Source organism: Halomonas sp. IOP_31 (assembly GCF_021151495.1).
Lineage (GTDB): Bacteria > Pseudomonadota > Gammaproteobacteria > Pseudomonadales > Halomonadaceae > Modicisalibacter > Modicisalibacter zincidurans.
On sequence record NZ_JAIRBP010000002.1, the window covers coordinates 1 to 54,367 of the forward strand.

Genomic DNA, 54,367 nt, shown 5'->3' on the forward strand with positions numbered 1-54,367 from the left:
CCGAACTCAGCCGTGAAACCGCTCAGCGCCGATGGTAGTGTGGGGCTTCCCCATGCGAGAGTAGGTCATCGTCAGGCATCTTCATGAAAAGCCCCCGGGACACCCCGGGGGCTTTTTTTTGTGGGTGCGCGAGAAAGCTGGGGCGCGCGTGAGTCCCGGACAGCCTGTGTTCGGGGTTTTTTCGTGGCCGGGAGATACGTCGCCACGGACGGCACTCTTGGAGCCAAGGTCCACTTTGATCGCTGTCGTTCCCGGCGGTGAGGCCTTCCGTTAAAATGGCGGTTTTCCCGACGGATGAAACCCATGACCATCGGTGATCTGATCCGGCTGCTGGGCGATGGCGGCTACCATTCCGGCGAACAGCTCGGCATACGGTTCGGCGTATCGCGGACCGCCATCTGGAAGCAGCTCAAGAAGCTGGAGGCGCTGGATATTCCGCTGGAGGCGGTCAAGGGGCGCGGCTATCGACTCTCGCGGCCACTCGAGCTGCTTGATGGTCAAGCGATCATCGCCGAGCTGCCGCGCGACTCACGGCGCCATCTGGTGCGGCTGTTCGTCGAGGAGACGCTGCCCTCGACCAACCAGTTCCTGCGCGAGCGTTTTGCCCAGGGCGCGGGTCATGCCGAGGTGTGTCTGGCGGAAAATCAGAATGCCGGGCGTGGCCGGCGCGGGCGAAGCTGGGCCAGCCCATGGGGGCGTAGTTTGCTGTTGTCGATCGGCTGGCGATTCGAAGGCGGCGCGGCGGCCCTAGAAGGTCTTAGCCTGGCGGTCGGCGTGGTGCTTGCGCAGGTGCTCGAGCGTCATGGTCTGGAGGTGGCGCTCAAGTGGCCCAACGATGTCCTGCTCAAGCAGGATGGGGCGCTCTGCAAGCTGGCGGGGATTCTGCTTGAGGTCAGCGGCGACGCCCAGGGCCCCTGCGAGGTGGTGATCGGCATCGGACTCAACGTATTTCTGCCGGATGCGCTTCGCGCGCGTGTCGACCAGCCAATTGCCGCGGTCGCCGACCAGGCGCCGGGAATTTCCCGCAATGCGCTGGCCGCCGAGCTGCTGGAGGGTCTGCTGGGGCTGCTGGTCGACTTCGAGCAGGAGGGCTTCACGGTGTGGCGGGAGGATTGGAATCAGCGCCACGCGCATGCCGGGCAGACGGTCGATGTGGTCCAGGGGCAGGCCCGATACGCCGCCATTGCCGAGGAGGTCGATGCCGCCGGCAATCTCTGTGTGCGACGCGAGGGCCGCCAGGAGCGTCTCGTGGGCGGTGAAATCAGCGTGCGGGGCCGCTCATGATCCTGGACCTGGATATCGGCAACACGCTTTCCAAGTGGCGCTTGAAGGACGTGGCCAGCAGCGAGATCCGCTCGCGCGGGGCGGTATGGACCCGTGAAGCGTGGCGACCTGGCGCCGATATCCCCGACCTTGACGTGGTTAGCACGGTGCGGATTTCCAGCGTCGCCCGGCGCGCTGTCCTGGAGGAGACCGTGGCTCTGCTGCGACGCCAGGTCGGGGTGGTGCATGTGGCCCACTCAACCCGCGAGGCGCTGGGCGTCAGTTGCGGCTACGAAGAACCGGAGCGGCTCGGCGTCGACCGCTGGATGGGCGCGTTGGCGGGCTACCACCTGACGGGGGGGTGTTGTACGGTCGACTGCGGTAGCGCGATCACCATCGATTTCGTGCTTCCCGGTGGCCGTCATCTGGGAGGCTATATCGTGCCCGGACTGCGGCTGATGAAGGATAGCCTCAAGCTCGGCACGCGCAACGTGGCGATCGACCCGGACAGCGAGGCCGACAGCCTGCTGCTGCCGGGAAGAAACACCGCGGCGGCGGTCAATCACGGCATCTTTATGGCCGCCGTCAGTGCCGTGAATCGCATCTACGGCGAAGTCTGCGATCGTGAGGGCGTCGCCCTGCCGCTGCTGATGACCGGTGGCGACGCGCGGGTCGTTTCGCGGGGGCTGCGGGTGCCCCATGCGCTCTGGCCCGACATGGTCTATGCGGGGCTCGAGGCAAGCTTTCCGCTGACTGCCGCCGAGCGTGCCGGGCGATTGTCCGGCGCGCCGCAGGTACCAAGTCCCGCGGGGCTGGAAAAGCTGCGCGCAAGTCTTGCATTGTCGATGCTGCTTTGAAACAATACGCGGCGTTCTGGGGCCGGGCCTTTTGACTCGTCAGTAGTTCAAGTCGCTGTAAAAGCTGAGTTTTGTACAGCAAGGGCTTGACAGTGTTGCCTCAGGCGGTAGAATTAGCCGCCACGTTGGAGGGGTTCCCGAGTGGCCAAAGGGAGCAGACTGTAAATCTGCCGCGAAAGCTTCGAAGGTTCGAATCCTTCCCCCTCCACCAGATTCATGTCGACGCGCTCGTGTCGTGCCGGTAGTGCAGAGTGGGTAGGCGGGCATAGTTCAATGGTAGAACCTCAGCCTTCCAAGCTGATGATGCGGGTTCGATCCCCGCTGCCCGCTCCAGTTATGTGCTGGTGTAGAAGTTGGTTGTAAAGGCGGTTCAGCTCATGTAGCTCAGGGGTAGAGCACACCCTTGGTAAGGGTGAGGTCGACGGTTCAAATCCGTCCATGAGCTCCACATTGCAAAAGGCGAGCGCGAGCTCGCTTTTTGTCTTTCTGCTCAGAGGGGTGGAAAGGGTTGTCAAGGCAAGATGTGTTAGGTATCATTCTGCCCGCTGTAGCGTCACTGCCTGCAATAGGCATTTGCGTTTTCAGAATGCAGGCCAGTAGCTCAATTGGCAGAGCAGCGGTCTCCAAAACCGCAGGTTGGGGGTTCGATTCCCTCCTGGCCTGCCAGTCTTCCCCAGGCTGGCGTCATTCCATATACTTCCGTCTTTTTCGCGTGCTGCGCCTTGAGGAGTTCCATCGTCATGAAGCAAAACGCCGAGGTGCAGAAGTCGCGCCACGATGCTCTCAAGTGGACGGTAGCCGTCATCCTCGCCGCGCTGGCCGTGGTTGGCAACAGTTACTTTGCCGATCAGGCCATGCTCTACCGCGTTCTGGGCGTGGTGGCCCTGGGGCTCGCCGCCGCTGGCGTGGCGCTGACCACCGCCAAGGGGCGGGATCTTATCGAGCTGGCTCGCAGTTCGCGCAAGGAGATCCAGCGCGTCGTCTGGCCCACGCGCCAGGAGACCGTGCAGACGACCATCATCGTGCTGGTCGCCGTGCTGCTGGTGGGGTTGATGCTGTGGCTGATTGACACCCTGTTGGGCTGGGCCATGTCCGGCATCATCGGTTAGGAGATTCCATGTCCAAGCGTTGGTACGTCGTACACGCCTACTCCGGTTTCGAGAAGCATGTCATGCGCTCGCTCATCGAGCGCGTGAAGCTTTATGGCATGGAGGATCAGTTCGGCGAGATCCTGGTGCCGACCGAAGAAGTCGTCGAGATGCGTGACGGCAAGCGGCGCAAGAGCGAGCGCAAGTTCTATCCCGGCTACGTGCTGGTCGAGATGGAAATGAACGACCAGACCTGGCACCTGGTCAATGAAACCCCGCGGGTGATGGGGTTCATTGGCGGCACGCCGGAGAAACCGGCGCCGATCACCCAGAAGGAAGCCGACGGCATCCTGCGCCGCGTGCAGGATGGCACCGACAAGCCGCGACCCAAGACGCTGTTCGAGCCGGGCGAGGCGGTGCGCGTCGTCGACGGCCCGTTCGCCGACTTCAATGGGGTGGTCGAAGAGGTCAACTACGAGAAGAGCCGCCTGCATGTCAGCGTGCTGATCTTCGGTCGCTCGACACCGGTGGAGCTCGAGTTCGCCCAGGTCGAGAAGGACTGACGTCCTTCGCCACCAATTTTTCGTCGGGCCGTCGAGGCGGTCCGCCAATCCGGGGAGCCGCGAGGCGCTACTACCCAACTGGAGTTCATCATGGCTAAGAAAGTCCAGGCCTACATCAAGCTGCAGGTCGCAGCGGGCAAGGCCAATCCGAGTCCCCCCGTGGGCCCCGCGCTGGGTCAGCACGGTGTCAATATCATGGAGTTCTGCAAGGCCTTCAACGCAGAAACCCAGGACATCGAGCCGGGTCTGCCGACGCCGGTGGTGATTACCGTCTACTCCGATCGCAGCTTCACGTTCGTCACCAAGACGCCGCCTGCTGCCGTGCTGCTCAAGAAAGCGGCCGGCATCAAGTCCGGTTCGGGTGAGCCGAACAAGAACAAGGTCGGCACCGTGACCCGCGAGCAGCTCGAAGAGATCGCCAAGACCAAGGAGCCGGACATGACGGCCGGCGATCTCGACGCCGCCGTGCGCACCATCGCCGGCAGCGCCCGCAGCATGGGCCTCAACGTGGAGGGTCTCTGATCATGGCTAAACTGTCCAAGCGCGCGCAGCTGTTCCGCGAGAAAGTCGACGCCTCCAAGGTCTATTCGGTAGACGAGGCCGTGGCATTGCTCTCCGAGCTGTCCAAGGTCAACTTCAAGGAGTCGCTCGACGTCGCCATCAATCTGGGCGTCGATCCGCGTAAATCCGACCAGGTCGTGCGTGGCGCCACCGTCATGCCCAACGGTACCGGCAAGGACGTGCGCGTTGCCGTCTTTACCCAGGGTGCCAACGAGGAAGCGGCCAAGGAAGCCGGTGCCGATATCGTCGGCATGGACGATCTTGCCGAGCAGGTCAAGAAGGGCAATCTGGACTTCGATGTGGTCATCGCCTCTCCCGACGCGATGCGCGTGGTCGGCCAGCTGGGCCAGATCCTCGGTCCGCGCGGCCTGATGCCCAACCCCAAGGTGGGTACCGTGACGCCCGACGTGGCGACCGCGGTCAAGAATGCCAAGGCCGGTCAGGTGCGCTTCCGTACCGACAAGAACGGCATCATCCACTCCACGCTGGGCAAGGTGGATTTCTCGGCCGATGCCATCCGTGGCAACCTCGACGCGCTGGTCAACGACCTCAAGCGCCTCAAGCCGAGCACCTCGAAGGGCATCTACTTCAAGAAAATGACCCTGTCCACGACCATGGGGCCGGGTCTGACCGTCGATCACTCTGCGTATATCTGACGTGTCGTACCAGGCAGTAACTTTGCGGTCCCCGTGCGCTGTTGCGCAGCGCTGGCGGGGCGCCGTCAAAGACCGCAGGCGTCATCCCCGGGTGACTTAATGGCTTAACGGTCGCCTGCGCAGATGGTGCCCCCGCCAGTTAGCTGGTGAGCACCATCATTCCGCGACCCGCCTGTAACGGCGGGTCGAGAAGGTAACCACCGGGGCAGTCTTGTTCGCAAGCGCCTCGGCACGAAGGAGTGAACACTGTGCCACTAGGTCTCGAAGGCAAGAAAGCGATAGTTGCTGAGGTCAGTGAGGCAGCGAAGGACGCTCTCTCCGTTGTAGTCGCCGACTCTCGCGGCGTCGATGTGGGCGCAATGACCGTATTGCGCAAGCAGGCTCGCGAGAACGGCGTGCAGATCCGTGTTGTCCGCAACACGCTGGCACGCCGTGCGCTGTCGGGCACTCCCTGGGAGTGCCTGAACGAGACGTTCGTCGGTCCGACCATGCTGGCCTTCTCCTATGAACATCCGGGCGCTGCCGCTCGTCTGTTCAAGGAGTTCGCCAAGAATCAGTCGGACTTCGAAGTCAAGGCGCTGGCCTACGAGGGTGAGTTCATCCCGGCCGTCGATCTCGACCGTCTGGCAACGCTGCCGACACGCGATGAGGCAATCGCCAAGCTGATGTCCGTCATGAAGGAAGCTTCTGCCGGCAAGCTCGTGCGCACCCTCGCTGCGCTGCGCGATCAGAAGCAGGAACAAGCCGCTTAAGGCGCCTGCTTGCCACAGCCTGAATCGTAGTTCCCGTTATCGAGCGCCGAACCCGCTACGGGGCGCTCCGCAAAGTTTAGGAAAGCAAACATGGCACTGACCAAAGAAGACATCATCAACGCCGTCGCCGACATGTCCGTGATGGAAGTCGCCGAGCTGATCGAAGCGATGGAAGAGAAGTTCGGCGTATCCGCCGCGGCCGCCGTCGTGGCTGGCCCGGGTGGCGGTGAAGCGGCTGTTGAAGAGGAGCAGACCGAGTTCGACCTGGTCCTGACCGCGGCCGGCGACAAGAAAGTCAACGTCATCAAGGTGGTTCGCGAGATCACCGGTCTTGGCCTGAAGGAAGCCAAGGGGGCCGTCGACGGCGCTCCGGCGACCATCAAGGAAGCGATGTCCAAGGACGACGCCGAAGAAGCCAAGAAGAAGCTGGAAGAAGCGGGCGCGTCTGTGGAGCTCAAGTAACCCTTGCGCTCCGAGGCTTCACGCGCTGCGTAAGCTTCCCTGGCTGGTGGCGGGACACCCGCTGCCGGCCTTTTTCTGTTGTTACTAGCGTCCTATCGTGTAGCTAAAACGGCCGATAAGTCGCTAAGCGAATTCCGACGGCGAGCCTCTTGCGGGGGCTTGCCGTCAGCGCCTGACGGGGTAGCCCCGGCAGGCGGCGCCGACCACGCATCGGTCACCCATGGTGAACAAGCTGGGGAATACAGATGGCTTACTCATACACTGAGAAAAAACGCATCCGCAAGGATTTCGGCAAACTGCCCCAAGTGATGGATGTGCCTTACCTGCTGGCCATCCAGCTTGATTCCTATTACGACTTCCTCCAGCAGGACCGGGCGCCCCAGGAGCGCCTCGAGGTCGGCTTGCATGCCGCCTTCAAGTCCGTGTTCCCGATCGAGAGCTTTTCAGGTAGCGCCGGGCTCGAATATGTCAGCTATCGTTTCGGCACTCCGGCGTTCGACGTCAAGGAGTGCCAGCTGCGCGGCGTAACCTACTCGGCACCGCTGCGGGTCAAGGTTCGACTGATCATCTACGACAAGGAATCGTCGAACAAGGCGATCAAGGATATCAAGGAGCAGGAAGTCTACATGGGGGAAATCCCCCTGATGACGGAGAACGGCACCTTCGTGGTCAACGGCACCGAGCGGGTCATCGTCTCCCAGCTCCACCGCTCGCCGGGCGTGTTCTTCGATCACGACAAGGGCAAGAGCCATTCGTCCGGCAAGCTTTTGTACTCCGCACGGGTCATTCCCTACCGCGGCTCCTGGCTGGACTTCGAGTTCGACCCCAAGGACAACGTCTTCGTGCGCATCGACCGTCGCCGCAAGCTGCCGGCGACCGTGCTGCTGCGCGCGCTGGGCATGAGCGCCGAAGAGATCCTCGACATCTTCTTCGACACCAGCACCTTCCACATCGAGAAGTCCGGCTTCTCGGTGGAGCTGGTGCCGTCGCGCCTGCGCGGCGAGACAGCGACCTTCGACATCAAGGACGCCGATGGCAGCCTGATCGTCGAGGAAGGCCGGCGCATCACCCAGAAGCACATCCGTCAGCTGGAAAAGTCGGGCCTCGAGCGTCTCGAGGTGCCGATGGAGTACCTGTACGGCAAGACGCTGGCCAAGGATCAGGTCGATCCCAACACCGGCGAGCTGATCTGCGAGTGCAACAGCGAATTGACCGTCGAGCTGCTCGAGAAGCTGGCCCAGGCGGGTATCACCCAGCTCGAGACGCTCTACACCAACGACCTGGACTGCGGTTCGTTCATCTCCGACACGCTCAAGCTGGATACCACGCGTTCCGCGCTCGAGGCACTGGTCGAGATCTACCGCATGATGCGCCCCGGCGAGCCGCCGACCAAGGAAGCCGCCGAGACGCTGTTCCACAATCTGTTCTTCACCGAAGACCGCTACGACCTGTCCGGCGTCGGTCGCATGAAGTTCAACCGGCGTCTGCGTCGTGAATCCGACACCGGTCCGGGCGTGCTCGACAACGGCGACATCGTTGCGGTGCTCAAGGAACTGATCAACATCCGCAACGGCTTCGGCGACGTCGACGACATCGACCACCTCGGCAACCGGCGCATCCGCTGCGTCGGCGAGATGGCCGAGAACCAGTTCCGTGTCGGCCTGGTGCGCGTCGAGCGTGCGGTCAAGGAACGCCTGTCGATGGCCGAGAGCGAAGGCCTGATGCCGCAGGATTTGATCAACGCCAAGCCAGTGGCGGCGGCGGTCAAGGAGTTCTTCGGCTCGAGCCAGTTGTCGCAGTTCATGGACCAGAACAACCCGCTGTCCGAGGTCACCCACAAGCGGCGTGTCTCGGCGCTCGGGCCGGGCGGTCTGACCCGCGAGCGGGCCGGTTTCGAGGTGCGTGACGTTCACGCCACGCACTACGGCCGGCTGTGCCCGATCGAGACCCCGGAAGGGCCGAACATCGGCCTGATCAACTCGCTGGCCACCTACAGTCGCGCCAACAGCTACGGTTTCCTCGAGACGCCGTACCGCAGGGTCGTCGATCGTCAGGTCACCGACGAGATGGTTCACCTGTCGGCGATCGAGGAGGGTGACTTCATCATTGCCCAGGCCTCGGCCACTGTCGACGAGGGCAACAAGCTGGTCGACGATCTGGTGCAGGTCCGCCACCGCGGCGAAACCACCTTCATGGCGCCCGACAAGGTGACCCTGATGGACGTCTCGCCGCGCCAGGTGGTGTCGGTCGCCGCGGCGTTGATTCCGTTCCTCGAGCACGATGACGCCAACCGCGCCCTGATGGGCTCTAACATGCAGCGTCAGGCGGTGCCCACGCTGCGCGCCGACAAGCCGCTGGTGGGTACCGGCATGGAGCGCTTCGTCGCCCGCGATTCCGGCGTGTGTGCCGTGGCCCGGCGCGGCGGGGTGATCGACTCGGTCGACGCCCAGCGAATCGTGGTGCGGATCAACGAGGACGAGATCATCGGCGGCGAAGCCGGCGTCGACATCTACAACCTGACCAAGTACATCCGTTCCAACCAGAACACCTGCATGAACCAGCGCCCGATCGTGCGCCCGGGCGATGCGGTGGCGCGTGGCGACATCCTCGCCGACGGCCCGTCCGTCGACATGGGCGACCTGGCGCTGGGCCAGAACATGCGCATGGCCTTCATGCCCTGGAACGGCTACAACTTCGAGGATTCGATCCTGGTCTCCGAGCGGGTGGTGCAGGAGGATCGCTTCACCAGCATCCACATCCAGGAACTGACCAGCGTTTCGCGCGACACCAAGCTGGGCGCCGAGGAGATCACCTCGGACATTCCCAACGTCGGCGAGTCGGCGCTGTCCAAGCTCGACGAGGCGGGGATCGTCTACATCGGTGCCGAAGTCGGCGCCGGCGATATCCTGGTCGGCAAGGTCACGCCCAAGGGCGAGACCCAGCTGACCCCGGAAGAGAAGCTGCTGCGGGCGATCTTCGGCGAGAAGGCCTCCGACGTGAAAGACACTTCGCTGCGTGCGCCGACCGGCATGAAGGGTACGGTCATCGACGTTCAGGTATTCACCCGCGACGGCGTCGAAAAGGACTCGCGGGCGCTGGCGATCGAGCAGATGCAGCTCGACGAGGTGCGCAAGGACCTGCAGGAGACCTACCGCATCGCCGAGGAGGCGACCTTCGAGCGCTTGAAGCGCGCGCTGTCCGGCCAGGCCGTCAACGGCGGGCCCAAGCTCAAGAAGGGCGACGAGCTGTCCGAGGAGTACCTCGACGAGTTGCCGCGTCAGCAGTGGTTCAAGCTGCGCCTGCAGGATGAAAGCCTGAATGAACTGCTCGCCCAGGCCGACGAACAGCTGGAGAATCGCCGCAAGGAGATGGACGAGCGTTTCGAGGACAAGAAGCGCAAGCTGACCCAAGGTGACGACCTGGCGCCGGGCGTGCTGAAGATCGTCAAGGTCTACCTGGCGGTCAAGCGGCGCATCCAGCCGGGCGACAAGATGGCCGGCCGTCACGGCAACAAGGGCGTCATCTCGGCGATCATGCCGATCGAGGACATGCCGTTCGACGACCAGGGCGAACCGGTCGACGTGGTGCTCAACCCGTTGGGCGTGCCGTCGCGGATGAATGTCGGGCAGATCCTCGAGACCCACCTGGGCATGGCCGCGCGCGGGCTCGGGGTGAAGATCGACGCCATGCTGCGCGACGCCCGCGAACAGCAGGTCGGCGAGATCCGCGAGTTCCTGGGCAAGGTCTACAACACCCAGGGCACCCGTCACGAGGACATCGAGTCGCTGTCCGACGACGAGGTGATCGCCCTGGCCAGGAACCTGCGCGGCGGCGTGCCGATGGCCTCGCCGGTGTTCGACGGCGCCCAGGAGCAGGAGATCAAGGGCCTGCTCAAGCTCGCCGATCTGCCCGACTCGGGCCAGATGACGCTCTACGACGGGCGTACCGGCGAGCAGTTCGACCGTCCGGTGACCGTGGGCTACATGTACATGCTCAAGCTCAACCACCTGGTGGATGACAAGATGCATGCGCGTTCCACCGGTTCCTACTCGCTGGTCACCCAGCAGCCGCTGGGCGGCAAGGCGCAGTTCGGCGGTCAGCGTTTCGGCGAGATGGAGGTGTGGGCGCTCGAGGCGTACGGCGCCGCCTACACCCTGCAGGAGATGCTCACGGTCAAGTCCGACGATGTCGAAGGGCGCACCAAGATGTACAAGAACATCGTCGACGGCGACCACGCCATGCAGGCGGGCATGCCGGAGTCCTTCAACGTGCTGGTGAAGGAAATCCGCTCGCTGGGTATCGATATCGAGCTGGAAGGCTGAACGCCCGACGCTGAACAATGACGGTCCGCGGGACCCCGCTGGATTCGGGTCCCGCTCATGACAACTCCGCAACGGAGCGACCCCATGAAAGATTTGGTGAAAGTCCTCAAATCGCAGTCACAGTCCGACGAGTTCGACGCGATCAAGATATCGCTGGCGTCGCCGGACATGATTCGCTCCTGGTCGTATGGCGAAGTCAAGAAGCCGGAGACCATCAACTACCGTACGTTCAAGCCCGAGCGTGACGGCCTGTTCTGTGCCAAGATCTTCGGCCCGGTGAAGGATTACGAATGCTTGTGCGGCAAGTACAAGCGCATGAAGCATCGCGGCATCATCTGCGAGAAGTGCGGCGTCGAGGTGACCAAGGCGGTGGTGCGCCGCGAGCGCATGGCACACATCGAGCTGGCCAGCCCGGTCGCGCACATCTGGTTCTTGAAGTCGCTGCCGTCGCGCATCGGCATGTTCCTCGACATGACCCTGCGCGACATCGAGCGGGTGCTGTACTTCGAATCGTTCGTGGTCATCGATCCGGGCATGACCACCCTCGAGCGCGGTCAGCTGCTCAACGACGAGCAGTACTTCGAGGCGCTCGAGGAGTTCGGCGACGACTTCGACGCGCGGATGGGCGCCGAAGCGGTCCAGGCGCTGCTCAAGGACATCGATCTCGGCGAGGAGATCGAGCGTCTGCGCGAGGAGATTCCGCAGACCAACTCCGAAACCAAGATCAAGAAGCTCTCCAAGCGCCTCAAGCTGCTGGAGGCCTTCCACAAGTCCGGCAACGCCCCGGCGTGGATGGTCATGGAAGTGCTGCCGGTGCTGCCGCCGGACCTGCGTCCGCTGGTGCCGCTGGACGGCGGACGCTTCGCGACCTCGGATCTCAACGACCTGTACCGCCGAGTGATCAACCGCAACAACCGCTTGAAGCGCCTGCTCGATCTCAATGCGCCGGACATCATTGTGCGCAACGAGAAGCGTATGCTGCAGGAATCGGTGGATGCGCTGCTCGACAACGGCCGTCGCGGCCGGGCGATCACCGGCTCCAACAAGCGTCCGCTCAAGTCGCTGGCCGACATGATCAAGGGCAAGCAGGGGCGCTTTCGTCAGAACCTGCTGGGCAAGCGCGTCGACTATTCCGGGCGTTCGGTGATCACCGTCGGCCCGACCCTGCGCCTGCATCAGTGCGGTCTGCCCAAGAAGATGGCGCTCGAGCTGTTCAAGCCGTTCATCTATTCCAAGCTGCAATCCAGCGGCCAGGCGTCCACCATCAAGGCCGCCAAGAAGATGGTCGAGCGCGAGCTGCCCGAGGTGTGGGATATCCTCGCCGACGTCATCCGCGAGCATCCGGTGCTGCTCAACCGCGCGCCGACCCTGCACCGCCTGGGCATCCAGGCGTTCGAACCGCTGCTGATCGAAGGCAAGGCGATCCAGCTGCACCCGCTGGTCTGCGCCGCCTACAACGCCGACTTCGACGGCGACCAGATGGCCGTGCACGTGCCGCTGACGCTGGAAGCCCAGCTCGAAGCGCGCGCGCTGATGATGTCGACCAACAACGTGCTGTCGCCGGCCAACGGCGAGCCGATCATCGTGCCGTCGCAGGACGTGGTGCTGGGTCTGTACTACATGACCCGCGAGAAGATCAACGCCAAGGGCGAGGGGATGGTGTTCGCCAATCTCAAGGAAGTCGAGCGCGCCTTCGGCACCCAGAGCGTGTCGCTGCATGCCCGGGTCAAGGTTCGTCTGACCGAGTATCTGCCCGAGGTGGAAGACGGCGAGCTCATCGAGAAGACCTCGCTGTACGACACCACCGTCGGCCGTGCGCTGCTGTTCCGCATCCTGCCCAAGGGCGCGCCGTTCTCGCTGGTCGACCAGCCGATGAAGAAGAAGTCGATCTCTAGATTGATCAACGAGGTCTATCGCAGCGCCGGCCTCAAGGAAACGGTGATCTTCGCCGACCAGCTGATGTACACCGGCTTTCGGCTGGCGACCTGGTCCGGGGCGTCGATCGGCGTCAACGACTTCGTCATCCCCGGTGCGAAGGCCGAGATCGTCGACGCCGCCGAGGACGAGGTCAAGGAGATCGAGGATCAGTTCTCCTCGGGCCTGGTCACCGCCGGCGAGAAGTACAACAAGGTCATCGACATCTGGTCGAAGGCCAACGACAAGGTCGCCAAGGCGATGATGACGGGGATTTCCAAGGAAACCGTCACCGACCGCGAAGGCAACCAGGTCGAGCAGGACTCGTTCAACAGCGTGTTCATCATGGCCGATTCCGGGGCGCGGGGTAGCGCCGCGCAGATTCGCCAGTTGGCGGGCATGCGCGGGCTGATGGCCAAGCCGGACGGCTCGATCATCGAGACCCCGATCGTCGCCAACTTCCGTGAAGGCCTGAACGTTCTGCAGTACTTCATCTCGACTCACGGCGCGCGCAAGGGCCTGGCGGATACGGCACTCAAGACCGCCAACTCCGGCTACCTGACGCGGCGTCTGGTCGATGTCGCCCAGGACCTGGTGGTCACCGACACCGACTGCGGCACCGAGGAAGGTCTGACGCTGCATCCGGTCATCGAGGGCGGCGACATCATCGTCTCGCTGGCCCAACGCGTGCTGGGTCGCGTGGTGGCCCGCGACGTCGTCGATCCGTCCAGCGACGAGGTGCTGATTCCCAAGGGCACGTTGCTCGACGAGGCCTGGTGCGAGGATCTCGACACCATGGGCGTCGACGAGATCGTGGTGCGCAGCGCAATCAGCTGCGAGACCCCGCATGGCGTCTGCTCGGCGTGCTACGGACGCGATCTGGCGCGCGGCCATCAGGTCAACCAGGGCGAGTCGGTGGGCGTCATCGCCGCCCAGTCGATCGGTGAGCCGGGTACCCAGCTGACCATGCGTACCTTCCACATCGGCGGCGCCGCGTCGCGCGCCTCGGCGGTGGACAGCGTGCAGGTCAAGCACGGCGGCCGGGTGCGGCTGCACAACATCAAGCACGTCGAGCGCGCCGACGGCAAGCTGGTGGTGGTGTCCCGTTCCAGCGCCCTGGCCGTCGCCGACGACCACGGTCGCGAGCGCGAGTACTACAAGCTGCCCTACGGCGCCGAGCTGTCGGTCAAGGATGGCGATGCGGTCGACGGCGGTCAGACGGTCGCCAAGTGGGACCCGCATACCCACCCGGTGGTCGCCGAGGTCGAGGGCAAGGCGCAGTACATCGACATGGACGAGGGCATCACCATCCACCGCAGCGTGGACGAGATGACCGGTCTGTCGTCGATCGAGGTGATCGAGGCGGCGTCGCGGCCGGCGGCGGGTCGCGACAAGCGGCCGCTGCTGATGCTGCTCGACGAGGCCGGCGAGCACGTCACGCTGCCGGGCTCGAACACCCCGGTGCAGTACCTGCTGCCCGGCCGGGCGATTGTCTCGGCGGAAAACGGCGCCACGATCGGCGTCGGTGAGGTGATTGCGCGCATCCCGGTGGAGGCATCCGGCAACAAAGACATCACCGGGGGGCTGCCGCGGGTCGCCGACCTGTTCGAGGCGCGCAAGCCGAAGGAGCCGTCGATCCTCGCCGAAATCACCGGTGTGATCAGCTTCGGCAAGGAGACCAAGGGCAAGCGTCGTCTGACGATCACTCCGGAATCCGGCGATCCGTTCGAGATGCTGATTCCGAAATGGCGCCAGATCGCGGTGTTCGAGGGCGAGACCGTCGAGAAGGGCGAGGTGATCTCCGACGGGCCGAGCAACCCGCACGACATCCTGCGGCTGCTGGGTGTCGCCGAGCTGGCCAAGTACATCACCGCCGAGATCCAGGAGGTCTATCGCCTCCAGGGCGTGGGCATCAACGACAAGCACATCGAAGTGATCGTGCGTCAGATGTTGCGCAAGGTGGAGATTACCGACGCCGGCGACGCCGACTTCATTCCCGGCGATCAGGTCGAGCTGGTCCGGGTGCTCGAGGAGAACGCCCGCCTGGCCGGCGAGGACAAGTTCCCGGCCAAGTACGAACGCGTGCTGCTGGGCATCACCAAGGCCTCGCTGGCCACCGAGTCGTTCATCTCCGCGGCTTCCTTCCAGGAGACCACGCGGGTGCTGACCGAGGCGGCGGTGACCGGCAAGCGCGACTACCTGCGCGGGCTCAAGGAGAACGTCGTGGTGGGTCGTCTGATCCCGGCGGGCACCGGCTTGACGCATCACGCCGAGCGCCGTCGCCGGCGCGAGGAGGCGGCCAATCCGTATCAGCCGTCGGCCTACGACGTCGAGCAGGAGCTGGGTGCCCAGCTGACCGCGCTCGATGCCGACGACGACGACCTGTAAGGCAGTGCGCGGGAGGGGCCGGCACCTTGGGCGCCGGCCTTGACGCCGCTCGTGGCAAGACTTTAGAATGCCCAGCCTTTAATAGTGGGGTGGGTACGCCCGCGCTTGCTATTAAGGCAAGGCAACCATTGGAGACAGCTACAGACATGGCAACGATCAACCAGCTCGTGCGCAAGCCGCGCAAGCGCCAGGCCGCCAAGAGCGACGTGCCGGCGCTTGAGGCCTGCCCGCAGCGCCGCGGGGTCTGCACCCGCGTGTACACCACCACGCCGAAGAAGCCGAACTCAGCACTGCGCAAGGTGTGCCGCGTTCGTCTGACCAACGGCTACGAAGTCACCTCCTATATCGGCGGTGAAGGCCACAATCTTCAGGAGCACTCCGTGGTCCTGATCCGTGGCGGCCGTGTCAAGGACTTGCCGGGTGTGCGCTATCACACCGTGCGTGGCGCACTCGATACCTCGGGCGTGCAGAATCGTAAGCAGGGCCGTTCCAAGTACGGCACCAAGCGTCCCAAGACCTAACCGTCCGGACGTCGCAATATCAGCGTAACTATTTCGAGCGTAACAACGGTCAGATAAGAGTAAGGTCGAGCGGCGCCCGCGGTTGTAGGTCTCGGCGCGCGAGTCTCGGGTTTACCTGAAGGACCCTTCAATTGAGGGCTTATCATGCCTAGAAGAAGAGTTGCCGCTAAGCGCGAGATTCTTCCGGATCCTAAATTCGGAAGCGAGCGCCTGGCTAAGTTCATGAACCACTTGATGTACGGCGGCAAGAAATCTGTAGCTGAGCGTATCGTATACGGTGCGCTGGACCGGGTTGCCGAGCGCGGGAAAGATGCGCCGCTGGAAATCTTCGACAAGGCCCTGGAGGCGATCCAGCCGATGGTCGAGGTCAAGTCACGCCGGGTTGGTGGTGCGACTTATCAAGTGCCCGTGGAAGTGCGTCCCTCGCGGCGTCAGGCGCTGGCCATGCGCTGGCTGGTCGACGCCGCCCGCAACCGTGGTGAGAAGACCATGGTGCTGCGTCTGGCCGGCGAAATGCTGGACGCCGCCGAAGGCAAGGGCGCTGCCGTGAAGAAGCGTGAAGACGTGCATCGCATGGCAGAAGCCAACAAGGCCTTCTCTCACTACCGCTTCTAAAGCGTCGCTTCTAACCAACGGGGAGTCCCATCGTGGCACGTAAGACACCACTCAAGCGTTACCGCAATATCGGTATCGTTGCCCACGTCGACGCCGGGAAGACCACCACTACCGAGCGTGTCCTGTTCTATACCGGTCTGTCCCACAAGGTCGGCGAGGTCCATGAGGGCGCTGCCACCATGGACTGGATGGAGCAGGAGCAGGAGCGTGGCATCACCATCACCTCCGCGGCGACCACCTGCTTCTGGCAGGGCATGAGCAAGCAGTTCGATGAGCATCGCATCAACATCATCGACACCCCGGGGCACGTCGACTTCACTATCGAAGTCGAGCGCTCCCTGCGCGTGCTCGATGGTGCAGTCGTCGTGCTGTGCGGCAGCTCCGGCGTTCAGCCGCAGACCGAGACCGTGTGGCGTCAGGCCAACAAGTACGAAGTCCCGCGCATGGTGTTCGTCAACAAGATGGACCGTGCCGGTGCCGACTTCTTCATGGTCATCGATCAGTTGAAGAGCCGGCTGGGCGCCAATGCCGTGCCGATCCAGATCAACTGGGGCGCGGAAGAGGAGTTCAAGGGCGTCGTCGACCTGATCGAGATGAAGGCGATCCTGTGGGACGAAGCCAACCACGGCATGAACTACGAGTTGGTCGACATTCCGGCTGACCTGCAGGAAACCGCCGAGAAGTACCGCGAGGAAATGGTCGAGGCCGCCGCCGAGGCGTCCGAGGAATTGACCGAGAAGTACCTCGAAGGTGGTGAGCTGACGATTGCCGAGATCAAGGCCGGCCTGCGTCGTCGCACGCTGGACAACGAGATCGTGCTGGTCACGTGTGGCTCCGCGTTCAAGAACAAGGGCGTCCAGGCGGTGCTCGATGGCGTCATCGAGTACATGCCGTCACCCACCGAGGTCAAGGCCATCGAGGGTGAGCTGGACGACAAGGACGGCACCATCGCCACGCGCGAAGCGGACGACAGTGCGCCGTTCTCGGCCCTGGCCTTCAAGATCGCTACCGATCCGTTCGTCGGCACCCTGACCTTCATTCGCGTCTATTCCGGCGTGCTAAAGTCCGGTGACAGCGTTTACAACTCTGTTAAACAGAAAAAAGAGCGCGTGGGCCGTATCGTCCAGATGCACGCCAACTCCCGTGAAGAAATCAAGGAAGTTCTGGCGGGTGACATTGCGGCCTGTATCGGTCTCAAGGACGTCACCACTGGTGACACCCTGTGCGACATCAACGAGAAGATCGTTCTGGAGCGCATGGAGTTCCCGGATCCGGTCATCTCGGTGGCGGTCGAGCCGAAGTCCAAGGCCGATCAGGAGAAGATGGGCGTCGCACTGGGCAAGCTGGCTCAGGAAGACCCGTCGTTCCGCGTCCAGACCGACGAGGAGACCGGCCAGACGATCATCTCCGGCATGGGCGAGTTGCATCTCGACATCCTCGTCGACCGCATGCGTCGCGAGTTCAAGGTCGAGGCCAACATCGGCAAGCCGCAGGTGGCCTATCGCGAGACCATTCGTCGCAGTGTCGAGCAGGAAGGCAAGTTCGTCCGTCAGTCGGGCGGTCGCGGTCAGTACGGTCACGTGCACCTGCGCATCGAGCCGTTGACGGCCGAAGACAAGGGCGAGGACGAGGACATGCACTTCAAGTTCGCGTCCGAGATCGTCGGCGGTGTGGTTCCCAAGGAATACGTGCCGGCCGTCGAGAAAGGGGCCTATGAGCAGCTGCAGAACGGTGTCATCGCGGGTTACCCGATGATCGACGTCAAGGTTACGCTGTTCGACGGCTCCTACCATGACGTGGACTCCAACGAGACCGCGTTCAAGATCGCCTCTTCGATGGCGGTCAAGGAAGGGGCTCGCAAGGCCAAGGCCGTCCTGCTGGAGCCGGTGATGAAGGTCGAGGTCGTGACCCCGGAGGATTTCATGGGTGATGTCATGGGCGACCTGAACCGCCGTCGTGGCCTTGTACAGGGCATGGATGACTCCTCTATGGGCAAGGTCATCCGCGCCACGGTTCCGTTGGCTGAGATGTTCGGTTACGCGACCGATCTGCGTTCTCAGACCCAGGGCCGCGCAAGCTACACCATGGAGTTTGCGAATTACGAAGAGGCGCCGTCCAGCGTCGTTGAAGCCGTCATCAACCAGAACGGTTAACCGTTAGCTAACGTAAAGAGGTTATAGCAGTGGCTAAGGAAAAATTTGAGCGTTCCAAACCGCATATCAACGTCGGCACCATCGGTCACGTCGACCACGGCAAGACCACGCTGACTGCGGCTCTCACTCGTGTTTCCGCCGAGGTGTTCGGTGGCGACTGGCGCGCCTTCGATACCATCGACAACGCTCCCGAAGAGCGTGAGCGTGGTATCACCATCTCGACCGCGCACGTCGAGTATCAATCCGAGACGCGTCACTACGCCCACGTCGACTGCCCGGGACACGCCGACTACGTCAAGAACATGATCACCGGTGCTGCGCAGATGGACGGCGCGATCCTGGTCTGTTCCGCCGCTGACGGCCCGATGCCGCAGACCCGCGAGCACATCCTGCTGTCGCGTCAGGTCGGCGTGCCGTACATCGTCGTGTTCCTGAACAAGGCCGACATGGTCGACGACGAAGAGCTGCTCGAGCTGGTCGAGATGGAAGTGCGCGAACTGCTCTCCGAGTACGACTTCCCGGGCGACGACACGCCGATCATCATCGGTTCCGCGCTGATGGCGCTCGACGGCAAGGACGACAACGGCATGGGCACCACCGCCGTTGCCAACCTGATCAAGTCCCTCGACGAGTACATCCCGGAGCCGGAGCGTGCCATCGACCAGCCGTTTTTGATGCCGATCGAGGACGTGTTCTCGATCTCCGGTCGCGGTACCGTGGTGACCGGTCGCGTCGAGCGCGGCATCGTCAAGAGCGGCGAGGAAGTCGAGATCGTCGGTCTCAAGGACACCGTCAAGACCACCGTTACCGGTGTCGAGATGTTCCGCAAGCTGCTCGACGAAGGGCGTGCCGGCGAGAACATCGGTGCCCTGCTGCGTGGCACCAAGCGTGACGACGTCGAGCGTGGCCAGGTCCTGGCCAAGCCGGGCAGCATCAACCCGCACACCGTCTTCGAAGCCGAAGTCTACGTGCTGTCCAAGGAAGAAGGCGGTCGCCATACCCCGTTCTTCAAGGGCTATCGTCCGCAGTTCTACTTCCGGACCACCGATGTGACCGGAACCTGTGAACTGCCGGAAGGCGTCGAGATGGTCATGCCGGGCGACAACGTGCAGATGACCGTCACGCTGATCGCGCCGATCGCCATGGAAGACGGCCTGCGCTTCGCGGTTCGCGAAGGCGGTCGTACCGTGGGCGCCGGCGTCGTCGCCAAGATCGTCAAGTAAGTCTCGGACTGCTGATGATTGAAGGGGGCTCCGCAAGGAGCCCCCTTTTCTGCGCATGTTGGCTTTCCCGTTTGACTCTGGGAAGTTGCATGCCTATAATGCGCATCCTTTAAATGCGTGGGTAGACGGCTCGCGCCGTCGACATCCATTGGAGTTTAGGGCTAATGCAGAACCAGAAGATTCGCATTCGGCTGAAGGCATTCGACCATCGCCTGATCGACCAGTCCGCCCAGGAGATCGTGGATACCGCGAAGCGGACCGGGGCTCAGGTGCACGGCCCGATTCCGCTGCCGACCAACCGTGAGCGCTACACGGTGCTGATCTCGCCGCACGTCAACAAAGACGCGCGCGACCAGTACGAGATTCGCACTCACAAGCGCGTGCTCGACATCGTCGAGCCGACGGAGAAGACCGTCGATGCGCTGATGAAACTCGACCTCGCCGCCGGCGTGGACGTCCAAATCAAGCTCGATTGATACCACACTAGTCACTGCGGCCCAGCGCTGGTCACACCGTATCAGCAGCAGCCGCCACGCCGTGATGGCGTCATACAACGTGCTAGTGGAATGCTCTGGAAAGGGCAGCCATAGCGGGTGATAGCCCCGTACACTATAGGAGACTGAACATGACTATCGGTTTGGTCGGTAAGAAGAGCGGTATGACCCGCGTCTTCACCGAAGATGGCGCATCCGTGCCCGTAACCGTTATCGAGGTTGAGCCTAACCGCGTGACCTGTGTCAAGACCGTCGAAAGCGACGGTTACAACGCGGTGCAGGTGACAACCGGTTCCCGCAAGGCCAAGCATCTGACCAAGGCGGCCGCAGGCCAGTTCGCCAAGGCAGGCATCGAGGCCGGTCGTTCATTGATGGAGTTCCGTCTTGCCGAAGGCGAGCAAGCTCCGCAAGTGGGCGGCGAAATCACCGTATCCCTCTTTGAAGCTGGTCAGAAGGTCGACGTGACCGGCACCTCCAAGGGCAAGGGCTTCCAGGGCGCCGTCAAGCGCTGGAACTTCCGCACCCAGGACATGACCCACGGCAACTCCCTGTCCCATCGGGCACCCGGCTCCATCGGCCAGTGCCAGACCCCGGGGCGCGTTTTCAAGGGCAAGAAGATGGCCGGTCAGATGGGCAACGCCCGGACTACCGTCCAGAGCCTGGAAATCGTCCGTGTCGATGCCGAACGCAACCTGCTGCTGATCAAGGGCGCCGTTCCTGGTGCGCCGGGCGGCGACGTGATCGTTCGCACAGCCGTGAAAGCTCGCTGAGGGGTAACTACCGATGAATCTGAATCTTGCAGGTGCAAGCGCCGGTACTGTCGAAGTCGCCGACGCAACCTTTGGCAAAGAATTCAACGAAGCGCTGGTCCACCAGGTGGTCACCGCCTATCTGGCGGCGGGCCGTCAGGGCACCCGCGCTCAGAAGACCCGTTCCGACGTGCGTGGCGGCGGCAAGAAGCCGTGGCGCCAGAAAGGCACCGGTCGCGCACGCGCCGGTACCATCCGCTCGCCGCTGTGGCGTAGCGGCGGTGTGACCTTTGCGGCACGTCCCCAGGACTACACCCAGAAGGTCAACCGCAAGATGTACCGCGCGGCGATGCGTTCGATCCTCTCCGAGCTGATCCGTCAGGAACGCCTGGTGGTGGTCGAGGAGTTCGCCGTCGAGACGCCCAAGACCAAGCAGTTGGTGGCCAAGCTGGGCGAGCTGGGTCTCGAAAAAGTGCTGATCGTCAGCGACGACATCGACGAGAAGCTCTATCTGGCCGCTCGCAACATTCCCAACGTGGATGTGGTCGACGTCCCCGCTGCCGATCCGGTGAGCCTGGTCGCCTTCGACAAGGTGCTGGTCACCGTCTCCGCTCTGCGCAAATTCGAGGAGAAGCTGGCATGAACCAGGAACGTGTATTCAAGGTTCTGCTCGGACCGCACGTGACCGAGAAGGCCGCCTTCGCCGCCGAGAACAACCAGTACGTGTTCAAGGTGGCCAGTGACGCGACCAAGCCGGAGATCAAGAAGGCCGTTCAGGCGCTCTTCGGCAAGCAGGTCGAGCGCGTGCAGGTCCTCAACGTGAAGGGCAAGACCAAGCGCACCCAGAATGGCACGGGCCTGCGCAAGGGCTACCGCAAGGCCTACGTAACGCTGGCCGCGGGCGAGACCCTCGAAGACTTCTCTGGCGCCGAATAAGGGCAGGAGTACGGATCATGGCAGTAGTTAAGACCAAACCCACATCCGCCGGTCGTCGCCACCTGGTAAAGGTCGTCAACGACGAGCTCTACAAGGGCCGGCCGTACGCGCCGCTGCTCGAGAAGCAGTCGAAGTCCGGCGGGCGTAACAACCATGGCCGCATCACCACGCGTCACGTGGGCGGCGGCCATCGTCAGCATTATCGCCAGATCGACTTCAAGCGCAACAAGGATGGCGTTCCCGCCATCGTCGAGCGCCTCGAGTACGATCCCAATCGCAGTGCTCACATCGCGCTGCTGAAATATCTGGACGGCGAGCGTCGCTACGTGATCGCGCCCAAGGGCGTGAGCGCGGGCGATCAGCTGGAATCCGGGGTCAATGCGCCGATCAAGCGTGGCAACACGCTGCCGCTGCGCAACATCCCGCTGGGTTCCACCGTTCATTGCATCGAGCTCAAGCCCGGCAAGGGCGCGCAGTTGGCACGCAGTGCCGGTGCCAGCGCCCAGCTGGTCGCTCGCGAGAGCAACTACGCCACCCTGCGTCTGCGCTCCGGCGAGATGCGCAAGGTGCTGGCGGAATGCCGCGCGACACTCGGTGAGGTGAGCAACTCAGAGCACAGCCTCCGTCAACTCGGCAAGGCCGGTGCCAAGCGCTGGCGCGGTGTGCGCCCGACCGTTCGCGGTGTCGCGATGAACCCGGTGGACCACCCGCACGGCGGCGGTGAAGGCCGCAGCAGTGGCGGCCGTCATCCGGTCAGCCCGTGGGGCGTTCCCACCAAGGGCCACAAGACCCGCAAGAACAAGCGCACCGACAAGCTGATCGTCCGTCGCCGCAAGGCCCGGAAATAAGATCCAACGCCAAGACATCAAGAGGTAACGGCTGTGCCACGTTCACTGAAGAAAGGTCCATTTATTGACCTTCATCTGTTGAAGAAGGTTGAGACTGCAGTGGAAAAGAACGACCGCAAACCGATCAAGACCTGGTCGCGTCGTTCGATGATCCTGCCCAACATGGTCGGGCTCACCATTGCAGTCCATAACGGTCGCCAACACGTCCCGGTGCACGTCTCCGAGGAAATGGTTGGCCACAAGCTGGGCGAATTCGCTGCTACCCGCACCTATCGCGGCCATGCGGCGGACAGGAAAGCCAAACGGTAAGCCAGAGAGGGATTAGAGATGGAAGTCACAGCTAAGCTGCGTGGCGCTCGTTTATCCGCCCAGAAGGCCCGTTTGGTGGCTGACCAGGTGCGCGGTAAGCCGGTCGCCGAAGCGATTGACCTGCTGACCTTCTCGCCGAAGAAGGCTGCCAAGCTGGTCAAGAAGACGCTTCAGTCCGCCATTGCGAACGCGGAAGAAAACAACGGCATGGACATCGACGAGCTGCGTGTCTCGACCATCTGTGTCGATGAGGGCATGACGCTCAAGCGCATCCAGCCGCGCGCCAAGGGCCGTGCGGATCGCATCTTGAAGCGCACATGCCACATCACCGTCAAGGTAGCCGAGAAGTAGGAGTCGACCAGATGGGTCAGAAAGTAAATCCGACAGGTATTCGGCTGGGTATCGTCAAGGACCATACTTCGGTCTGGTACGCCGAACGCGGTGCTTATGCCGACAAGCTGAACAGCGATCTCGAAGTGCGCAGCTTCCTGGAACAGCGTTTGAAGAACGCCTCCGTGAGCCGCATCACCATCGAGCGCCCCGCGAACAACGCTCGTATCACCATTCACACTGCCCGTCCGGGCATCGTGATCGGCAAGAAGGGCGAAGATGTCGACCGGCTGCGCCGCGACGTCACCGCGATGATGGGCGTGCCGGTACACGTCAACATCGAGGAAGTCCGCAAGCCGGAACTCGACGCCCAGCTCGTCGCGCAGAACGTGTGCGGCCAGCTCGAGCGCCGGGTGATGTTCCGTCGTGCCATGAAGCGCGCCGTACAGAACGCCATGCGCCTGGGCGCCGGCGGCATCAAGATCCAGCTGTCAGGGCGTCTTGGTGGTGCGGAAATCGCGCGTACCGAATGGTATCGCGAAGGCCGTGTGCCGCTGCACACCCTGCGTGCGGACATCGATTACGCGACCTACGAAGCCCACACCACCTACGGCGTCATCGGCGTCAAGGTGTGGATCTTCAAGGGTGAAATCCTCGGGGGCATCGAAGAGGTGCGTGCCAAGCAGAAGCAACAGGCTCAGGCTGCGCCCAAGAAGAAAGGTTCCAAGTAAGGGGAGATGTAATCGATGTTGCAACCCAAGCGTACGAAATTCCGCAAGGTGATGAAGGGCCGCAATCGTGGCCTGGCACACCGCGGAAGCAAGGTGAGTTTCGGCGAATACGGCCTCAAGGCGACGGGTCGCGGTCGCGTCACCGCTCGCCAGATCGAAGCCGGTCGGCGTGCGATCACGCGCCACGTCAAGCGTGGCGGCAAGATCTGGATCCGGGTCTTTCCGGACAAGCCAGTGACCAAAAAGCCGCTGGAAGTCCGGATGGGTAAGGGCAAGGGCTCCGTCGAGTACTGGGTCGCGCAGATCCAGCCCGGCAAGGTGCTCTACGAGATCGAAGGGGTCCCGGAGGAGCTGGCGCGTGAAGCCTTCTCGCTGGCGGCTCAGAAATTCCCGGTCTCGACCACCTTTGTGAAACGGACGGTGATGTGATGAAAGCCCAGGAAATTCGTGAAAAATCGGTCGAAGCGCTGCAGGAGCAGCTTTTCGAACTCCTCCGCGAGCAGTTCAACCTGCGTATGCAGAAGGCCACCGGCCAGTTGAGCCAGACCCATCTGCTCAAGCAGGTGCGCCGGGATATTGCCCGCGTGAAGACGGTGCTCAACGAGAAGGCAGGTGACTGAGATGGCCGAAGCAAAGAAAGCCCGTACGCTCACCGGAACGGTGGTGAGCGACAAGATGGACAAGTCGATTGTCGTGATGATCGAGCGTCGTGAACGCCATCCGATCTACGGCAAGTACATGAAGCGCTCCACCAAGCTGCACGCCCACGACGAGGCGAACCAGGCCAAGGCCGGCGACACGGTATCCATCGAGGAATGCCGGCCGCTGTCCAAGAAGAAGGCCTGGACGCTGGTTGAGGTCGTTGAGCAGGCCAAGGGCTGATCGGCTCGCGCCTTTCGGAACCAGTGCAGTCAGATTAGGTTTGGAGAAAACCGATGATTCAGACTCAGACAATGCTGGATGTCGCCGACAACAGCGGCGCGCGCCGGGTGCAGTGCATCAAGGTGTTGGGCGGTTCGCACCGTCGCTACGCCCGCGTGGGTGACATCATCAAGGTAACGGTGAAAGAGGCCATTCCGCGTGGCAAGGTCAAGAAAGGCCAGGTCATGAAAGCGGTCGTGGTCCGCACCCGCAGTGGCGTCCGTCGCAACGACGGTTCGCTGATCCGCTTCGATGGAAATGCGGCGGTTCTGTTGAACAACACCAACGAACAGCCGGTCGGTACCCGTATCTTCGGGCCGGTCACTCGTGAACTGCGTACCGAGAAGTTCATGAAGATCATTTCCTTAGCGCCTGAAGTGCTGTAAGGAGCGAGGCGGATATGCAAAAGATCAAACGTGACGACGAAGTAATCGTCATTGCCGGCAAGGACAAGGGCAAACGTGGCAAGATCAAGCGCGTTCTCGATAACGACCGCTATGTCGTGTCGGATGTGAACATGATCAAACGTCACACCAAGCCCAACCCCATGCTGGGCAACCAGGGGGGTATCGTCGAGCGCGAGGCTTCGATTCACGCGTCCAATGTGGCCATCTTCAATGCGGAGACCGGCAAAGCGGATCGCGTCGGCTTCCAGATGTCGGAAGACGGTACCAAGGTACGTATCTACAAGTCGACGCAAAAGCAGATCGACGCCTAACGCGAGTCGGATGGCAAAATGGCGAACTTGAAAGAACGTTATCAGAACGAGGTGGTGGCTCAACTCCGCGAGCAGTTCAGCTACGCCAACGTCATGCAGGTACCCCGGATCACCAAGGTGACCCTCAACATGGGTGTCGGTGACGCGACCAGCGACAAGAAGCTGATCGACAACGCTATCGGTGACCTGGAGAAGCTCTCCGGTCAGAAGCCGATGGTCACCAAGGCACGCAAGTCCATCGCGGGTTTCAAAGTCCGCGAAGGCTGGCCGATCGGGATCAAGGTGACCCTGCGCAGCGAGCGCATGTGGGACTTCCTCGATCGCCTGGTGAACATCGCTATCCCGCGTGTGCGCGACTTCCGGGGTCTCAACCCGAAGTCCTTCGACGGCCGTGGCAACTACTCAATGGGCGTGCGTGAGCAGATCATCTTTCCGGAGCTCGAGTATGATAAGATCGACCGGATTCGTGGTCTCGATGTAACCATCACCACCACTGCCAACAGCGATGATGAAGGCCGTGCGCTGCTGAGCGCGCTGAACTTCCCGTTCAAGAAATAAGGGTGGGATCATGGCAAAGAAAAGCATGATTGAGCGTGAGCAGAAGCGCGCGGAGTTGGTGGCCAAATATGCCGCCAAGCGCGCCGAGCTCAAGGCTGTAATCTACGACGTCAACGCTTCCGATGAAGAGCGCTTCGACGCCCAGCTCAAGCTGCAGTCGTTGCCGCGCGATTCCAGTCCGGTCCGTCAGCGTAATCGCTGCCGCATCACCGGTCGGCCGCACGGCTACTACAACAAGTTTGGCTTGGGTCGCAACAAACTGCGCGAAGCAGCCATGCGTGGCGACGTTCCCGGACTCAAGAAGTCCAGCTGGTAACGCCACGAAGAATCAGGAGCGTAATGTAATGAGCATGCAAGATACGCTGGCGGATATGTTCACCCGTATCCGCAATGCGCAGATGGCTACCAAGGAGGCGGTCACCATGCCGTCCTCCAAGCTGAAGGTCGAAGTGGCCCGCGTGTTGAAGGAGGAGGGCTACATCGGCGACTTCGCGGTTGCCGAAGGCGCCAAGCCGCAGCTGTCGGTGACCCTCAAGTACTTCGAGGGCAAGCCGGTCATCGAGCACATCCAGCGCGTTTCCAAGCCGTCCCTGCGCATCTACAAGGGCAAGGGCGAGCTGCCGAAAGTCGCGGATGGCCTGGGTGTCGCGATCGTTTCCACCTCCAACGGGGTGATGACCGATCGCGCAGCGCGCAGCGCCGGTGTCGGTGGTGAAGTCATCTGCACCGTATTCTAGGAGTGACGAATGTCCCGCGTAGCCAAGTATCCGGTTAAACTGCCGAGTGGCGTCGAGGTCAAGCTCGACGCCGCCCAGCTGACCGTCAAGGGCGGTCAGGGCTCCCAGAGCATGACCGTTCACCCCGACGTGGTGATCGGTCAGGAACAGGGTCAGCTGACCTTCGCTCCGAGCGAGTCCGCCAAGAGCTGGGCGATGGTCGGCACCACACGTGCACTGGTCCAGAACATGGTCACCGGTGTCACCGAGGGCTTCACCAAGTCTCTCGAGATCAATGGCGTCGGCTACCGTGCCCAGGCAAGTGGCAAGACGCTCAACCTGACACTGGGTTTCTCTCACCCGGTCGAATACACACTGCCCGAGGGTGTTACGGCGGAAACGCCCAAGAACACCGTCATCGTGCTGAAGAGCGCGAGCAAGCAGCAGCTCGGCCAGGTGGCAGCGGAAATTCGCGCCTTTCGTCCGCCCGAGCCCTACAAGGGCAAGGGGATTCGGTACGGCGACGAAGTTGTCCGCCGCAAAGAAGCCAAGAAGAAGTAAGGCAGGGTTATGAACGCGAAGAAAGAATCTCGTCTCCGTCGTGCCCGCCGCGCTCGCGCCAAGATTCGCGAGCTGGGCGTGTATCGCCTGAGCGTCAATCGTACGCCGCGCCACATCTACGCGCAGATCATCTCGCCGGATGGCGGCCAGGTCCTGGCCAGTGCCTCCACGCTGGATAGTACGCTGCGTGATGGCGGAACCGGCAATGCCGATGCTGCTGCCAAGGTGGGCGCCTTGATTGCCGAGCGCGCCAAGCAGGCGGGCATCACTCAGGTCGCCTTCGATCGTGCCGGGTTCAAGTATCACGGCCGCGTCAAGGCGCTGGCCGATGCCGCACGTGAAGGCGGCCTGGAATTCTAAAGGGTTTTACGATGGCGAATATCGAACAGAAAGGCGGCGACCTGCAAGAGAAGCTGGTGCAGGTCAACCGTGTCGCCAAAGTGGTCAAGGGCGGCCGCATCTTCGGTTTCACCGCGCTGACCGTCGTCGGTGACGGCAACGGTCGGGTCGGCTTCGGCCGCGGCAAGGCGCGTGAAGTGCCGGTGGCGATCCAGAAGGCGATGGACCAGGCGCGCCGCAACATGGTCAAGGTCAACCTGCGTGGCAGCACGCTGCAGTACCCGGTGAAGGCCCGTCACGGCGCCTCCAAGGTGTTCATGCAGCCGGCTTCCGAAGGTACCGGGATCATCGCCGGCGGTGCCATGCGCTCCGTGCTCGAGCTGGCCGGCGTCCATGACGTCCTGGCCAAGTGCTACGGCTCCACCAATCCGGTCAACGTGGTGCGCGCGACCATCAACGGTCTCTCCGCCATGCAGTCACCGGACGACATCGCCGCCAAGCGCGGCCTGTCCGTCGAAGAGATCGCGGGGTAAGGCACCATGGCAGCTTTGATCAAGGTTACTCAGGTGCGCAGCACCATCGGCGTTCTGAACAAGCACAAGGCCACCATGAAGGGGCTTGGGCTGCGCCGCATCGGGCACACCGTCGAGTTGGAAGACACCCCGGCCGTACGCGGTATGGTCAACAAGGTCAATTACCTTGTTCGTGTTGAGGGAGAGTGATCCATGAAACTCAATAGCCTGAGCCCGGCTCCGGGTTCCAAGCACGCCGAAAAGCGTGTCGGTCGTGGCATCGGCTCCGGTCTGGGCAAGACCGGCGGTCGTGGCCACAAGGGCCAGAAATCTCGTTCCGGTGGCAGCGTCAAGCCGGGCTTCGAGGGTGGCCAGATGCCGCTTCAGCGTCGGCTGCCCAAGTTCGGCTTCACGTCGGCCAAGTCGCTGGTTTCCGAGGAAGTGCGTCTCGGCGAGCTGGCCAAGGTCGAAGGCGAGATCGTCGATCTGGAAACGCTGAAGCAGGCCAACGTGCTCAAGGACGCCACGCGATTCGCGAAGGTGATCCTTTCCGGCGAACTGAACAAGGCGGTTAGCGTGCGCGGACTCAAGGTCACCAAGGGTGCCCGTGCCGCGATCGAAGCCGCCGGCGGCAAGGTCGAGGAATAAATGGCTAAGTCAGGAAACATGCCGGCAATGGGGGGAAGCGGCTTGAGTGAACTCTGGGCGCGCTTGCGCTTCGTGTTCATCGCCATCGTGGTGTATCGCATCGGTGCCCATATCCCCGTGCCCGGTATCGATCCTGACCAGCTCGCTGCCTTGTTCAGGGAAAACCAGGGCACCATCCTGGGCATGTTCAACATGTTCTCCGGGGGTGCGCTGTCGCGCATGAGCATTCTGGCGTTGGGGATCATGCCATATATCTCCGCGTCGATCATCATGCAGCTTCTGACGGCGGTCTCGCCTCAGCTTGAGCAGCTGAAGAAAGAAGGTGAGGCCGGCCGGCGCAAGATCAGCCAGTACACCCGTTACGGGACCGTGTTGCTGGCGTTGATTCAGGCGACCGGCATGGCAGTCGGTCTGGTCGGGCAGGGCGTGACCTACACCAGCGATTTCAGCTTCTACTTCACGGCGATCGTGTCGTTCGTCGCCGGTGCGGTGTTTTTGATGTGGCTGGGCGAGCAGATCACCGAGAAGGGGATCGGCAACGGCATTTCGCTGCTTATCTTCGCCGGCATCGTCGCCGGGTTGCCGGGCGCGATCGGGCAGTCCTTCGAGCTGGCGCGCAACGATGGCGCCTGGAACGTGCTGCCGCTGTTGGCGCTCTCGCTGCTGGCGATCGCTACCGTGGCCTTCGTGGTGTTCATCGAGCGTGGCCAACGCCGCATCACGGTGAACTATCCTCGCCGTCAGGTCGGCAACAAGATGTATGCGGGGCAGAGCAGCTATTTGCCGCTCAAGGTCAATATGGCCGGTGTCATTCCGGCGATTTTCGCCTCGAGCATCCTGCTGTTTCCGGCCTCGATCGGACAGTGGATGGGCTCCGCCGAAGGCTTCGAGTGGTTGCAGGTGATCTCGCAGTCGCTGGGCCCGGGGCAGCCGCTGTACATATTGCTTTTCGCCGCGGCAGTGGTATTCTTCTGCTTCTTTTATACAGCGCTGGTCTTCAATCCCAAGGATGTGGCTGACAATCTCAAGAAGTCAGGCGCGTTTCTTCCGGGCATCCGCCCCGGCGAGCAGACCGCTCGCTACGTCGACAAGGTCATGACCCGCTTGACGTTGTTCGGTGCCCTCTACATCACCGCTGTTTCCCTGATGCCGCAGTTCCTGATCATTGCCTGGAACGTTCCGTTCTTCTTCGGCGGAACCTCCTTGCTGATCGTGGTGGTGGTCATCATGGACTTCATGGCCCAGGTTCAATCGCATCTGATGTCGAACCAGTACGAGTCGGTGATGAAGAAGTCCAACCTGAAAGGCTACGGAAGCGGCGGCCTGATGCGCTGAGCGCGCACGCCGACCGCGCAATGGAGAGAACGATGAAAGTTCGAGCTTCCGTCAAGAAAATGTGCCGTAACTGCAAGATCATTCGGCGCAATGGCGCGGTCCGCGTCATCTGCACCGAGCCGCGGCACAAGCAGCGCCAGGGCTGATTCAATCCCTGACGCTGACCGAAAGCGGGCGCCGGCTTGCACCCTTGTCTCGGGAGGGACAAAGGTGTAAGCTTTCGCGCCTTTTGTAGATGAACAAACGAGCAAGCCGCTCAAATTTCGGAGTAAGCTGATGGCCCGTATTGCAGGCGTCAATATCCCGGACAACAAGCATGCGGCGATCTCGCTGACCTATATCTTCGGGATTGGCCGTACTCGCGCGCAGGACATCTGTGCCGCGGTCGGCATCGTACCCACCGCCAAGGTGCAGGATCTGTCTGCCGAGCAGGTAGATGCGTTGCGTACCGAGGTCGGCAAGTACACCGTGGAAGGTGACCTTCGTCGCGACACGACGCTGAATATCAAGCGTCTGATGGACTTGGGTTGCTATCGTGGTCTGCGTCATCGTCGTGGTCTTCCCCTGCGCGGCCAGCGCACGAAGACCAATGCGCGTACCCGTAAGGGCCCGCGCAAACCGATTCGCAAATAAAACGCATGTTCTGGCGTTAAGACAGGAAGAAACATCAACATGGCTAACCCGCGTAGTAACCGAAAAAAGGTTAAAAAGCAGGTAGTGGATGCGGTAGCCCACATCCATGCCTCTTTTAACAACACGATCGTGACGATCACAGACCGCCAGGGCAACGCGCTCTCCTGGGCGACTGCCGGTGGTTCGGGTTTTCGTGGTTCTCGCAAGAGCACCCCGTTCGCTGCTCAAGTGGCAAGCGAACGTGCAGCGACTGCTGCAGCCGAGTATGGTGTGAAAAACGTCGACGTGCTGGTCAAGGGCCCCGGTCCTGGCCGTGAGTCCGCCGTGCGCGCATTGAATGCCGCCGGCTTCCGCGTGCAGAGCATCACCGACGCGACGCCCGTTCCCCACAACGGCTGCCGTCCGCCGAAGAAACGCCGCGTTTAAGGAGACAGACTCATGGCTCGTTATATTGGACCGAAGTGCAAACTGTCTCGTCGTGAAGGCACCGACCTGTTCCTCAAGAGCGGTGTCACTCCCTTCGAGAAGAAGTGCAAATCCGAGCAGATCCCGGGTGTGCACGGCCAGCGCCGTCAGCGTCTTTCCGACTACGGCTTGCAGCTTCGCGAGAAGCAGAAAGTGCGTCGTATCTACGGCGTGCTCGAGAACCAGTTCCGCAACTACTACAAGGAAGCGGCCCGCATGAAGGGCGCGACCGGCGAGTTGTTGCTGCAACTGCTCGAATCCCGACTGGACAACGTCGTCTACCGCATGGGCTTCGGCTCCACGCGTGCCGAGGCGCGTCAGTTGGTCAGCCACAAGGCGATCGCGGTCAATGGTCGCAGCGTCAACGTGGCGTCCTATCAGGTCCGTCCCGGCGACGTCGTCACCGTGCGTGAAAAGGCCAAGAACCAGGCGCGTATCCAGCACGCCCTGCAATTGTCCGGTCAGCGCGGCGACGTGACCTGGATCGATGTCGATTCGAAGAAGATGGAAGGCACTTTCAAGGCTGTCCCGGAACGCGGCGACCTGTCTGCCGACATCAACGAAAACCTGATCGTCGAGCTGTACTCGAAGTAATCAGCGTCCCACGCGTGATGCCGGGAGCGCGCCGCGCGCCCGGCTCCGAGTACCGAGTATCCGTTTGGCAGCCTGAAAGGTGTTCATATGCAGCGTTCAGTGACAGAGTTTCTCCGTCCTCGCGATATCAAGGTCGAAGAGATCAACGCGCACCACGCGAAGATCGTGCTCGAGCCGTTCGAGCGCGGTTTCGGTCACACCCTGGGGAATGCTCTACGTCGCATCCTGCTGTCTTCCATGCCCGGCTGTGCCGTGGTGGAAGCGGAAATCGCCGGTGTTGAGCACGAATACAGTGCGATCGAAGGGGTCCAGGAAGATGTCATCGAGATCCTCCTGAACCTCAAGGACGTGGCGATCAAGATGCACAGCCGCGACGAAGCGGTGCTCTCGCTGAACAAGCAGGGCCCGTGTGTCGTCACGGCCGGCGACATCGCCACCGACCATGATGTCGATATCGTCAATCCCGAGCACGTGATCGCTCACGTCAACGAAGGCGCCGAGCTGAAGATGCAGCTCAAGGTGGCGCGTGGACGTGGCTATGAGCCCGCGGATACTCGTGCCGGCGCGGATGACGAGTCTCGCACCATCGGTCGCCTGCAGCTGGATGCGACCTTCAGCCCCGTACGTCGGGTTTCCTATGCGGTCGAAGCGGCGCGCGTCGAACAGCGCACCGACCTCGACAAGCTGGTCATCGACCTGGAAACCGACGGCACCCTGGATCCGGAAGAGGCGATCCGTCGCAGCGCAACCATCCTGCAGGAGCAGCTGGGTGCGTTCGTCGATCTGGAAGCCGACAAGGAACAGGAAGTTGAAGAGGAGCAGGATCATATCGATCCTATCTTGCTGCGCCCCGTAGACGATCTCGAGTTGACCGTTCGCAGCGCCAACTGCCTCAAGGCCGAGAATATCTATTACATCGGCGATCTCATTCAGCGTACCGAAGTCGAGCTTCTGAAGACTCCCAACCTCGGCAAGAAGTCTCTGAACGAGATCAAGGACGTCCTGGCAGCGCGCGGCCTGTCTCTGGGCATGCGGCTGGAAAACTGGCCGCCGTCCAGCCTCAAGGACGACAAGGCCTCCGCGTGAGCGTCGACTCGAGCTCCAGTTAAGGAATCACAACCATGCGTCATCGTAAGAGTGGTCGTCACCTCAATCGTACCAGCTCGCACCGCCACGCCATGTTCAAGAACATGTGCGTCTCGCTGGTCGAGCACGAAGTCATCAAGACAACCCTGCCCAAGGCCAAGGAACTGCGTCGTCACATCGAGCCGCTGATCACCTTGTCCAAGCAGGACAGCGTCGCCAACCGTCGCCTGGCCTTCAGCCGTACCCGCTCCAAGGATGCGGTCGGCAAGCTCTTCAACGAGCTGGGTCCGCGCTACGTCAACCGCCCCGGCGGTTACGTGCGCATCCTCAAGTGCGGCTACCGCACCGGCGACAACGCGCCGATGGCCTACGTCGAGCTCCTCGACCGCCCGGTCATCGAGGAAGCCGCCGGCGAGGAGTGATCCTCGGCGCGCTTCGCGATACCCAAACCGGCTCCCTCAGGGAGCCGGTTTTTTTAGCGGCAAGCGTGAAGAGCGTCGCTGCGCTTCCCGCAGCTTGAAGAAGGCACCCCCGTGGCTGTGCTGCGGGGGTGTCTTCTTTTATGCTGCGTTCGGGCTTCGGGCTTCGGGCTTCGGGCTTCGGGCTTCGGGCTTCGGGCTTCGGGCTTCGGGCTTCGGGCTTCGAGCCTGATCAGCTCTCCGCACGGCTCGCGGCTCGCGGCTCGCGGCTCGTTGCCCGCTTCTCCAGCAGCGGCTTGAGAAAGCGCCCGGTGTGCGAGTCCTCGCGCTCGGCGACCTGCTCCGGGGTGCCCTCGGCGATGATCCGGCCACCACCGGAGCCGCCCTCGGGGCCGAGATCGATCAGCCAGTCGGCGGTCTTGATCACGTCGAGGTTGTGCTCGATCACCACGATGGTATTGCCATGATCGCGCAGGCGGTGCAGCACGCCGAGCAACTGGCGGATGTCCTCGAAATGCAGCCCGGTGGTCGGCTCGTCGAGGATGTACAGCGTCTGTCCGGTATCGCGTTTGGCCAGCTCGCGGGCCAGCTTGACGCGCTGCGCCTCGCCGCCCGACAGCGTGGTCGCGCTCTGGCCCAGGCGCACGTAGGACAGCCCCACGTCCATCAGCGTCTGCAGGCGCCGGGCGATCGCCGGGACCGGGCTGAAGAACGCCAGCGCCTCCTCGATGGTCATCTCGAGGACTTCATGGATGTTCTTGCCCTTGTAGGCAATCTCCAGGGTCTCGCGGTTGTAGCGCTTGCCCTTGCAGACGTCGCAGGGCACGTAGATATCGGGCAAGAAGTGCATCTCGACCTTGATCATGCCTTCGCCCTGGCACGCCTCGCAGCGCCCGCCCTTGACGTTGAAGCTGAAGCGGCCCGGCTTGTAGCCCCGCGAACGCGCCTCCTGGGTGCCCGAGAACAGCTCGCGGATCGGCGTGAAGATGCCGGTGTAGGTTGCCGGGTTGGAGCGCGGCGTGCGCCCGATCGGGCTTTGGTCGATGTCGATGATCTTGTCGAGCCGCTCGAGCCCCTCGATGCGATCGTACGCCGCCGGGGTCAGCGAGGTGGCCCGGTTGAGCTCGCGGGCGGCGATCGGCATCAGCGTTGCGTTGATCAGCGTCGACTTGCCCGAGCCCGACACCCCGGTGACGCAGACGAACAGTCCCAGCGGCAGTTCGAGATCGACGTTCTGCAGGTTGTTGCCGCGGGCGCCGCTCAGTCGCAGGACCTTGTCGGGGTGGCCAGGGATGCGATAGGGCGGCACGTCGATGCGCCGGGTGCCGGCCAGGTACTGGCCGGTCAGCGACTCCCCGCACTGCTCGATGTCACCCGGGGTGCCCTGGGCGACGATGCGCCCGCCGTGGACGCCGGCGCCGGGGCCGATGTCGAGCACGTGATCGGCGGCGCGGATGGCCTCCTCGTCGTGCTCGACGACGATCACCGTATTGCCCAGGTCGCGCAGCCGCTCGAGGGTCTTGAGCAGGCGGTCGTTGTCGCGCTGATGCAGGCCGATCGACGGCTCGTCGAGGATGTACATCACCCCCACCAGGCCGGCGCCGATCTGGCTGGCCAGACGAATCCGCTGGGCCTCGCCGCCGGACAGCGTCTCGGCGCTACGCTCGAGGTTGAGATAGTCGAGCCCGACGTTGACCAGGAATTCCAGGCGGGCCTGGATCTCGTGAACGATCTTGGCGGCGATCTCGCCCTTGCGACCGGGCAGCGCGAGCGCCTGGAAATAGCGCCAGGCGTCGCCGATCGGGAAGCGCACGATCTCCGGCAGGGTGTGATCGTCGATGAACACGTGGCGCGATTCGCGACGCAGGCGGCTGCCGTGACAGGTCGGGCAGGGCTGTACCGCCAGGTACTTGGCCAGGTCCTCGCGGACCATGCTCGATTCGGTCTCGCGATAGCGCCGCTGCATGTTGGGCAGCACGCCCTCGAACGGGTGCTCGCGGGTCACCTTGCGGCCGCGGTCGTTGACGTAGCTGAAGGCGATGTCGTCGTCGCCGCTGCCATGCAGGACGATCTCGCGCTCGTGGCGAGCCAACTCGTTCCACGGCGTCTCGGGCTTGAAGCGGTAGTGCTTGGCGAGGGCCTGTAACTGGTTGAAATAGTAGACGCTGCGCCGATCCCAGCCCTTGATCACGCCCTCGGCCAGCGACAGGTCGGGGTGGCTGATCAGCTTGTCGGCGTCGAAATACTGCTGGCTGCCCAGGCCGTCGCAGGTCGGGCAGGCGCCGGCCGGGTTGTTGAACGAGAACATCCGTGGCTCGAGCTCGGCGATCGAATAGCCGCACACCGGGCAGGCGAAGCGCGCCGAGAAGGTGATGTCGTCGCGCTCGCCGTCCATAAAGTGCACGATGGCGATGCCGTCGGCGAGATTCAGCGCGGTCTCGAACGATTCGGCGAGGCGCTGCTGCAGGTCGTCGCGCACCTTGATGCGGTCGACCACCACGCTGATGTCGTGCTTCTTGTTCTTGTCCAGCGGCGGGATCTCGTCGAACTCATGGACCTGGCCGTCGACCAGCGCGCGCACGTAGCCCTGGGCGCGCAGCTCGGCGAGCAGTTGCAGGTGCTCGCCCTTGCGGCCCTTGATCACCGGCGCCAGCAGCATCAGCTTGCTGGCTTGGGGCAGCGTCAGCACCTGGTCGACCATCTGCGAGACGGTCTGCGCCTCGAGATCGATGTCGTGCTCGGGGCAGCGCGGCGTCCCGGCGCGGGCGAACAGCAAGCGCAGGTAGTCGTAGATCTCGGTGATGGTGCCGACCGTCGAGCGCGGATTGTGCGAGGTCGACTTCTGCTCGATCGAGATCGCCGGCGACAGCCCCTCGATATGATCGACGTCGGGCTTTTCCATCATCGACAGGAACTGGCGCGCGTAGGTGGACAGCGATTCGACGTAGCGCCGCTGACCCTCCGCGTAGAGCGTGTCGAAGGCCAGCGACGACTTGCCCGAGCCGGACAGCCCGGTGACCACGATCAACCGGTCGCGCGGCAGTTCGACATCGATGTTCTGGAGGTTGTGGGTGCGGGCCCCACGGACCTGAATCTTGTCCATTGCCACCTCGTAAGCGCGCAAAAGAGCGATTATACGGCGTCGAGCGAAGGCCCGGCAAAACGCGCAGCGAGCAAACCGCTGTCGCTAGATGGCCCGCGGCTTTTCCCGACGACGGGCGAACCGGTAGAATAGTCGAGGCGCGCGACCGCTGCCGGTCGACGCAACTCGCACGCTGTTTTCCTTCCCGTTCACCCAGACTGCGACCTGCCATGACTGCTCGACTGTTGACCTCTGAGCGCCGCGCCATCTCCGGGCTCGCCGGGCTTTACGCCACGCGCATGCTCGGCCTGTTCATGGTGCTGCCGGTGCTGGCGCTGTACGCCGAAGACCTCGCCGGCGCGACGCCGCTGCTGGTGGGCCTGGCGCTGGGCGCCTACGGCCTGACCCAGGCCATTTTCCAGATCCCCTTCGGGTTGCTGTCCGATCGTATCGGTCGCAAGGTGGTGATCGCCGGCGGCCTGCTGCTGTTCGCGCTGGGCAGCGTGATCGCCGCCGAGGCGGATTCGATCGCCACGGTGATCGTCGGCCGTTGCCTGCAGGGCAGTGGCGCGGTGGCCGGGGCGATCATGGCGCTGCTCGCCGATCAGACCCGCGAGGAGATCCGTACCGCGGCGATGGCCACCATCGGCCTGTCGATCGGCGTGGCGTTTGCCATCGCCATGGTCGTGGGCCCGCTGATGGCCGCCCAGTTCGGCCTGACCAGCGTGTTCTGGTTGACTGCCGTGCTCGCCCTGGCGAGCCTGCTGGTACTCTGGCGGCTGGTTCCGGCGGCGCCGCGGGTGGCGCGCCACCAGGACGTCGGCCTCGACCGTCAGCAGTTGCGCATCACGCTGACCAGCTCCAGCCTGCTGAGACTGGATTTCTCGATCTTCGCGCTGCATACGATCCTCACCGCAGCGTTCGTTGCCGTGCCGTTCCGGCTGGTCAACGTGGGCATCGAGGCGGCCAGCCAGGGCTGGGTCTATCTGGCGGTGATGGGCCTGGCCTTCGTCGGCATGGTGCCGCTGGTGATCGTCGCCGAGAAACGCCGGCGCATGAAGTCGACCTTCATCGGCGCGGTGGCGGGCATGACGCTGGTGCTGCTGGCGCTCGGCGAGCTCGGCCACCAGCGCTGGACGCTGATCGGCCTGCTGTGGGCCTTCTTCGTCGCCTTCAATCTGCTCGAGGCGACCCTGCCATCGATGATCAGCAAGCTCGCTCCGGCGGGCGCCAAGGGCACCGCAATGGGCGTCTACTCCACCAGCCAGTTCCTCGGCGCCTTCCTGGGTGGGGTGCTGGGTGGGGCCCTGTCGCAGCGTTTCGGGTATGATGCAGTGTTCCTGGGCGGTGCCTTGCTGGGTGCCGTGTGGCTGGCGGTGATCTGGAAGATGCCCGCGCCGCGCCATCTGTCCAGCGAGATCGTGACGCTGGACGAGCATCCCGCCGACGCTCTGGATACGCTGATGGCCCGCTTCGCCGACGTGGCGGGCGTCGAGGACGTACTCGTCGTGCCCGAGGAACGCGTCGCTTACCTCAAGGTCGACCGCCAACGACTGGACGCCGAGGCGCTGGCCCGCGTGGCCGGCACCCGACACGATTCAAGGGGCGCATGAGCGCCCGCACACTAGCAAGGAGTCAACCATGGCCCGTGGTGTTAACAAGGTCATTCTGATCGGCAATCTGGGTCAGGACCCCGAAGTGCGCTTCACGCCGTCGGGAACGGCGGTGGCCAACCTGAACCTGGCGACCACCGATACCTGGACCGATCGTCAGAGCGGCCAGCGCCAGGAGCGTACTGAATGGCATCGCGTGGTGCTGTTCAACAAGCTCGCCGAGATCGCCCAGCAGTATCTGAAGAAGGGCGGCAAGGTGTATATCGAGGGTCGCCTGCAGACGCGCAAGTGGCAGGACCAGAACGGCCAGGACAAGTACAGCACCGAGATCGTCGCCAACGACATGCAGATGCTCGATTCACGCGGCGGCGACTTTCCCCAGCAACAATCCCAGCAGGCTGGTTACGCGCCTCAGGGTGGCCAGCAGGGCGGTTATGCCGACAATGCTCCGCCGCAGCCGCAGCCGCAGCGCCCGCCGGCCCAGGGCGGTCAACAGGGCGGTCAACAGGGCGGCGCTCAGCAGGGCGGCAATTACGGCGCCCCGCAGCCCGGCAGCTTCGACGATTTCGACGACGAGATCCCGTTCTAGCCCGAGCTTGGCCTGGAGCCCGCATTCGCTGCGGGCTCCTTGTTTTGTCGCAGAGAGTTCTGATCACGGCACGCTGACGACGATCTTGCCGAACTGCTGGTTGGATTCCAGGTAGCGGTGGGCGTCGGGCATATCCGCAAAGTGGAACGTGCGGGCGACGATCGGCTTGAAATCGCCCGCTTCGACCCCGGCGTAGATGAAGCGCTTGCCGGCCTCGAAACGCTCCGGATCGGCGATGATCTCGAGCAGCGTATAGCCGCGCATGGTCAGCGCCTTGTTCATGCCGGCGATCATCGGGAACGGCGTCGGTTCGCCGCTCAGGGCGCCGTAGACGAAGTAGGTGCCATAAGGCGCCATGGCATCGACCCGTGCCGGCGTGCCGGAACCGGCGACCGGGTCGAACACCACACGGGCGCCGGCGCCATCGGTGATGCGCATGGCCTCGGCGGCGATATCCTGCTCCTGGGTGGCGATGACGTGGGCCGCGCCGGCCTGGTGCAGCTCGTCGGCCTTGGCCGCGCTGCGGGTCGCGGCGATCGGCACCGCGCCCACGCTATTGGCGATCTGGATCGCTGCCAGGCCCACGCTGCTCGACGCCGCTGGGATGATCACCGCCTCGCCGCGGGACAGCCGGGCGATGTCGATCAGCGCGCCGTAGGCGGTCAGAAACGGCATCCAGATCGCTGCGGCCTGCACTGCGTCGAGCCCTGCCGGGCGCGGTGCCACCGCATGGGCGGGAACGATCGCGCGCTCGGCGTAGAGGCTGTAGCGGTTCATCGAGAAGGCGGGGATCACGCTCACCGCGTCGCCCTCGGCGAAGCCCGTGACACCCTCGCCCACCGCCTCGACCACCGCCGAGCCTTCATAGCCGAGGCCCGCCGGCAGCTGCGGGTCTTCCAGATAGTTGCCGGCCCGGAACATCGCCTCGGCGCGGTTGAGGCCGATGGCCTCGACGCGCACGCGCAATTCCTGATCGCCGGGTTCGCCGGGGTCGTGCTCCTCGAAACGCAGTACCTCGGGGCCGCCGGTTTCGTGAAAGCGTATGGCTTGGGTCATGCAATTGCCTCCCTGGCTGAAATAGCGAACGCCGACGACACATGTCTCTATCGGCGGATCTTTGAACAGTGTGGAAGACGTCGCAACACACTGCCAGGACCGGCTCTCTAGCGATGGCCGCAATGGCGTCGCTGGAGTGCATGAATCGTCCCGTGTCGGTAAATCCGACACGGGACGAGCTCATCATCAGCTTTTCGAGGATAGGTTTAACTGACTGGCATTAAGGCCCAAGCCCGGTTTTTTAGTGCGCCCAATCGCCTCGGGCGCTGGGGTTCTGCTCGATGCCCTGCACGTACCAGGGCGATCCTTCACGCAGGTCGCGGGTCAAGTGCCAGGTTTCGTTGAACTCGTTGTGATCGCCATTCTCATCGATGATGCCATGGAAGATCACCGAGGCTTCGGCTTGCTGAGCGTACTCCTGCACGTCGCCAAGCTCGACGAAAAGCCGCACGATTTCGGTGCGGTTATTGGCCGGTTGGTTGGCCCGCTCTTCGCGTAGCAGGTTGTAGAGTTCGGGCGTCACGTATTCCTGGATCTTGCTCAGGTCGTTATTGTCCCAGGCGCGCTGCAGCGCCATGTAGTGCTCCTTGGCATCGTTGAGAAAACGCGTCCTGTCGAACCATTCGGGCTGAGCGCCAAGTCCGGCGCTGCCGGGAGGGGTAAAGGCCTGGGGATGTGCGGTTTGAGCCGAGTCGTGCTGGCTGCGATAGACGGTCGGACCATCGGCGTTAGCCGTGCGGCGTCGGCTGAAGAGACGCAGGGCCAGCCAGATGGCACCACCGATCAACAGCATGTCGAACATGCGCAGCCCGTCGAAACCGCCGCCGAAGAACAGCGAAGCCAGCAGGCCGCCGGCGAGCAGCCCGGCGAACGGGCCGGCAAAGCGCGACAGGCCCGTCGAGGGTTTGCGCTGCGGTGTCGACGCTGATCGTTGGGTGGCGGCGGGCTGTTGCGCCGTGGAACGGGAATAGGAGCCGAAACTCTTGCCGCCGCCGAGACGGCGGGCTTCGGCGTGATCGACGGCCAGGCCGAAGCCGAGCAGACCGACCATCAGCATGATGAACAAATGGCGCATGGAGTTCTCCGGAAGCGGCTTTGAAGGCGTGGCTTCCATTCTACTGCGTTACCCGGAGCGCTCACAGCGATATCAGCCATGACCCCGGTTAGCGATGATCCGCGGCTTCGCGGGTGAACACCCAGGTGTCGCCCCGGGAGAGCGTAGCGTTATAGCGATAGCCGGCGACCGTGAAGTCCTTGAGTCCGTCGGGTTCATCGAGACGTTGGCGAATCAGCCAGGCGCTCATCAGCCCGCGTGCCTTCTTGGCGTAGAAGCTGATGATCTTGAACTGACCGTTCTTGGCGTCCTTGAAGACCGGCGTGATCACCCGTGACGACAGCCGCTTGGTGTCGATCGCCTTGAAGTACTCGTTGGAGGCCAGGTTGACCAGCACCGGGGTGCCGCTGTCGGCCACGGCGCGATCGAGATCGTCGGTCAGGCGCTGCCGCCAGAACGCGTAAAGGTCCTTGCCGGCGGGGTTGGGCAGGCGGGTGCCCATTTCCAGGCGATAGGGCTGGATCAGGTCGAGCGGACGCAACAGGCCATACAGGCCGGAGAGGATGCGCAGGTGGTCCTGGGCGAAGGCGTTGTCGTCATCGCTGAAGGCGGGCGCGTCGAGCCCCACATAGACGTCGCCCTGAAAGGCCTGCGCGGCCTGCTTGGCGTTGTCCAGATTGAACGGAGGCTGCCATTCGGCGTAGCGTGCGGCATTGAGACCGGCCAGCTTGTCGCTGATCCCCATCAATTCGGCGAGTCGCTGGGGCGAATAGTCGCGCAGAATGTCGATCAACTCGCGGCTCTGGGCCAGATAGTCCGGCTGAGTCTGCATCGTGGTGGTCGGGGTGGTTTCGAAATCCAGCGTCTTGGCCGGGGAAATCACGCTCAGCATGGCGGGCTCCAGAAGCGAATGATCAGCAAGGCAGTATATCAAGCCGCTGGCGGGGATCCGATCGGCCTCCCGCTATTGGGCTCATAGCTCTGCAGTTACGGGCTGGGGTTGGAGATGCGGCGATGTACGGCCTCGATCTCGTCGAGCACCGCCTGGGACAGGACCAGGTCTTCGCTGGCGATATTGCTGTCGAGCTGTTCCAGGGTCGTGGCGCCGATGATGTTGCTGGTCAGGAACGGCCGTGAGTTGACGAAGGCCAGGGCCATCTGCGCCGGGTCGAGACCGTTGCGGTGCGCGATATCGACATAGGCGCGTGTCGCTTGCTCGGCGGCCTCGGAGGTATAGCGCGAAAAGCGCTCGAACAGGGTAATGCGCCCCCCGGCGGGACGGGCGCCACCCAGATACTTGCCCGACAGCACGCCGAAGGCCAGTGGCGAATAGGCCAACAGGCCGACGTTCTCGCGATGGGCGATCTCGGCCAGGCCCACCTCGAAGCTGCGGTTGAGCAGGTTGTAGGGGTTCTGCACGCTGGCGACACGCGGCAGACCGAGGGTATCGGCCAGTTGCAGGCAGCGCATCACGCCCCAGGGGGTGTCGTTGGAAAGGCCGATGGCGCGCACCTTGCCGGCGTCGACCAGTTCCTTGAGTGCTGTCAGTGTTTCCTCGAGCGGCGTGGCGTCCTCGTCGGACTCGGGGGTATAGCCCAACTGGCCGAAGATATTGACGCTGCGTGCCGGCCAGTGCAGCTGGTAAAGATCCACGTAATCGGTCTGCAGGCGTTGCAGGCTGGCGTCGATGGCCTGCTGGATGTGCTCGCGGGTCAGCTGTGCGCCGCCGCGAATGTGTTCCATGCGCCCCGGACCGGCCGCCTTGGTGGCAAGGATCAGAGCGTCGCGTCCGCCGCGTGTCTTGAGCCAGCTGCCGATATAGGCTTCGGTAAGCCCCTGGGTTTCCGCCCTGGGAGGCACCGGGTACATCTCGGCGGTATCGATGAAGTTGATGCCGGCGTCCACGGCCCGAGTGAGTTGTTCATGGGCATCGGCTTCGCTGTTCTGCTCGCCGAAGGTCATGGTCCCCAGGCAGAGCCGGCTGACACTGATCCCGGTATCGCCTAACGCTCGTTGCTGCATGTTCGAGGCTCCGAAAAGGGCGGAAAAACAGCATGGTAACGGGGTCTCTGCGAAGCAGCAAATGGGGGTTGAGTCGGGCCAGGGTGGGGCGTATGCTTGCCACCCGTTGCCCCGGCGGAGACCGGGCGGTTGGCAGTCAGGAGATGAGGCGTGGATTGGCTCGGGAGGGGCCAGGCCACCCTCGACGCCGTCACCCAGGCAAACTCGATCAAGGTGTTAGTCGCCATGGCGCAGCCATCTTCCCTGTTCACCCGGCTTGAGTTCCGGCTGGCCGAGCAGTTGTTCCACACCCGCTGGCTACCCCGTTCACCGCGCACGCAGCGTTTGACCCTGCGGCTCTTCCAGCGCTGTGCGGAAGCGGGACATGTCACGGCATTGTCGGTTTACGGGCATATGCTGTTTCATCGCGGCATAACCCCGCAGGACAAGGCCAAGGGGGCGCGCTACGTGCTCCAGGCCGCCCAGACCGGCGACAGTCGTGCCCAGTACCAGGCCGGGCGCATCCATGAGTACGGCTGTGCTCAGTATCCACGGCGTGACGATCATGCCGTGACCTGGTATGCGCGGGCCGGTGAAGCCGGGCATCCGCAAGCGGCAGAGCGCCTCGCCCACGCCTATCGTCTCGGCGAGCTGGGGCTGCCCGTGGATCCGCAACGCGCGGCCCAGTGGCAGGCGCTTGCCGAGCGCTACAGCGAGGTTGGCCAGCTCGATCAGCGCACCCTCACGCACTGAGCACCACTCAAGGGGTCGCCTCGCGTCGTCTAACCCCGTACGCTGGGCAGGTCGGGCAGCCTCGCCCCGTGCCGTCATGCGGCGCGGGACTCCACTGGCTTTATTGCTCGCCGCCGCTGCCGGTAACAAAGGATAGATGATGTGACGCTGCCCACTCTGCTCGATATCGAAGCGTCCGGTTTCGGCCGGGGCAGCTATCCCATCGAGGTCGGTCTGGCCCGGGCCGACGGCAGCGTCTGCGCCTTCCTCATCCAGCCCCAGAACGAATGGACCCATTGGGACCCCAAGGCGGAGTTGCTGCACGGCATTTCGCGCAGCCGGCTCGAGCGCGAGGGCTACCCGGCGATCGAGGTGGCGCGCTGGCTCAACGACGAGCTGGCCGAGATCGGCATCGCCTACAGCGATAGCTGGGGCTACGACAGCACCTGGCTATCGCTGCTGTTCCATCATGCCGGCATGCTGCCGCGCTTTCGCCTCGAGGCCCTGCGCTCGCTGCTCGACGAGTCGCAACTGAGCTGCTGGAAGCGCACCAAGGAAGCGTTGATCCGCGAGCGCGGCATCCAGCGTCATCGTGCCGGCGAAGACGCGCGGCTGCTGCAGCTCACCTACCTGCGTACCCGCGACGCCGGGTGCTGAGACCGACACCGCCCGCCCCCTCTTCTTCTATTCACGCGCTTCAGCCCTCGCCGCTGATCGACAGCAACACCTTGCCGAAGCTGGTATTGCTTTCCAGGTACGCCATCGCCTCGCCAGCCTGCTGAATCGGCCAGTCACGGTCGATCAATGCGCGCAACTCGCCGCTGGCCAGGCGTGGCCAGACATGCGTATGCAGGCTATCGAGGATCGCGCCCTTGGCCTGTGGCGACTTGCTGCGCAGGGTCGAGCCGATCAGACGCTGGCGTTTCATCAGCATGCGACCCATGTCGAGTTCGGCGTAGCGCCCTCCCATCAAGCCGATCAGCACCAATCGGCCATCCAGATTGAGCACCTGCTGGTTGTCGGCCAGGTAACTTGCACCCACCGGGTCGAGGATCACGTCGGCGCCACCCCACTGCTTGACGGTCTCGACGAAGCTGCCCTGATGGCGATTCCAGCCGTCGTCGGCGCCCAATTGCCGGCACCGGGCGATCTTGCCGTCGTCGCCGGCGGTGACCAAGCAGGGGTAGCCGAAGGCTCGGCACAGCTGGATCGCCGTGGTGCCGACGCCGCTCGCCCCGGCATGCAGCAACACCCGCTCGGGCCGCCCCTCGACGTGGCGCAGTCCGCCTTCCATGAACAGGTTCAGCCAGGCGGTGGCGTAGACCTCCGGCAACGCTGCCGCCTCGCGCAGGCCGAAGCCCTGAGGCAGCGGCAATACCTGATCCTGGTGGACGACGACCTCCTCGGCGTAGCCGCCGCCCGCCAGCAGCGCGCAGACCTTGTCGCCCGGGCGCAAGCGCTCCACCTGCGGGCCGGCGTCGATCACCGTGCCGCTGATCTCGAGGCCGAGAATCTCGGAGGCGCCGGGCGGCGGCGGATACTGACCGGCCCGCTGCATCACGTCGGCGCGGTTCATGCCCGCCCAGGCAACGCGAATGCGTACCTCGTGAGGGCTCTCGCTGCGCGGGGCATCCCGCTGCTGCCAGGTCAGCGTCTGATCATCTTCGATGGCGATGGCGAACATCCGTTGCTCCTCGCTGGTGTGTCTGCTCACTGTAGCCAAGCCTCGCCGGCCACGTCATTGTCCTATGCCATCGGCATCCCGGTTCGCTACCGACAAGCGCAGGGTGGACCATGATCGGCATCGCACGCGACCCCGGCCACGCGCCGCCGACGACCGGCGAGGCTACGATGATGCGGTCACGCCCGCCGATTGCATGAGCCGATCGAGCAGCGCGTCGGGTTCCGCGGCCGCGACCAGCCGGGCCCGGGTCGCCGCATCGAGGAAGCCGCTCTCGGCGGCCTGGTCGAGGAATCCCAGCAGCGGGCGGTAGAACCCCGCGACGTCGAGCACGCCGATCGGCTTGTCGTGCAGCCCCAGGTACTGCCAGGTCCAGATCTCGAACAGCTCCTCCAGCGTGCCGATGCCGCCGGGCAGGGCGACGAAGGCATCGGCGTGCGCCGCCATGCTCGCCTTGCGCTCGTGCATGTCGGCGACGCGGATCAGCGTCGTGAGCCCGTCGTGGGCCAGTTCGCGGTCGACCAGATGATGCGGGATGACCCCGGTCACCTCGCCGCCGGCGGCCAGCGTGGCATCGGCCAGCGCGCCCATCAGCCCGATCCGGGCACCACCATAGACCAACGTCAGGCCGCGTTCGGCAATCTCGCGGCCGAGCGCCACGGCGGCGTCGCGAAAGCGCGGGTCGTGGCCCTCGCGCGAGCCCAGGTAGACGCAGATGCTTGGCATGGGGTGCTCCTCGAGGCAATGGCAGATCGGTGCGATGGGTCGCTTCAGGGCAGGCAATCGATCACGCCGTATTCGCGATCGAGCCATTGGCCGATGACGTTGTCGCCGGACAGGTGATGGGCGTATTGGGTGTGCAGGCAGCGCACCTGGTCCCAGTTGCTGATGCCCCCGATGCCGCGCTCGCGGAACAAGGCGTCGTAGCCGCGCGCCTCGGCCAGCTGGCGATGCGCCTCGCGCATGCTCGCCCAGCGACGGGCGAGGTAATCCTCGTGGCTGCGGTGATAGGCGGCGAGGAACTCGGGCTCGTCCTGCAGGCGCGCCTCGAGCTGCTTGATCACGCCGGCGGCCTCGATGCGCGACAGCTCGATCTTGAGACGCTGCGAGCACAGCCAGTAGAGGGTGGGAAACGGCTTGTCGTCGACGATCGATTCCATGCGCAACACCAGCGGCGTGCCCTCGCCATCGCTGGCAGTGATTGCCTGGATGCCGCGCGGCGCGCGGCCCAGTTGCTCGGCGATCAGGGCCAGCTGACGGTCGTTGGGGCGTTCATCGGTTCGGATCAGCATCGAAGGGATCCCGCAGGAATTTGTTCGAGCGCGCCACGGCGCGAAAGAACGCCTGGTTGAGCTGCACCGGGGAAGGCGCGTAGCGCCACTGGCGCTCGCAGTAGTCGCCGGCGCGAGCGATCAGCGCATCGTAGAGGCGATTGAACGGCGCATCATAATCGCAAGGGTCGTCGCCGAACAAGCGGATGTGCGGGTAGTCGGCGAAGCGCTCGACGAAGTAGCGCTCGAGATCCGCCTCCACGGCGCGGTGGCGCTCGGTGTCGTCCGGGTCGATCCACAGGTCGTAGCGAATGGCCATGCTCGTATCGCTCCAGGATCGAATGGCGCGGGCCCTAGCGGGCCAGCTCGGCATAGCGCGCCGCGCTGAACCGCACCAGGTCGGCGGTTGCCAGGCTGATCTCCAGCCCGCGGCGGCCGGCACTGACGTGCAGCCTCTCCAGTGCCTCGGCGCTGGCGTCGATGAAGGTCGCCAGGCGTTGCTTCTGGCCCAGCGGGCTGATGCCGCCGACCACGTAGCCGGTGGCGCGCTCGGCGACGCCGGCCTCGGCCATGCCGGCCTTCTTGGCCCCGGCCGCGCGGGCCAGTGCCTTGAGATCGAGCGTGTGCGATACCGGCACCAGGGCCACCGCCAGGCGTTTGCCGTCGAGCATCGCCAGCAGCGTCTTGAACACGCTGGCAGGCGGCACTCCGAGTGCCTCGGCAGCCTCCAGTCCGTAGCCCGGCGTCGCCGGGTCGTGGCGGTATTCGTGCAGCGTGAAGGCGACCCCGGCCTGCTCGAGGGCGCGAATCGCCGGCGTCACGAGACGAACGCCGCTGTGTCGATCAGGTGGCTTTCCAGCTCACTACGCACGCCGTCGGGAATCGGCTTGGCCCGCTTGACCTGATGATCGTAGTGGATCATCACCGTCTTGCCCACGGCGCCCAGCGTGCCGTTCTGGTATAGCGCCTGACTGACCGTGAACGAGCTCGAGCCGATCCGCGACACGCCGGTGCGAATCTCGATCGGCGCATTGAAATAGAGCTCGGCGCGGTAATCGACCTCGATACGGGCGAGGATCAACACCCACTTCCGCGGATCCAGATCCGGGGTGAACAGCTGGCAGACGTCGTTACGCGCGAACTCGAACCACACCGGAATGCGGGTATTGTTGATATGGCCCAACGCATCGGTGTCGCTGAAGGTCGGGTTCAGGCTACGGGTGAACATGGCGGGCTCCTTGTCGGCCATTCAGAATCCAGCGCCCGGTGGGCGCGGTCAAGTCTGGCGCACCAGGCTGGCGGGGGCGAGCAGGGCCTGCAGGCGTGTCCAGGCCAACAGCCACAGCGTGGCGACGCCAAAGCCGGCCAGGGTGCCCAGCGCCAGGCCCCAGGCGGGGTAGGTCAGCGAGACGCACAGCGCATAGCTCAGCAACGAGCCCAGCCCGGCCGGATAATGCTTGATGACGGTCGCCGTGGGCGCCGCGCCGTGGCCGAGATGCAGGATGACCAGGAACGGGAAGAAGGTGACCGGGAATGCCGACAGCAGACCCGCCCAGGCGGGCGGCAGCACATGCGCCAGGCCGGTGATCAGGAAGATGATTGCGGCGGCCAGCGCGGCCCGGAAGATCAGCGCCGACCAGGAAAAGTCGCCCCGCGCGGTGGTGCGTCGCTCGGGGATGCGCCGATAGAGGGCGCTGAACAGCGCGATCGCGATCAGCGTGGTCAGACTGCCGCTCACGCGGGTGAAGTCGACGCTCGCCAGGGCCGCGCTGACCGCCAGCCAGCAGACCAGCCCGCCGGCGCTGCCGGCCAGCACGCCGACGAGGCCGTCGCGCCGACCACACAGCAGATAGCCGGCGCCCAGGGCGAGCGTGGCGGTGAAGCCGGCCAGGGTATACACCGCGCTGTCGGCGGCGAACCGAGGGCCGATCTCGAGGCCGATGAAGAACAGCGCGACGGCCGTGCCCAGCGGATAGCCCGACAGCAGCCCGGCGACACGCGTGCTGATGCGCTCGGCAATCAGCGACAGGCCCAGCACGATGCCCACCGAGACCAGCAGCTTGGCGATCTGCCAGGCGAAGGGAACCTCCATCGATGACCTCCGGGAAGTAATGCAGATTGGCCGGGCGCGGATGGCGATCGGCGCCAATGAATTTCAGGATAACGCGATTAGATGAGTCGCCGGCTGTTCTGGTCGACGAAGGCCTGCTCGAGCGGTTCGCGCAATGGCTCGTGGAGATGGCCGGGCAACGCGGCGAGTGCATCCGGCAGGCTCTCGAAATCGCGGTTGCGCAGCCAGCAGTAGGCCCAGGCGCAGGCTTCGAGTTCGTCGCGCGGCAGCGGGCGGGCAGGCATCTGCACCAGCAGGAACAGCGCGGTGCGCGCCGCCCACAGGGGTGGCTGGGCGTCTCCGCTCCAGGCGTTCAACGTGGCCCCGTCGGGGGTATCCTCGGGTTCGCCGAGCTTGGCCAGTCGCGCGGTGTCGGCGAGAATCATCGCCAACCGATCGGGGCTGGCTGCGCCGATCAGCAGCCAGTGACCGACCAGCCGCGAAGCGCCGCGCGTGGCCTTGGCATAGAAGGTGGCTTCAGGCATCTTCAATCCTCATCGGTTTTTTCGGCCTTTTCAGCTCGGCCTTTCAACTCGGCCTTTCAACTCGGCCTTTCAACTGGGTCCTTTCAACTGGGTCCTTTCAACAAAGCGAGAGCCCGCATGCGCTTCGATTTTGCCACGTCCATCGACCGTCGCCAGTACGCCTCCAAGAAATGGCTGCGCTACGCCGACGATGTACTGCCGCTGTGGGTCGCCGACATGGACTTCGCGTCGCCGCCGGCGGTCGTCGAAGCGCTTGAGGCGCGGGTCGCACACGGCGTGTTCGGCTACGACGCCACTCCCGACAGCCTGCGTCACACACTGTGCGCGTGGAGCGCGCAGCATTATGGCTGGCCGATCGAGCCCGACTGGCAGGTCTGGCTGCCCGGCGTGGTGCCGGCGCTGCACCTGGCCTGCCTGGCCTTGACCGAGCCGGGCGACGGCGTGCTGACGCTGACGCCGATCTACCCGCCGTTTCTCAAGGTCGCCGAGCGCAGCGGCCGGCTCGCCCAGGAGGCGCCGTTGGCGGAACCGGCCGCGGGCGAGCCCTGGCGGTTGACTCGCGAGGCGCTGCAAGCGGCGATCACTCCGCAGACCCGGCTGCTGTTGTGGTGTCACCCACACAACCCCACCGGGCGAGTGTGGGATCGCGCGGAGCTGGCGCTGCTCGCCGAGCTGGCCGAGCGCCACGACCTGACCATCGTCTCCGACGAGCTGCACTGCGATCTGATCCTGAATGATGAGCCGCATCGCCCGCTGGCCGCGCTCTATCCCGACCTGGCCGCGCGCATCGTCACGCTTTGGGCGCCCTCGAAGACCTTCAACATCGCCGGCCTGGGCTGCGCCTGCGCGGTGATCAGCGACGCGACGCTGCGCCGCCGCTGGCAGGCGACGATGAGCGGGTTGATGCCCGAGGTCAATCTGCTGGGGCTGCTCGCCGCCGAGGTCGCCTACCGCGACGGCGAGCCCTGGCGCCAGGCATTGCTCGAGGTGCTGCGCGGCAATCGCCAGCGCATCGCCGACCATCTGGCGGGCTGGCCGAACGTCGCGTGCCGGCTGCCCGAGGCCACCTACCTGGCCTGGCTCGACCTGCGCGACGCGGGGCTCGGCGACAACCCGCAACACTACCTGCTCGAACAGGCCCGGGTCGCGCTGTCCGATGGCGCCGACTTCGGCTGGCCGGGCTTCGCACGGCTCAATTTCGGCACTACGCCGGAGCGACTCGAAGCCGCGCTGCAACGCCTGGACGACGTGCTCGGCAACGCTTGACCGCTGATATCGCCGATACGTCCATGACGTCGAGCGGTCAGCTCAGTAGAGCAGCGCAAACAGCTTGCGGCGATAGGTCACCGTCAACGGGTGCTCGGCGCCCAGCGCGTCGAACACCCGCAACAGCGTCTTGCGCGCGATATCCTCGCCGTAGCTGCGGTCAGACTTGAGCAATGCCAGCAAGCCTTCGAGCCCTTCCTCGTAGCGACCATCGGCGACTTGACGCAGCGCGCGCTTGAAACGCGCCTCGCTGTCGTCGCGGCCTTCGAGCGCGGCGATCTCCTCGGCATCCGGCGCTTCCTCGCCGAATTCGATGCGCGCCCGCACGCCGCGCGTCTTGGCGGCGTCGCGATGCTCCGGGGGCAGGTTGTCGAGCAGCGCTCGCGCTTCGTCGGCGCGGCCCTCGCCGACCAGGGCGCTGGCCAAACCGATCTGGTAATCGTGATAATCGGGGTAGTCCTGCACCAGCTGCTCGTAGATGGCCCGAGCGGTGGCGCTGTCACCGTCGGCCAGTGCCGCCTCGGCCTGTTCCTCGGGACTGGCCTCGGCGTCCTGCGGGGCGCTCAGATATTGCCCCAGCCAGTCGCGGATCTGCTTCTCGGGCAGTGCGCCCTGGAACTGGTCGTAGAGCTGGCCCTGCATGATCAGCTTGACGTCGGGCACCGAGCGGATGCCCAACTGGGCGGCGATCTGCTGGTTGTCCTCGATGTTGAGCTTGGCCAGCACGAAGCTGCCGGCATACTCATGGGCGAGTTTTTCGAGTACCGGCGTCAGGCTCTTGCAGGGCTCGCACCAGGGCGCCCAGCAATCGAGCACCACCGGGATCTGCATCGAGCCTTCCAGCACGACCTGCTGGAAGTTCGACATGTCGACATCAACGATGTACTGCGACGGATCTGCCTGAGCTGCTGACGCCTCGGATTGGGGCGTGCTCAGCGGGTCTCCGGTGCGGGGATCGACGATCGGCATAATGGTAGCCTTGGTTAACGGGAAATTTACCTAGTTATGCGGGCGGCGGGGGATCGATTCAAGAGCGCTGCGGGTGACTCGGGCGATGCATTACGGCCCTACGAGGCGGGGGAGGCGGTATGACGCATTGGCGTCGCTGGATGGCGGGATTGATGCTCGGCCTGGGGCTGCTGCTCGGTGGCCCGCTGGCGATGCTGGCCGGGCCGCAGGTCGAACTGGAAGGCAACTGGGCAACTAGCGATCGCTCCTCGGCGGGGCTCGCACCGGACCCCGCCGCGATGCGGGAGGCGGTAGTCCAGGTTTACGCCGCGCGAGCCTTCGGCTGGCGCGGGGCCTTCGGCGCGCATACCTGGCTGGCGGTCAAGCCGCCCGGAGCGCAGCGCTACCGGGTGCTGCAGGTCACTGGCTGGCGGCGTCCCACGGTGTCGGTGCGTGCCGGCGTCCCCGATCGCGCCTGGTACGGCAGTCTCCCCGCACTGATCGCCGACTATCGCGGCGCGCAGGCCGCGGCGCTGATCCCGGCCATCGAGGCGGCCGTCGAGCGCTATCCGTTTCGCGATCGCTATCGCGTGTGGCCCGGGCCCAATAGCAACACCTTCGTGGCCTGGGTGATTCGCCAGGTCCCGGGGCTTGAGGTCGCGTTGCCGGCGACGGCCATCGGCAAGGATTACCTGGTGAGCGGCTGGCTGGCGCGCACGCCTAGCGATAGCGGTTATCAGTTTTCGTTTCACGGATTGCTGGGGGCGACCCTGGCCGCGGTCGAGGGAATCGAAGTGAACCTGCTGGGGCTGACGCTGGGCGTCGATGTGGCGCGACCGGCGCTCAAGCTGCCGGGCATCGGCCGGGTGGGGCTGGCGCGTCCGATAGCGGGAGCGGGCCCGGCCGGCGAAGGTGGCTGAGGCGCTGGCCAAAGGGCAGGCACGAAAAAGCCGACACGAAAGTGTCGGCTTTTCATGTTTGGTAGCGGGGGCCGGATTTGAACCGACGACCTTCGGGTTATGAGCCCGACGAGCTACCAGGCTGCTCCACCCCGCATCAGATCGTGTGGCGTATATTACCAGGAAATTGCGCCAAGTCAAGCCTCTGTCGGATGGTCGCGCAGACCCGCCAGTCTCGGCCATACTGACTCCAGGCGGCTTCATTTGGCCTTGCCTAAGACGTCATGGAAATTCGGCGTCGATCCCATAGAAATGACTCAGGGGGAGACAAGATGACACAAACAGCACCCGTCGCCTGGGTAACTGGCGGTACCGGTGGCATCGGCACCGCGATTTGCCGCGCCATGGCCAAGGAGGGCTACCAGGTCGTGGCGGGCTATCACAATCCCGAAAAAGCCAAGCATTGGCTGGAAGAGCAGCGCGCCGAGGGTTTCGAGAACATCGCTCTGTCCGGTGCCAACCTGATCGACTACGAGGACTGCGAAGCCGGGGTGCGCGAGATTCGCGACAAGTTCGGTCCGGTCGGCGTGCTGGTCAATTGCGCCGGCATCACCCGTGACACCACGCTCAAGAAGATGAGCCCCGAACAATGGGGGGAGGTCATCAACTGCAATCTCAACAGTGTCTTCAACACCTGTCGCTGCGTGCTCGAGGACATGCTCGAGAGCGGCTACGGCCGTATCGTCAACATTTCCTCGATCAACGGCCGCAAGGGACAGTTCGGGCAGGCCAACTACGCGGCGGCCAAGGCGGGGATGCACGGCCTGACCATGTCGCTGGCCCAGGAGACCGCGACCAAGGGCATCACCGTCAATACTCTCTCCCCCGGCTACATCGCCACCGACATGATCATGAAGATACCCGAGAAGATCCGCGAGTCGATTCGCGAGGGTATCCCGGTCAAGCGCTTCGGCGAGCCCGAGGAGATCGCGCGGGCGGTGTGCTTCCTCGCCGACCGTGACTCGGGGTTCATCACCGGGGCCAACCTGGACATCAACGGCGGGCAATTCATGGGCTGAAGGACGCTTGGCGTCTTGCCAGCCAGGGAGCGGGTCTCGCGTCGGCGCGGCCCGCTTTTTCATGAGTTTTATTTCACGCGCGCTATTGCGTGCGCCGCGGGACGGATCGATCAGGCGGGCGGCAACTCGGCCAGCCGCGACAGCTGCAGGTCGAGTTCGCCGGCTTCGCGCTGCCAGAGTTCCGGCGCCACCGGTCCGGTGGCGAGGATCTCGGCGAGCACGCCGTGCAGCTCCTCGGCCCTGGTCTGTTCGCGACCCAATCCTTCGTTGAGCCGTTCGACCTGAATCGCCAGGCGCAGCGGCTCGTCGTCGCGGCTCACCTGGCTGCCGGCGAGCAGCGCCAGATGAACGCGTAGCCGGGTCAGCCGATCGGCGACCTGGTTGGCCTCCGGCGGGTCGCGACGCAGCGCGTTGCGCTGCTGGTGGGCGCGCTGGATGTCGGCGGACAGCGCGTCGTGGCTCTCGACATCCTCGGCGGGTTCGCCGGCAAGCGCCTTGGTGTCGGCCTGCAGGTGGGCGTCGAGCAACGGCCGCAGGGCCTGCCAGCCGTGGATTGCCTCGCTGACGGCGAGCCGCGATAACCGCTCGCGGCGGGCGCGCACGATGCCCGACCAGCGCCGGCGCATGCCTTCGCTGCGACGGCCCTGGGGCAATGGCTCGAGATCTTCTGCTTCGGCGATCGCCGCCTCGAGTATCGAGGCGTCCTGATTGTTTTCCGGTTGCCAGGCGTCGAGCCGCTCGATCAGTGCCTGCATGGCGTCCAGGCGCTCGCGGCTGCGCTGGGCGTGGTCGTCGCGTTCGTTCTCGCGAGCGGCGAAGATGTTGTCGCAGGCACCGCGAAAGGCGCGCCACAACGTCTGCTCCTCGCCCTTGGGCGCGCGTCCCAGCTCGCGCCAGCGTTGTTGCAGTAGCTTGGCCTGCTCGGCGCGTTGCGCAGCGGGGCCGTCATCGTTCTGCAGTGTCTGTGCCTGCTCGACCAGTTCACGCTTGCTGGCGGCGATCTCCTGGGCGCGCTGATCGATCAGCATCTGCAGGGCGTGGCGGATGGTGCCGAAGCGCTGACCGACCGCCTCGGCCTGGTCGCGCGGGACCGGCGAGAAGCGTCGCCACTGCTCGCGGGCGCGATCGCGGATCTGGCGCAGCATGTCGGGGTCGGCCCGGGGGTCGGGCCTGGCAATCAGGGCCTCCAGTTGTTCGCACAATCCCTGGCGGGCGATCAGGTTCTGCTGACGATTGGCATCGCGTTTCTCGCGCCACGCGC

At 64.0% G+C, this 54,367-nt stretch carries 64 protein-coding genes, 5 tRNA genes and 1 rRNA gene (1 of these 70 cut by a window edge); 54 read left to right on the forward strand and 16 right to left on the reverse strand.

Going from position 1 to position 54,367, the window contains the following annotated elements; genetic code table 11:
- From rrf to rplQ, 47 genes are all read left to right on the forward strand, one after another.
- Window positions 1-77: ribosomal RNA gene (gene rrf / locus K7I12_RS17635) — 5S ribosomal RNA — on the forward strand; the annotation flags it as partial.
- A 226-nt stretch (window positions 78-303) separates the two neighbouring features.
- Window positions 304-1,284 carry a biotin--[acetyl-CoA-carboxylase] ligase gene (locus K7I12_RS01660; RefSeq protein WP_031384794.1) on the forward strand — a complete coding sequence of 327 codons (981 nt, stop codon included), beginning with the start codon at window positions 304-306 and terminating at the stop codon, window positions 1,282-1,284.
- Complete coding sequence (locus K7I12_RS01665; RefSeq protein ID WP_031384793.1) at window positions 1,281-2,120, forward strand: type III pantothenate kinase; 840 nt, start codon at window positions 1,281-1,283, stop codon at window positions 2,118-2,120. Before K7I12_RS01660 ends, K7I12_RS01665 begins: the two co-directional genes overlap by 4 nt.
- A gap of 127 nt (window positions 2,121-2,247) precedes the next feature.
- Window positions 2,248-2,331, forward strand: a tRNA-Tyr gene (locus K7I12_RS01670).
- A 48-nt stretch (window positions 2,332-2,379) separates the two neighbouring features.
- A tRNA-Gly gene (locus K7I12_RS01675) sits at window positions 2,380-2,453 on the forward strand.
- A 40-nt stretch (window positions 2,454-2,493) separates the two neighbouring features.
- Window positions 2,494-2,568: transfer RNA gene (locus K7I12_RS01680), tRNA-Thr, on the forward strand.
- A 142-nt stretch (window positions 2,569-2,710) separates the two neighbouring features.
- A tRNA-Trp gene (locus tag K7I12_RS01685) sits at window positions 2,711-2,786 on the forward strand.
- Window positions 2,787-2,860: 74 nt separating this feature from the next.
- Entirely contained in the window at window positions 2,861-3,229 is a 369-nt protein-coding gene (gene secE / locus K7I12_RS01690) for a preprotein translocase subunit SecE (protein WP_031384792.1), read from the forward strand.
- An 8-nt stretch (window positions 3,230-3,237) separates the two neighbouring features.
- Entirely contained in the window at window positions 3,238-3,771 is a 534-nt protein-coding gene (gene nusG / locus K7I12_RS01695; RefSeq protein ID WP_031384791.1) for a transcription termination/antitermination protein NusG, read from the forward strand.
- 90 nt (window positions 3,772-3,861) lie between these two features.
- Window positions 3,862-4,293 carry a 50S ribosomal protein L11 gene (gene rplK, locus K7I12_RS01700; RefSeq protein WP_031384790.1) on the forward strand — a complete coding sequence of 144 codons (432 nt, stop codon included), beginning with the start codon at window positions 3,862-3,864 and terminating at the stop codon, window positions 4,291-4,293.
- A gap of 2 nt (window positions 4,294-4,295) precedes the next feature.
- Entirely contained in the window at window positions 4,296-4,988 is a 693-nt protein-coding gene (rplA, locus tag K7I12_RS01705) for a 50S ribosomal protein L1 (RefSeq protein WP_031384789.1), read from the forward strand.
- A 248-nt stretch (window positions 4,989-5,236) separates the two neighbouring features.
- Window positions 5,237-5,740, forward strand: coding sequence for a 50S ribosomal protein L10 (gene rplJ / locus K7I12_RS01710; protein WP_031384788.1), 504 nt, complete (start codon window positions 5,237-5,239; stop codon window positions 5,738-5,740).
- 90 nt (window positions 5,741-5,830) lie between these two features.
- Entirely contained in the window at window positions 5,831-6,202 is a 372-nt protein-coding gene (gene rplL, locus K7I12_RS01715; RefSeq protein ID WP_231662820.1) for a 50S ribosomal protein L7/L12, read from the forward strand.
- A 245-nt stretch (window positions 6,203-6,447) separates the two neighbouring features.
- Window positions 6,448-10,524, forward strand: a complete 4,077-nt coding sequence (rpoB, locus tag K7I12_RS01720) for a DNA-directed RNA polymerase subunit beta (protein ID WP_231662821.1) — start codon at window positions 6,448-6,450, stop codon at window positions 10,522-10,524.
- A gap of 84 nt (window positions 10,525-10,608) precedes the next feature.
- A complete protein-coding gene (gene rpoC, locus K7I12_RS01725; protein WP_031384785.1) occupies window positions 10,609-14,826 on the forward strand; it encodes a DNA-directed RNA polymerase subunit beta' in 4,218 nt (1,405 codons plus the stop codon).
- Window positions 14,827-14,972: 146 nt separating this feature from the next.
- Window positions 14,973-15,347 carry a 30S ribosomal protein S12 gene (gene rpsL / locus K7I12_RS01730; protein ID WP_031384784.1) on the forward strand — a complete coding sequence of 125 codons (375 nt, stop codon included), beginning with the start codon at window positions 14,973-14,975 and terminating at the stop codon, window positions 15,345-15,347.
- Between the two features lie 144 nt (window positions 15,348-15,491).
- A complete protein-coding gene (gene rpsG, locus K7I12_RS01735; RefSeq protein WP_031384783.1) occupies window positions 15,492-15,962 on the forward strand; it encodes a 30S ribosomal protein S7 in 471 nt (156 codons plus the stop codon).
- Window positions 15,963-15,994: 32 nt separating this feature from the next.
- Complete coding sequence (gene fusA / locus K7I12_RS01740) at window positions 15,995-18,115, forward strand: elongation factor G (RefSeq protein ID WP_031384782.1); 2,121 nt, start codon at window positions 15,995-15,997, stop codon at window positions 18,113-18,115.
- A 29-nt stretch (window positions 18,116-18,144) separates the two neighbouring features.
- Window positions 18,145-19,338 carry an elongation factor Tu gene (gene tuf / locus K7I12_RS01745; RefSeq protein ID WP_031384781.1) on the forward strand — a complete coding sequence of 398 codons (1,194 nt, stop codon included), beginning with the start codon at window positions 18,145-18,147 and terminating at the stop codon, window positions 19,336-19,338.
- Between the two features lie 164 nt (window positions 19,339-19,502).
- Window positions 19,503-19,814 carry a 30S ribosomal protein S10 gene (gene rpsJ, locus K7I12_RS01750; protein WP_031384780.1) on the forward strand — a complete coding sequence of 104 codons (312 nt, stop codon included), beginning with the start codon at window positions 19,503-19,505 and terminating at the stop codon, window positions 19,812-19,814.
- Between the two features lie 149 nt (window positions 19,815-19,963).
- Complete coding sequence (gene rplC / locus K7I12_RS01755; RefSeq protein ID WP_031384779.1) at window positions 19,964-20,602, forward strand: 50S ribosomal protein L3; 639 nt, start codon at window positions 19,964-19,966, stop codon at window positions 20,600-20,602.
- Between the two features lie 13 nt (window positions 20,603-20,615).
- Entirely contained in the window at window positions 20,616-21,224 is a 609-nt protein-coding gene (rplD, locus tag K7I12_RS01760; protein ID WP_031384778.1) for a 50S ribosomal protein L4, read from the forward strand.
- A complete protein-coding gene (gene rplW, locus K7I12_RS01765) occupies window positions 21,221-21,517 on the forward strand; it encodes a 50S ribosomal protein L23 (RefSeq protein WP_031384777.1) in 297 nt (98 codons plus the stop codon). Before rplD ends, rplW begins: the two co-directional genes overlap by 4 nt.
- 17 nt (window positions 21,518-21,534) lie before the next feature.
- Window positions 21,535-22,365, forward strand: coding sequence for a 50S ribosomal protein L2 (gene rplB, locus K7I12_RS01770; protein ID WP_031384776.1), 831 nt, complete (start codon window positions 21,535-21,537; stop codon window positions 22,363-22,365).
- A gap of 33 nt (window positions 22,366-22,398) precedes the next feature.
- Complete coding sequence (gene rpsS, locus K7I12_RS01775) at window positions 22,399-22,674, forward strand: 30S ribosomal protein S19 (RefSeq protein WP_031384775.1); 276 nt, start codon at window positions 22,399-22,401, stop codon at window positions 22,672-22,674.
- An 18-nt stretch (window positions 22,675-22,692) separates the two neighbouring features.
- A complete protein-coding gene (rplV, locus tag K7I12_RS01780) occupies window positions 22,693-23,025 on the forward strand; it encodes a 50S ribosomal protein L22 (protein WP_031384774.1) in 333 nt (110 codons plus the stop codon).
- Between the two features lie 11 nt (window positions 23,026-23,036).
- Entirely contained in the window at window positions 23,037-23,735 is a 699-nt protein-coding gene (rpsC, locus tag K7I12_RS01785) for a 30S ribosomal protein S3 (RefSeq protein WP_031384773.1), read from the forward strand.
- Window positions 23,736-23,750: 15 nt separating this feature from the next.
- Window positions 23,751-24,164 carry a 50S ribosomal protein L16 gene (gene rplP, locus K7I12_RS01790; protein WP_031384772.1) on the forward strand — a complete coding sequence of 138 codons (414 nt, stop codon included), beginning with the start codon at window positions 23,751-23,753 and terminating at the stop codon, window positions 24,162-24,164.
- Entirely contained in the window at window positions 24,164-24,355 is a 192-nt protein-coding gene (gene rpmC / locus K7I12_RS01795; RefSeq protein ID WP_019020535.1) for a 50S ribosomal protein L29, read from the forward strand. The genes rplP and rpmC overlap by 1 nt, the downstream gene beginning before the upstream one ends.
- 1 nt (window position 24,356) lies before the next feature.
- Window positions 24,357-24,617: a 30S ribosomal protein S17 gene (gene rpsQ / locus K7I12_RS01800; protein ID WP_031384771.1), complete on the forward strand. Its 261-nt coding sequence runs from the start codon at window positions 24,357-24,359 to the stop codon at window positions 24,615-24,617.
- A gap of 53 nt (window positions 24,618-24,670) precedes the next feature.
- Complete coding sequence (gene rplN, locus K7I12_RS01805; protein WP_031384770.1) at window positions 24,671-25,042, forward strand: 50S ribosomal protein L14; 372 nt, start codon at window positions 24,671-24,673, stop codon at window positions 25,040-25,042.
- A gap of 14 nt (window positions 25,043-25,056) precedes the next feature.
- On the forward strand, window positions 25,057-25,374 hold the full coding sequence (gene rplX, locus K7I12_RS01810; RefSeq protein ID WP_031384769.1) for a 50S ribosomal protein L24: 318 nt from the start codon (window positions 25,057-25,059) through the stop codon (window positions 25,372-25,374).
- Between the two features lie 18 nt (window positions 25,375-25,392).
- On the forward strand, window positions 25,393-25,932 hold the full coding sequence (rplE, locus tag K7I12_RS01815) for a 50S ribosomal protein L5 (RefSeq protein ID WP_031384768.1): 540 nt from the start codon (window positions 25,393-25,395) through the stop codon (window positions 25,930-25,932).
- Between the two features lie 10 nt (window positions 25,933-25,942).
- Window positions 25,943-26,248: a 30S ribosomal protein S14 gene (rpsN, locus tag K7I12_RS01820; protein WP_231662822.1), complete on the forward strand. Its 306-nt coding sequence runs from the start codon at window positions 25,943-25,945 to the stop codon at window positions 26,246-26,248.
- A gap of 28 nt (window positions 26,249-26,276) precedes the next feature.
- Entirely contained in the window at window positions 26,277-26,669 is a 393-nt protein-coding gene (gene rpsH / locus K7I12_RS01825) for a 30S ribosomal protein S8 (RefSeq protein ID WP_231662823.1), read from the forward strand.
- A gap of 9 nt (window positions 26,670-26,678) precedes the next feature.
- Entirely contained in the window at window positions 26,679-27,209 is a 531-nt protein-coding gene (rplF, locus tag K7I12_RS01830) for a 50S ribosomal protein L6 (RefSeq protein WP_231662824.1), read from the forward strand.
- Window positions 27,210-27,218: 9 nt separating this feature from the next.
- Window positions 27,219-27,569 carry a 50S ribosomal protein L18 gene (gene rplR, locus K7I12_RS01835; protein WP_231662825.1) on the forward strand — a complete coding sequence of 117 codons (351 nt, stop codon included), beginning with the start codon at window positions 27,219-27,221 and terminating at the stop codon, window positions 27,567-27,569.
- A gap of 11 nt (window positions 27,570-27,580) precedes the next feature.
- Complete coding sequence (gene rpsE, locus K7I12_RS01840; protein ID WP_031384763.1) at window positions 27,581-28,081, forward strand: 30S ribosomal protein S5; 501 nt, start codon at window positions 27,581-27,583, stop codon at window positions 28,079-28,081.
- Window positions 28,082-28,087: 6 nt separating this feature from the next.
- Window positions 28,088-28,270, forward strand: coding sequence for a 50S ribosomal protein L30 (gene rpmD, locus K7I12_RS01845; protein WP_136066462.1), 183 nt, complete (start codon window positions 28,088-28,090; stop codon window positions 28,268-28,270).
- A 3-nt stretch (window positions 28,271-28,273) separates the two neighbouring features.
- A complete protein-coding gene (gene rplO, locus K7I12_RS01850) occupies window positions 28,274-28,708 on the forward strand; it encodes a 50S ribosomal protein L15 (protein ID WP_031384761.1) in 435 nt (144 codons plus the stop codon).
- Window positions 28,709-30,043, forward strand: a complete 1,335-nt coding sequence (gene secY, locus K7I12_RS01855) for a preprotein translocase subunit SecY (protein ID WP_031384760.1) — start codon at window positions 28,709-28,711, stop codon at window positions 30,041-30,043.
- A 32-nt stretch (window positions 30,044-30,075) separates the two neighbouring features.
- The gene (gene rpmJ, locus K7I12_RS01860; RefSeq protein WP_031384759.1) at window positions 30,076-30,189 is read left to right on the forward strand and encodes a 50S ribosomal protein L36; all 114 of its coding nucleotides are present in this window, start codon (window positions 30,076-30,078) and stop codon (window positions 30,187-30,189) included.
- A gap of 130 nt (window positions 30,190-30,319) precedes the next feature.
- Entirely contained in the window at window positions 30,320-30,676 is a 357-nt protein-coding gene (rpsM, locus tag K7I12_RS01865) for a 30S ribosomal protein S13 (RefSeq protein WP_031384758.1), read from the forward strand.
- A 39-nt stretch (window positions 30,677-30,715) separates the two neighbouring features.
- Window positions 30,716-31,102, forward strand: a complete 387-nt coding sequence (gene rpsK, locus K7I12_RS01870) for a 30S ribosomal protein S11 (RefSeq protein WP_011505752.1) — start codon at window positions 30,716-30,718, stop codon at window positions 31,100-31,102.
- 12 nt (window positions 31,103-31,114) lie between these two features.
- Entirely contained in the window at window positions 31,115-31,735 is a 621-nt protein-coding gene (gene rpsD, locus K7I12_RS01875; protein WP_031384757.1) for a 30S ribosomal protein S4, read from the forward strand.
- A gap of 87 nt (window positions 31,736-31,822) precedes the next feature.
- Window positions 31,823-32,821 (forward strand): DNA-directed RNA polymerase subunit alpha, encoded by a 999-nt coding sequence (locus K7I12_RS01880; RefSeq protein ID WP_031384756.1) that lies wholly within the window; start codon window positions 31,823-31,825, stop codon window positions 32,819-32,821.
- Window positions 32,822-32,856: 35 nt separating this feature from the next.
- Window positions 32,857-33,243, forward strand: coding sequence for a 50S ribosomal protein L17 (gene rplQ / locus K7I12_RS01885; protein ID WP_031384755.1), 387 nt, complete (start codon window positions 32,857-32,859; stop codon window positions 33,241-33,243).
- 229 nt (window positions 33,244-33,472) lie between these two features.
- On the opposite strand, the gene uvrA is transcribed toward rplQ, so the two are convergent.
- Window positions 33,473-36,343, reverse strand: a complete 2,871-nt coding sequence (gene uvrA, locus K7I12_RS01890; protein ID WP_031384754.1) for an excinuclease ABC subunit UvrA — start codon at window positions 36,341-36,343, stop codon at window positions 33,473-33,475.
- A gap of 209 nt (window positions 36,344-36,552) precedes the next feature.
- On the opposite strand from uvrA, the gene K7I12_RS01895 reads away from it, so the two are divergent.
- Entirely contained in the window at window positions 36,553-37,935 is a 1,383-nt protein-coding gene (locus tag K7I12_RS01895; RefSeq protein ID WP_031384753.1) for an MFS transporter, read from the forward strand.
- Between the two features lie 28 nt (window positions 37,936-37,963).
- Entirely contained in the window at window positions 37,964-38,524 is a 561-nt protein-coding gene (gene ssb, locus K7I12_RS01900; RefSeq protein ID WP_231662826.1) for a single-stranded DNA-binding protein, read from the forward strand.
- Between the two features lie 63 nt (window positions 38,525-38,587).
- Here ssb and K7I12_RS01905 read toward each other — a convergent pair whose 3' ends face one another.
- The 4 genes from K7I12_RS01905 to K7I12_RS01920 all read right to left on the reverse strand — a co-directional run bounded on the left by K7I12_RS01905 (window position 38,588) and on the right by K7I12_RS01920 (window position 42,656).
- Window positions 38,588-39,580, reverse strand: coding sequence for a zinc-dependent alcohol dehydrogenase family protein (locus K7I12_RS01905; protein WP_031384751.1), 993 nt, complete (start codon window positions 39,578-39,580; stop codon window positions 38,588-38,590).
- A 241-nt stretch (window positions 39,581-39,821) separates the two neighbouring features.
- Entirely contained in the window at window positions 39,822-40,655 is an 834-nt protein-coding gene (locus K7I12_RS01910; protein ID WP_031384750.1) for a Tim44 domain-containing protein, read from the reverse strand.
- Window positions 40,656-40,743: 88 nt separating this feature from the next.
- Window positions 40,744-41,526, reverse strand: coding sequence for a peroxide stress protein YaaA (yaaA, locus tag K7I12_RS01915; protein ID WP_031384749.1), 783 nt, complete (start codon window positions 41,524-41,526; stop codon window positions 40,744-40,746).
- Window positions 41,527-41,621: 95 nt separating this feature from the next.
- A complete protein-coding gene (locus K7I12_RS01920) occupies window positions 41,622-42,656 on the reverse strand; it encodes an NADP(H)-dependent aldo-keto reductase (RefSeq protein WP_231662828.1) in 1,035 nt (344 codons plus the stop codon).
- A gap of 225 nt (window positions 42,657-42,881) precedes the next feature.
- Here K7I12_RS01920 and K7I12_RS01925 point away from each other — a divergent pair, with 225 nt between their 5' ends.
- Window positions 42,882-43,388, forward strand: coding sequence for a tetratricopeptide repeat protein (locus tag K7I12_RS01925; RefSeq protein WP_031384747.1), 507 nt, complete (start codon window positions 42,882-42,884; stop codon window positions 43,386-43,388).
- A gap of 141 nt (window positions 43,389-43,529) precedes the next feature.
- A complete protein-coding gene (locus K7I12_RS01930; protein WP_231662831.1) occupies window positions 43,530-44,024 on the forward strand; it encodes a hypothetical protein in 495 nt (164 codons plus the stop codon).
- A 40-nt stretch (window positions 44,025-44,064) separates the two neighbouring features.
- On the opposite strand, the gene K7I12_RS01935 is transcribed toward K7I12_RS01930, so the two are convergent.
- The 8 genes from K7I12_RS01935 to K7I12_RS01970 form a co-directional block, all read right to left on the reverse strand.
- Window positions 44,065-45,051: an NAD(P)H-quinone oxidoreductase gene (locus tag K7I12_RS01935; protein WP_031384745.1), complete on the reverse strand. Its 987-nt coding sequence runs from the start codon at window positions 45,049-45,051 to the stop codon at window positions 44,065-44,067.
- A gap of 162 nt (window positions 45,052-45,213) precedes the next feature.
- On the reverse strand, window positions 45,214-45,774 hold the full coding sequence (locus K7I12_RS01940) for a TIGR00730 family Rossman fold protein (RefSeq protein ID WP_031384744.1): 561 nt from the start codon (window positions 45,772-45,774) through the stop codon (window positions 45,214-45,216).
- A gap of 44 nt (window positions 45,775-45,818) precedes the next feature.
- The gene (locus tag K7I12_RS01945) at window positions 45,819-46,340 is read right to left on the reverse strand and encodes a DUF501 domain-containing protein (protein ID WP_031384743.1); all 522 of its coding nucleotides are present in this window, start codon (window positions 46,338-46,340) and stop codon (window positions 45,819-45,821) included.
- Complete coding sequence (locus K7I12_RS01950; RefSeq protein WP_231662833.1) at window positions 46,321-46,638, reverse strand: hypothetical protein; 318 nt, start codon at window positions 46,636-46,638, stop codon at window positions 46,321-46,323. Before K7I12_RS01950 ends, K7I12_RS01945 begins: the two co-directional genes overlap by 20 nt.
- A gap of 34 nt (window positions 46,639-46,672) precedes the next feature.
- Window positions 46,673-47,140, reverse strand: a complete 468-nt coding sequence (gene ybaK, locus K7I12_RS01955; protein WP_031384742.1) for a Cys-tRNA(Pro) deacylase — start codon at window positions 47,138-47,140, stop codon at window positions 46,673-46,675.
- On the reverse strand, window positions 47,137-47,547 hold the full coding sequence (locus K7I12_RS01960; protein ID WP_031384741.1) for an acyl-CoA thioesterase: 411 nt from the start codon (window positions 47,545-47,547) through the stop codon (window positions 47,137-47,139). The genes ybaK and K7I12_RS01960 overlap by 4 nt, the downstream gene beginning before the upstream one ends.
- Window positions 47,548-47,595: 48 nt before the next feature.
- Entirely contained in the window at window positions 47,596-48,411 is an 816-nt protein-coding gene (locus K7I12_RS01965) for a hypothetical protein (RefSeq protein WP_231662836.1), read from the reverse strand.
- A 77-nt stretch (window positions 48,412-48,488) separates the two neighbouring features.
- Window positions 48,489-48,914, reverse strand: coding sequence for a hypothetical protein (locus K7I12_RS01970; RefSeq protein WP_031384739.1), 426 nt, complete (start codon window positions 48,912-48,914; stop codon window positions 48,489-48,491).
- A gap of 117 nt (window positions 48,915-49,031) precedes the next feature.
- Here K7I12_RS01970 and K7I12_RS01975 point away from each other — a divergent pair, with 117 nt between their 5' ends.
- Window positions 49,032-50,180 carry a MalY/PatB family protein gene (locus tag K7I12_RS01975; RefSeq protein ID WP_031384738.1) on the forward strand — a complete coding sequence of 383 codons (1,149 nt, stop codon included), beginning with the start codon at window positions 49,032-49,034 and terminating at the stop codon, window positions 50,178-50,180.
- 42 nt (window positions 50,181-50,222) lie between these two features.
- Here K7I12_RS01975 and K7I12_RS01980 read toward each other — a convergent pair whose 3' ends face one another.
- Window positions 50,223-51,149: a tetratricopeptide repeat protein gene (locus K7I12_RS01980; protein ID WP_031384737.1), complete on the reverse strand. Its 927-nt coding sequence runs from the start codon at window positions 51,147-51,149 to the stop codon at window positions 50,223-50,225.
- Between the two features lie 119 nt (window positions 51,150-51,268).
- Here K7I12_RS01980 and K7I12_RS01985 point away from each other — a divergent pair, with 119 nt between their 5' ends.
- Entirely contained in the window at window positions 51,269-52,048 is a 780-nt protein-coding gene (locus K7I12_RS01985) for a DUF3750 domain-containing protein (RefSeq protein WP_231662838.1), read from the forward strand.
- A gap of 59 nt (window positions 52,049-52,107) precedes the next feature.
- Here the strand turns inward: K7I12_RS01985 and K7I12_RS01990 are convergent.
- A tRNA-Met gene (locus tag K7I12_RS01990) sits at window positions 52,108-52,184 on the reverse strand.
- A gap of 175 nt (window positions 52,185-52,359) precedes the next feature.
- Here K7I12_RS01990 and phbB point away from each other — a divergent pair.
- Window positions 52,360-53,106 carry an acetoacetyl-CoA reductase gene (gene phbB / locus K7I12_RS01995; protein ID WP_031384735.1) on the forward strand — a complete coding sequence of 249 codons (747 nt, stop codon included), beginning with the start codon at window positions 52,360-52,362 and terminating at the stop codon, window positions 53,104-53,106.
- A 110-nt stretch (window positions 53,107-53,216) separates the two neighbouring features.
- Here phbB and K7I12_RS02000 read toward each other — a convergent pair whose 3' ends face one another.
- On the reverse strand, window positions 53,217-54,367 hold the end of the coding sequence (locus K7I12_RS02000; RefSeq protein ID WP_331460568.1) for a DUF349 domain-containing protein. 1,633 nt of this gene lie beyond the right edge of the window; the window shows 1,151 of its 2,784 coding nt (coding positions 1,634-2,784); the start codon falls outside the window, past its right edge; it ends in the stop codon at window positions 53,217-53,219.

Coding starts and splice junctions, on each gene's coding strand:
- rpoC (WP_031384785.1), top strand. CDS start 10,609: ATGAAAGATTTGGTGAAAGTCCTCAAATCGCAGTCACAGTCCGACGAG.
- K7I12_RS01895 (WP_031384753.1), top strand. CDS start 36,553: ATGACTGCTCGACTGTTGACCTCTGAGCGCCGCGCCATCTCCGGGCTC.
- K7I12_RS01665 (WP_031384793.1), top strand. CDS start 1,281: ATGATCCTGGACCTGGATATCGGCAACACGCTTTCCAAGTGGCGCTTG.
- rpsL (WP_031384784.1), top strand. CDS start 14,973: ATGGCAACGATCAACCAGCTCGTGCGCAAGCCGCGCAAGCGCCAGGCC.
- rplW (WP_031384777.1), top strand. CDS start 21,221: ATGAACCAGGAACGTGTATTCAAGGTTCTGCTCGGACCGCACGTGACC.
- rpsQ (WP_031384771.1), top strand. CDS start 24,357: ATGGCCGAAGCAAAGAAAGCCCGTACGCTCACCGGAACGGTGGTGAGC.
- K7I12_RS01910 (WP_031384750.1), bottom strand. CDS start 40,655: ATGCGCCATTTGTTCATCATGCTGATGGTCGGTCTGCTCGGCTTCGGC.
- rplE (WP_031384768.1), top strand. CDS start 25,393: ATGGCGAACTTGAAAGAACGTTATCAGAACGAGGTGGTGGCTCAACTC.
- rplC (WP_031384779.1), top strand. CDS start 19,964: ATGACTATCGGTTTGGTCGGTAAGAAGAGCGGTATGACCCGCGTCTTC.
- nusG (WP_031384791.1), top strand. CDS start 3,238: ATGTCCAAGCGTTGGTACGTCGTACACGCCTACTCCGGTTTCGAGAAG.
- rplN (WP_031384770.1), top strand. CDS start 24,671: ATGATTCAGACTCAGACAATGCTGGATGTCGCCGACAACAGCGGCGCG.
- rplD (WP_031384778.1), top strand. CDS start 20,616: ATGAATCTGAATCTTGCAGGTGCAAGCGCCGGTACTGTCGAAGTCGCC.
- rplA (WP_031384789.1), top strand. CDS start 4,296: ATGGCTAAACTGTCCAAGCGCGCGCAGCTGTTCCGCGAGAAAGTCGAC.
- K7I12_RS01965 (WP_231662836.1), bottom strand. CDS start 48,411: ATGGAGGTTCCCTTCGCCTGGCAGATCGCCAAGCTGCTGGTCTCGGTG.
- K7I12_RS01975 (WP_031384738.1), top strand. CDS start 49,032: ATGCGCTTCGATTTTGCCACGTCCATCGACCGTCGCCAGTACGCCTCC.
- rplF (WP_231662824.1), top strand. CDS start 26,679: ATGTCCCGCGTAGCCAAGTATCCGGTTAAACTGCCGAGTGGCGTCGAG.
- rplQ (WP_031384755.1), top strand. CDS start 32,857: ATGCGTCATCGTAAGAGTGGTCGTCACCTCAATCGTACCAGCTCGCAC.
- K7I12_RS01960 (WP_031384741.1), bottom strand. CDS start 47,547: ATGTTCACCCGTAGCCTGAACCCGACCTTCAGCGACACCGATGCGTTG.
- K7I12_RS01905 (WP_031384751.1), bottom strand. CDS start 39,580: ATGACCCAAGCCATACGCTTTCACGAAACCGGCGGCCCCGAGGTACTG.
- K7I12_RS01970 (WP_031384739.1), bottom strand. CDS start 48,914: ATGCCTGAAGCCACCTTCTATGCCAAGGCCACGCGCGGCGCTTCGCGG.
- secE (WP_031384792.1), top strand. CDS start 2,861: ATGAAGCAAAACGCCGAGGTGCAGAAGTCGCGCCACGATGCTCTCAAG.
- rplL (WP_231662820.1), top strand. CDS start 5,831: ATGGCACTGACCAAAGAAGACATCATCAACGCCGTCGCCGACATGTCC.
- rplV (WP_031384774.1), top strand. CDS start 22,693: ATGGAAGTCACAGCTAAGCTGCGTGGCGCTCGTTTATCCGCCCAGAAG.
- rpsD (WP_031384757.1), top strand. CDS start 31,115: ATGGCTCGTTATATTGGACCGAAGTGCAAACTGTCTCGTCGTGAAGGC.
- rplB (WP_031384776.1), top strand. CDS start 21,535: ATGGCAGTAGTTAAGACCAAACCCACATCCGCCGGTCGTCGCCACCTG.
- K7I12_RS01950 (WP_231662833.1), bottom strand. CDS start 46,638: ATGGCCATTCGCTACGACCTGTGGATCGACCCGGACGACACCGAGCGC.
- rplO (WP_031384761.1), top strand. CDS start 28,274: ATGAAACTCAATAGCCTGAGCCCGGCTCCGGGTTCCAAGCACGCCGAA.
- rpsC (WP_031384773.1), top strand. CDS start 23,037: ATGGGTCAGAAAGTAAATCCGACAGGTATTCGGCTGGGTATCGTCAAG.
- ssb (WP_231662826.1), top strand. CDS start 37,964: ATGGCCCGTGGTGTTAACAAGGTCATTCTGATCGGCAATCTGGGTCAG.
- rpsJ (WP_031384780.1), top strand. CDS start 19,503: ATGCAGAACCAGAAGATTCGCATTCGGCTGAAGGCATTCGACCATCGC.
- yaaA (WP_031384749.1), bottom strand. CDS start 41,526: ATGCTGAGCGTGATTTCCCCGGCCAAGACGCTGGATTTCGAAACCACC.
- rpsK (WP_011505752.1), top strand. CDS start 30,716: ATGGCTAACCCGCGTAGTAACCGAAAAAAGGTTAAAAAGCAGGTAGTG.
- K7I12_RS01880 (WP_031384756.1), top strand. CDS start 31,823: ATGCAGCGTTCAGTGACAGAGTTTCTCCGTCCTCGCGATATCAAGGTC.
- K7I12_RS01935 (WP_031384745.1), bottom strand. CDS start 45,051: ATGTTCGCCATCGCCATCGAAGATGATCAGACGCTGACCTGGCAGCAG.
- K7I12_RS01925 (WP_031384747.1), top strand. CDS start 42,882: ATGGCGCAGCCATCTTCCCTGTTCACCCGGCTTGAGTTCCGGCTGGCC.
- K7I12_RS01660 (WP_031384794.1), top strand. CDS start 304: ATGACCATCGGTGATCTGATCCGGCTGCTGGGCGATGGCGGCTACCAT.
- rpsG (WP_031384783.1), top strand. CDS start 15,492: ATGCCTAGAAGAAGAGTTGCCGCTAAGCGCGAGATTCTTCCGGATCCT.
- K7I12_RS01985 (WP_231662838.1), top strand. CDS start 51,269: ATGACGCATTGGCGTCGCTGGATGGCGGGATTGATGCTCGGCCTGGGG.
- rplX (WP_031384769.1), top strand. CDS start 25,057: ATGCAAAAGATCAAACGTGACGACGAAGTAATCGTCATTGCCGGCAAG.
- K7I12_RS01945 (WP_031384743.1), bottom strand. CDS start 46,340: ATGCTGATCCGAACCGATGAACGCCCCAACGACCGTCAGCTGGCCCTG.
- rpsN (WP_231662822.1), top strand. CDS start 25,943: ATGGCAAAGAAAAGCATGATTGAGCGTGAGCAGAAGCGCGCGGAGTTG.
- K7I12_RS01980 (WP_031384737.1), bottom strand. CDS start 51,149: ATGCCGATCGTCGATCCCCGCACCGGAGACCCGCTGAGCACGCCCCAA.
- rpsM (WP_031384758.1), top strand. CDS start 30,320: ATGGCCCGTATTGCAGGCGTCAATATCCCGGACAACAAGCATGCGGCG.
- K7I12_RS01920 (WP_231662828.1), bottom strand. CDS start 42,656: ATGCAGCAACGAGCGTTAGGCGATACCGGGATCAGTGTCAGCCGGCTC.
- rpoB (WP_231662821.1), top strand. CDS start 6,448: ATGGCTTACTCATACACTGAGAAAAAACGCATCCGCAAGGATTTCGGC.
- rpmC (WP_019020535.1), top strand. CDS start 24,164: ATGAAAGCCCAGGAAATTCGTGAAAAATCGGTCGAAGCGCTGCAGGAG.
- rplR (WP_231662825.1), top strand. CDS start 27,219: ATGAACGCGAAGAAAGAATCTCGTCTCCGTCGTGCCCGCCGCGCTCGC.
- rpmD (WP_136066462.1), top strand. CDS start 28,088: ATGGCAGCTTTGATCAAGGTTACTCAGGTGCGCAGCACCATCGGCGTT.
- phbB (WP_031384735.1), top strand. CDS start 52,360: ATGACACAAACAGCACCCGTCGCCTGGGTAACTGGCGGTACCGGTGGC.
- secY (WP_031384760.1), top strand. CDS start 28,709: ATGGCTAAGTCAGGAAACATGCCGGCAATGGGGGGAAGCGGCTTGAGT.
- rplK (WP_031384790.1), top strand. CDS start 3,862: ATGGCTAAGAAAGTCCAGGCCTACATCAAGCTGCAGGTCGCAGCGGGC.
- rpsH (WP_231662823.1), top strand. CDS start 26,277: ATGAGCATGCAAGATACGCTGGCGGATATGTTCACCCGTATCCGCAAT.
- rpsE (WP_031384763.1), top strand. CDS start 27,581: ATGGCGAATATCGAACAGAAAGGCGGCGACCTGCAAGAGAAGCTGGTG.
- rplP (WP_031384772.1), top strand. CDS start 23,751: ATGTTGCAACCCAAGCGTACGAAATTCCGCAAGGTGATGAAGGGCCGC.
- rpmJ (WP_031384759.1), top strand. CDS start 30,076: ATGAAAGTTCGAGCTTCCGTCAAGAAAATGTGCCGTAACTGCAAGATC.
- uvrA (WP_031384754.1), bottom strand. CDS start 36,343: ATGGACAAGATTCAGGTCCGTGGGGCCCGCACCCACAACCTCCAGAAC.
- K7I12_RS01940 (WP_031384744.1), bottom strand. CDS start 45,774: ATGCCAAGCATCTGCGTCTACCTGGGCTCGCGCGAGGGCCACGACCCG.